General features: G+C 54.6%; 42 protein-coding genes, 1 tRNA gene and 3 pseudogenes (1 of these 46 only partly in view). 20 read left to right on the top strand and 26 right to left on the bottom strand.

From position 1 onward, the window contains the following. From PGR10_RS21340 to PGR10_RS21330, 3 genes and pseudogenes are all read right to left on the bottom strand, one after another. Nucleotides 1-182, bottom strand: a pseudogene (locus PGR10_RS21340) (carbohydrate porin); the annotation flags it as partial. Nucleotides 183-459: 277 nt separating this feature from the next. Next, nucleotides 460-1,785 carry a PTS cellobiose transporter subunit IIC gene (locus PGR10_RS21335; protein WP_015703869.1) on the bottom strand — a complete coding sequence of 442 codons (1,326 nt, stop codon included), beginning with the start codon at nt 1,783-1,785 and terminating at the stop codon, nt 460-462. An 11-nt stretch (nt 1,786-1,796) separates the two neighbouring features. Then, nucleotides 1,797-2,111 (bottom strand): PTS sugar transporter subunit IIB, encoded by a 315-nt coding sequence (locus tag PGR10_RS21330; RefSeq protein ID WP_015369080.1) that lies wholly within the window; start codon nt 2,109-2,111, stop codon nt 1,797-1,799. Nucleotides 2,112-2,404: 293 nt separating this feature from the next. On the opposite strand from PGR10_RS21330, the gene PGR10_RS21325 reads away from it, so the two are divergent. Further along, nucleotides 2,405-3,355 (top strand): LacI family DNA-binding transcriptional regulator, encoded by a 951-nt coding sequence (locus tag PGR10_RS21325; protein WP_020077647.1) that lies wholly within the window; start codon nt 2,405-2,407, stop codon nt 3,353-3,355. Nucleotides 3,356-3,399: 44 nt separating this feature from the next. Here the strand turns inward: PGR10_RS21325 and PGR10_RS21320 are convergent, their stop codons facing one another. From PGR10_RS21320 to PGR10_RS21310, 3 genes are all read right to left on the bottom strand, one after another. After that, nucleotides 3,400-3,690 carry a YicS family protein gene (locus PGR10_RS21320; protein ID WP_015369086.1) on the bottom strand — a complete coding sequence of 97 codons (291 nt, stop codon included), beginning with the start codon at nt 3,688-3,690 and terminating at the stop codon, nt 3,400-3,402. A gap of 101 nt (nt 3,691-3,791) precedes the next feature. Then, entirely contained in the window at nt 3,792-4,694 is a 903-nt protein-coding gene (locus tag PGR10_RS21315; RefSeq protein WP_045375196.1) for an EamA family transporter, read from the bottom strand. Nucleotides 4,695-4,757: 63 nt separating this feature from the next. Further along, the gene (locus tag PGR10_RS21310; protein WP_047047585.1) at nt 4,758-5,663 is read right to left on the bottom strand and encodes an AraC family transcriptional regulator; all 906 of its coding nucleotides are present in this window, start codon (nt 5,661-5,663) and stop codon (nt 4,758-4,760) included. A 116-nt stretch (nt 5,664-5,779) separates the two neighbouring features. Between PGR10_RS21310 and PGR10_RS21305 the strand changes: the two genes are divergently transcribed. After that, complete coding sequence (locus tag PGR10_RS21305) at nt 5,780-6,316, top strand: carboxymuconolactone decarboxylase family protein (RefSeq protein WP_045362948.1); 537 nt, start codon at nt 5,780-5,782, stop codon at nt 6,314-6,316. A 19-nt stretch (nt 6,317-6,335) separates the two neighbouring features. Here PGR10_RS21305 and PGR10_RS21300 read toward each other — a convergent pair whose 3' ends face one another. Both PGR10_RS21300 and PGR10_RS21295 read right to left on the bottom strand, forming a co-directional pair. Then, complete coding sequence (locus PGR10_RS21300) at nt 6,336-6,806, bottom strand: DUF1348 family protein (protein ID WP_046883272.1); 471 nt, start codon at nt 6,804-6,806, stop codon at nt 6,336-6,338. Next, complete coding sequence (locus tag PGR10_RS21295) at nt 6,806-7,435, bottom strand: pyridoxamine 5'-phosphate oxidase family protein (protein ID WP_430924070.1); 630 nt, start codon at nt 7,433-7,435, stop codon at nt 6,806-6,808. The genes PGR10_RS21300 and PGR10_RS21295 overlap by 1 nt, the downstream gene beginning before the upstream one ends. Before the next feature lie 39 nt (nt 7,436-7,474). Between PGR10_RS21295 and PGR10_RS21290 the strand changes: the two genes are divergently transcribed. Then, nucleotides 7,475-8,446, top strand: coding sequence for a LysR substrate-binding domain-containing protein (locus tag PGR10_RS21290; RefSeq protein ID WP_430924069.1), 972 nt, complete (start codon nt 7,475-7,477; stop codon nt 8,444-8,446). Here the strand turns inward: PGR10_RS21290 and PGR10_RS21285 are convergent. Next, a complete protein-coding gene (locus PGR10_RS21285; protein ID WP_015369093.1) occupies nt 8,443-9,936 on the bottom strand; it encodes an MDR family MFS transporter in 1,494 nt (497 codons plus the stop codon). The two genes, PGR10_RS21290 and PGR10_RS21285, sit on opposite strands and share 4 nt — an antisense overlap. Before the next feature lie 80 nt (nt 9,937-10,016). On the opposite strand from PGR10_RS21285, the gene PGR10_RS21280 reads away from it, so the two are divergent. Continuing rightward, entirely contained in the window at nt 10,017-10,664 is a 648-nt protein-coding gene (locus PGR10_RS21280) for a TetR/AcrR family transcriptional regulator (RefSeq protein WP_045390522.1), read from the top strand. Nucleotides 10,665-10,822: 158 nt separating this feature from the next. On the opposite strand, the gene PGR10_RS21275 is transcribed toward PGR10_RS21280, so the two are convergent. After that, nucleotides 10,823-11,239, bottom strand: coding sequence for a GNAT family N-acetyltransferase (locus PGR10_RS21275; RefSeq protein ID WP_113374075.1), 417 nt, complete (start codon nt 11,237-11,239; stop codon nt 10,823-10,825). Between the two features lie 288 nt (nt 11,240-11,527). On the opposite strand from PGR10_RS21275, the gene eefA reads away from it, so the two are divergent. The 6 genes from eefA to nlpA all read left to right on the top strand — a co-directional run bounded on the left by eefA (nt 11,528) and on the right by nlpA (nt 20,702). Continuing rightward, the gene (eefA, locus tag PGR10_RS21270) at nt 11,528-12,652 is read left to right on the top strand and encodes a multidrug efflux RND transporter periplasmic adaptor subunit EefA (protein WP_430924068.1); all 1,125 of its coding nucleotides are present in this window, start codon (nt 11,528-11,530) and stop codon (nt 12,650-12,652) included. Then, nucleotides 12,652-15,759: a multidrug efflux RND transporter permease subunit EefB gene (eefB, locus tag PGR10_RS21265; RefSeq protein WP_032713037.1), complete on the top strand. Its 3,108-nt coding sequence runs from the start codon at nt 12,652-12,654 to the stop codon at nt 15,757-15,759. Before eefA ends, eefB begins: the two co-directional genes overlap by 1 nt. Nucleotides 15,760-15,762: 3 nt before the next feature. Continuing rightward, nucleotides 15,763-17,127 carry a multidrug efflux RND transporter outer membrane subunit EefC gene (gene eefC, locus PGR10_RS21260; RefSeq protein WP_045390534.1) on the top strand — a complete coding sequence of 455 codons (1,365 nt, stop codon included), beginning with the start codon at nt 15,763-15,765 and terminating at the stop codon, nt 17,125-17,127. Nucleotides 17,128-17,343: 216 nt separating this feature from the next. Next, nucleotides 17,344-18,246 (top strand): N-acetylmuramic acid 6-phosphate etherase, encoded by a 903-nt coding sequence (gene murQ / locus PGR10_RS21255; protein WP_430924067.1) that lies wholly within the window; start codon nt 17,344-17,346, stop codon nt 18,244-18,246. 24 nt (nt 18,247-18,270) lie between these two features. Next, a complete protein-coding gene (gene murP, locus PGR10_RS21250; RefSeq protein ID WP_213794226.1) occupies nt 18,271-19,704 on the top strand; it encodes a PTS N-acetylmuramic acid transporter subunit IIBC in 1,434 nt (477 codons plus the stop codon). A gap of 188 nt (nt 19,705-19,892) precedes the next feature. Continuing rightward, nucleotides 19,893-20,702, top strand: coding sequence for a lipoprotein NlpA (nlpA, locus tag PGR10_RS21245; protein ID WP_015703853.1), 810 nt, complete (start codon nt 19,893-19,895; stop codon nt 20,700-20,702). Here the strand turns inward: nlpA and PGR10_RS21240 are convergent, their stop codons facing one another. Beyond that, on the bottom strand, nt 20,703-21,245 hold the full coding sequence (locus tag PGR10_RS21240; protein ID WP_020077657.1) for an NUDIX domain-containing protein: 543 nt from the start codon (nt 21,243-21,245) through the stop codon (nt 20,703-20,705). 166 nt (nt 21,246-21,411) lie between these two features. On the opposite strand from PGR10_RS21240, the gene PGR10_RS21235 reads away from it, so the two are divergent. Next, nucleotides 21,412-22,191 (top strand): MBL fold metallo-hydrolase, encoded by a 780-nt coding sequence (locus PGR10_RS21235; RefSeq protein ID WP_271032696.1) that lies wholly within the window; start codon nt 21,412-21,414, stop codon nt 22,189-22,191. A 21-nt stretch (nt 22,192-22,212) separates the two neighbouring features. Beyond that, a complete protein-coding gene (locus tag PGR10_RS21230) occupies nt 22,213-23,166 on the top strand; it encodes a GlxA family transcriptional regulator (protein WP_430924072.1) in 954 nt (317 codons plus the stop codon). On the opposite strand, the gene PGR10_RS21225 is transcribed toward PGR10_RS21230, so the two are convergent. Both PGR10_RS21225 and PGR10_RS21220 read right to left on the bottom strand, forming a co-directional pair. Further along, nucleotides 23,163-24,212, bottom strand: a complete 1,050-nt coding sequence (locus PGR10_RS21225; protein WP_015703849.1) for an NAD(P)-dependent alcohol dehydrogenase — start codon at nt 24,210-24,212, stop codon at nt 23,163-23,165. The two genes, PGR10_RS21230 and PGR10_RS21225, sit on opposite strands and share 4 nt — an antisense overlap. Nucleotides 24,213-24,405: 193 nt before the next feature. Next, nucleotides 24,406-25,413 (bottom strand): zinc-binding alcohol dehydrogenase family protein, encoded by a 1,008-nt coding sequence (locus PGR10_RS21220; protein ID WP_430924066.1) that lies wholly within the window; start codon nt 25,411-25,413, stop codon nt 24,406-24,408. A gap of 498 nt (nt 25,414-25,911) precedes the next feature. Here PGR10_RS21220 and PGR10_RS21215 point away from each other — a divergent pair, with 498 nt between their 5' ends. Beyond that, nucleotides 25,912-27,108: a hypothetical protein gene (locus tag PGR10_RS21215; RefSeq protein ID WP_430924065.1), complete on the top strand. Its 1,197-nt coding sequence runs from the start codon at nt 25,912-25,914 to the stop codon at nt 27,106-27,108. A gap of 236 nt (nt 27,109-27,344) precedes the next feature. On the opposite strand, the gene PGR10_RS21210 is transcribed toward PGR10_RS21215, so the two are convergent. Beyond that, a complete protein-coding gene (locus PGR10_RS21210) occupies nt 27,345-28,382 on the bottom strand; it encodes a virulence RhuM family protein (RefSeq protein ID WP_430924064.1) in 1,038 nt (345 codons plus the stop codon). Between the two features lie 223 nt (nt 28,383-28,605). Continuing rightward, nucleotides 28,606-28,893 carry a SymE family type I addiction module toxin gene (locus tag PGR10_RS21205; RefSeq protein WP_113374062.1) on the bottom strand — a complete coding sequence of 96 codons (288 nt, stop codon included), beginning with the start codon at nt 28,891-28,893 and terminating at the stop codon, nt 28,606-28,608. 136 nt (nt 28,894-29,029) lie between these two features. On the opposite strand from PGR10_RS21205, the gene PGR10_RS21200 reads away from it, so the two are divergent. Then, nucleotides 29,030-29,224, top strand: a complete 195-nt coding sequence (locus tag PGR10_RS21200; RefSeq protein ID WP_032713048.1) for a hypothetical protein — start codon at nt 29,030-29,032, stop codon at nt 29,222-29,224. Between the two features lie 15 nt (nt 29,225-29,239). Here PGR10_RS21200 and PGR10_RS21195 read toward each other — a convergent pair whose 3' ends face one another. The 3 genes and pseudogenes from PGR10_RS21195 to PGR10_RS21185 all read right to left on the bottom strand — a co-directional run. Then, nucleotides 29,240-29,806, bottom strand: a complete 567-nt coding sequence (locus PGR10_RS21195) for a DUF6680 family protein (protein ID WP_430924062.1) — start codon at nt 29,804-29,806, stop codon at nt 29,240-29,242. A 219-nt stretch (nt 29,807-30,025) separates the two neighbouring features. Beyond that, nucleotides 30,026-31,669: a TIR domain-containing anti-phage reverse transcriptase gene (locus PGR10_RS21190; protein ID WP_430924061.1), complete on the bottom strand. Its 1,644-nt coding sequence runs from the start codon at nt 31,667-31,669 to the stop codon at nt 30,026-30,028. Nucleotides 31,670-32,194: 525 nt separating this feature from the next. After that, nucleotides 32,195-32,446 (bottom strand): annotated as a pseudogene (locus tag PGR10_RS21185) (winged helix-turn-helix domain-containing protein); the annotation flags it as partial. 46 nt (nt 32,447-32,492) lie between these two features. On the opposite strand from PGR10_RS21185, the gene PGR10_RS21180 reads away from it, so the two are divergent. Continuing rightward, a complete protein-coding gene (locus PGR10_RS21180) occupies nt 32,493-32,825 on the top strand; it encodes a phage polarity suppression protein (protein WP_430924060.1) in 333 nt (110 codons plus the stop codon). Nucleotides 32,826-33,111: 286 nt separating this feature from the next. Next, nucleotides 33,112-33,705, top strand: a complete 594-nt coding sequence (locus PGR10_RS21175; RefSeq protein WP_430924059.1) for a hypothetical protein — start codon at nt 33,112-33,114, stop codon at nt 33,703-33,705. Between the two features lie 69 nt (nt 33,706-33,774). On the opposite strand, the gene PGR10_RS21170 is transcribed toward PGR10_RS21175, so the two are convergent. From PGR10_RS21170 to PGR10_RS21160, 3 genes and pseudogenes are all read right to left on the bottom strand, one after another. Continuing rightward, nucleotides 33,775-34,941, bottom strand: a complete 1,167-nt coding sequence (locus PGR10_RS21170) for a hypothetical protein (RefSeq protein ID WP_430924058.1) — start codon at nt 34,939-34,941, stop codon at nt 33,775-33,777. Between the two features lie 20 nt (nt 34,942-34,961). Further along, nucleotides 34,962-36,136 (bottom strand): annotated as a pseudogene (locus PGR10_RS21165) (tyrosine-type recombinase/integrase). Nucleotides 36,137-36,297: 161 nt separating this feature from the next. Next, nucleotides 36,298-36,392: transfer RNA gene (locus PGR10_RS21160), tRNA-Sec, on the bottom strand. A gap of 292 nt (nt 36,393-36,684) precedes the next feature. On the opposite strand from PGR10_RS21160, the gene PGR10_RS21155 reads away from it, so the two are divergent. The 3 genes from PGR10_RS21155 to PGR10_RS21145 all read left to right on the top strand — a co-directional run bounded on the left by PGR10_RS21155 (nt 36,685) and on the right by PGR10_RS21145 (nt 41,280). Then, nucleotides 36,685-38,079, top strand: coding sequence for a glycoside-pentoside-hexuronide family transporter (locus PGR10_RS21155; protein ID WP_430924057.1), 1,395 nt, complete (start codon nt 36,685-36,687; stop codon nt 38,077-38,079). A 12-nt stretch (nt 38,080-38,091) separates the two neighbouring features. After that, complete coding sequence (gene yicI, locus PGR10_RS21150; RefSeq protein ID WP_430924056.1) at nt 38,092-40,410, top strand: alpha-xylosidase; 2,319 nt, start codon at nt 38,092-38,094, stop codon at nt 40,408-40,410. A gap of 147 nt (nt 40,411-40,557) precedes the next feature. Next, complete coding sequence (locus PGR10_RS21145) at nt 40,558-41,280, top strand: MurR/RpiR family transcriptional regulator (protein WP_316425007.1); 723 nt, start codon at nt 40,558-40,560, stop codon at nt 41,278-41,280. 172 nt (nt 41,281-41,452) lie between these two features. On the opposite strand, the gene PGR10_RS21140 is transcribed toward PGR10_RS21145, so the two are convergent. From PGR10_RS21140 to PGR10_RS21125, 4 genes are all read right to left on the bottom strand, one after another. Next, on the bottom strand, nt 41,453-42,832 hold the full coding sequence (locus PGR10_RS21140) for a glycoside hydrolase (protein WP_430924055.1): 1,380 nt from the start codon (nt 42,830-42,832) through the stop codon (nt 41,453-41,455). Between the two features lie 13 nt (nt 42,833-42,845). Next, nucleotides 42,846-44,405, bottom strand: a complete 1,560-nt coding sequence (locus PGR10_RS21135) for a PTS transporter subunit EIIC (RefSeq protein WP_045390562.1) — start codon at nt 44,403-44,405, stop codon at nt 42,846-42,848. Nucleotides 44,406-44,633: 228 nt separating this feature from the next. Then, nucleotides 44,634-46,331, bottom strand: coding sequence for an AsmA family protein (locus tag PGR10_RS21130; protein WP_430924054.1), 1,698 nt, complete (start codon nt 46,329-46,331; stop codon nt 44,634-44,636). Nucleotides 46,332-46,492: 161 nt separating this feature from the next. Then, nucleotides 46,493-47,884 (bottom strand): nucleobase:cation symporter-2 family protein, encoded by a 1,392-nt coding sequence (locus PGR10_RS21125; RefSeq protein WP_213317609.1) that lies wholly within the window; start codon nt 47,882-47,884, stop codon nt 46,493-46,495. A 287-nt stretch (nt 47,885-48,171) separates the two neighbouring features. On the opposite strand from PGR10_RS21125, the gene gltS reads away from it, so the two are divergent. Further along, nucleotides 48,172-49,374, top strand: coding sequence for a sodium/glutamate symporter (gltS, locus tag PGR10_RS21120; RefSeq protein ID WP_015703819.1), 1,203 nt, complete (start codon nt 48,172-48,174; stop codon nt 49,372-49,374). Nucleotides 49,375-49,481: 107 nt separating this feature from the next. Here gltS and glpK read toward each other — a convergent pair whose 3' ends face one another. Beyond that, nucleotides 49,482-49,486, bottom strand: partial view of a glycerol kinase GlpK gene (gene glpK / locus PGR10_RS21115; protein ID WP_047040291.1) — the end only. It continues 1,504 nt past the right edge of the window; 5 of the gene's 1,509 nt are visible here — the last part of the coding sequence; its start codon lies beyond the right edge, outside the window; the stop codon is at nt 49,482-49,484.

Here is a 49,486-nt window from a genome sequence, read left to right as displayed (position 1 = left end):
ACATCGACCTTTTTATTGGCCGCGGCGTCGATTTTCGCCTGGCGGTCGGCCAGCGCTTTATCGACGGCTTTCGCGACGATGGCGTCGATCTGCTCCTGGGTAAACTCCTGCGCCAGTACGGAAATTGGGCACAGCGCGGCGATAACCGCCATGGCCAATGGCAGCTTTTTAACTGTATTCATGGTTATCTCACTTTAATAATTAATATATGCAGACAATAACCGCCCCATTCTGGTTAAAATAAAAATAACCAAAATAAGCTGATTTGTTTTTTTCAGGGTACAGCTACGCCGGAGAAAAAATATCTTATTCTCAGTGGCGAAATTTAACGGCTAGTACAAATGCAGATGAATTAATTTTTTCTCAAAATATATTTCCTGAGGTTATTGAGTTTATAATCAGATTATTTGGCGAAAATCCCTTTTCCGCATAAATTCATATTTTCAGGTAATACAGGAATTACTGGCTAACGGCCCCGGCGACTGGTGCCACGCTTTTCGCCTTTTCGACTTCATTTTTTATTAATGAACGCTCATAGGCGCGCAGGAATGGCAGATAAATCACTGCCGACATCACCATGCAGATAACGCACATCACCACCGGGCTTAAGGTCCAGTTAGCCGCCCACGAGGCGCCAATCGGCGCGGGCGTCGTCCACGGCGTCAGCGACACCACCTGGCTCAACCAGCCAAGGCGGGTTGCGCCGTAAGCCAGCACCGCGTTGACCATCGGCACGCAGACGAAGGGAATAAACATCATTGGGTTCATGATGATCGGCGCGCCGAACAGAATCGGTTCGTTGATGTTGAAGAAGCTTGGCACGATGCCCATTTTGCCGATAGTCCGCAGATGCGTGACCCGGCTACGCAGCAGCAGGAAGGCCAGCGGCAGGGTCGAGCCGACGCCGCCAATCAGCAAATAGTGATCCCAGAAGCCCTGCAGGTAAACGTGCGGCAGCGCCGCGCCGGCCGCCAGTGCCGCCTGGTTTGCCGACAGGTTGGCCATCCAGAACGGGTTCATAATGCCGGTAACGATAAGCGAGCCGTGAATACCGGCGAACCAGAAAATCTGGCACATCAGCACCGACAGCAGAATCGCCGGCAGCGAATCGGAGGCGGAGACCAGCGGTTCCAGCAGATGCATAATCGCCTGCGGCAGGATCATGCCGGTTTGCGCCTCAATGAACAGGTTGAGCGGATGCAGAGTACCGATGACCACCAGTACCGGAATGAGGATCTCAAACGAACGGGCGACGCCGGTCGGCACCTCTTTCGGCAGGCGAATGGTCACGTTGTTTTGCTTCAGCCAGGCGTAAACGCGGGTGGAGTAAATGGCAGTGATCAGCGCGGTGAAAATGCCCTGGCCGGATAAATACTGAGTAGAAATTTTGCCATCGGCATAGGGCGCGGCGACCAGCAGGAAGGCCATAAACGCCAGCAGGCCAGACATGACCGGATCGAGCTGGAACTGGCGTCCGAGGCTGGCGCCGATGCCGACTGAGATAAAAAAGGTCATCACGCCCATGCTGAGGTTAAACGGCAGCATCAGCTGTTCACGGTACTGCTGGGAAAAATCCAGCCAGCCGCGGGCAAAGCCGTTAGTGGTCTCCGGCGAGAAAGGCGGAAAGATAAATACCAGCATGAAAGAGCCGATGATCATGAACGGCAATGCGGCGGTAAAGCCATCGCGGATGGCGATAACATATTTCTGTTGCCCAAGGCGTCCTGCCAGCGGAGTAATAGACTGCTCGATCACGGCAATCATCGACTGATACAGAGAACTCATTTGAACACCTCTTAGTGCGCCGCGGCGATCAGCGACAGGGCATAATTCAGAACGTTATCTCCCCGCTGCATTCCGTAATCCATCGTATCGATAGGCTGGACGGGAATATTCAGGGGAGCGGCTTTCTCGCTAAGCATTTTCAGCATGTATTTGACCTGGGGGCCAAGCAGCACCACCTGGTATTGCGGAAACTGCATATCAAATTCGGCAACGCCATAGGCGTCAATCTGCACCGGCAGGTCGCGTTCCTTTGCGGCATCCACCATTTTCCTCACCAGCAGGCTGGTGGACATCCCGGCGGAGCAACACAGCATAATCTTGTACATCGACGGCTTTCCTCATATGTAAAAAGTTATTGCGAGGATGATTTGATATCAGACGGAAACCGGTTTCCATTTATAAAAAACAGAACTGTGAGCGCGGTCAATAACTCACCGTTAGCGGCCTTACTAATTAGATTTCGCTCACAAAATAATGTCGATTTGGCGTGGTTTTTTGCCGAAATGGAAAATCGGTTTCCAAATAAAAAAGGAAACGGCTATACTGCCGCTGGTTATAATTGAAGCGATTCAGGACACAGCGTTACAGGGGCTAAGCCGCACCTGCCAGGGGAAAAAAGATGTCGACAATCAATGATGTATCACGGTTAGCCGGGGTATCGAAAGCCACGGTTTCGCGCGTGCTGAGCGGTTCGCGCGGGGTAAAAGAGGCCAGCCGCCAGGCGGTGCTTCAGGCGGCGGAAACGCTGAACTACCGGCCCAATATGATTGCCCAATCCTTACTGAGCCAGTCGACGGGCTGTATCGGCGTGATTTGCGCGCAGGACAACATCAATCAGACCACCAGCTATCTCTACGCCCTGGAAAAACAGCTCAGCCAGCATCAGAAGCATCTACTGCTGCGCTTCGCCAATAACCGCGGCGACGTATTAAGCGCGCTGGATGAACTCACCTGTGGCCTGTGCGATGACGTGCTGATCATCGGCGCGCGCTTTCCGCTGCAGATCGAGCGCCCCGATGTGGTGCTGATTGATTGTCTGGAAAGCGATGGCGAGAACAGTATTCAGTTTGATCACGCCTTCGCCGCGGAAACCGCCTGTCATTATCTGATTAATCAGGGGCGGCGGCAGATTGCGCTGATCCATCCGCAGGGGAGCGGCTTTGCCGATCAGGTGCTGCTGGGCTATAAGCATGCGCTGGAGAAGAACTTCCTGCCGTTTAATCGCAACCTGGTCTTCCTGGACTGCGCCTCGTCGTCGGTGGCGGTGCAGGAGTTGATGAATAACGCCACTACCCTGAACTTTAATGCGCTGTTGGTGAGCGATGAACTGCAGGCGCAGCGGGTAGTGCCGCAGCTGCAGGCGTTTAACCGCGCGGTGCCGGAAAAAGTAATGGTCTTCAGTCTCGCGGGTTCGCTGCAGATGCCGGGTATTCCGACCATCCCGGCGATTGAGTATTCGATGGATGCGATGGCTTCGCGGATCGTCAACTGGCTGATCGGGAAAAGCCCGCAGCCCGGCGGCAGCCTGCTGCGCGGCGACTTAATTATTCCCGAGCGTTGGGGGAAATAAAAAACCGTCGCGGCAGGCAACGGTTTTCCTGATAATTCAGCCCGTTATTTCTCCGGGCAGCGAATTTTATCAATGGCGGCCAGGTAGCCTTTTTGATTATTGCGCTCTTTCGCCAGCGTCGCTTCGCGAACGTAACTCTGGTTGTCTTTCGAGGCGAGGATTTTATTGGCGAAATCGGTATCGCTGAGGGTGCTCGCCGGGGCGCATTTTTCCTTCACCGCTTTCAACACCTGCTGTTTTTGCTGCTCAAACTGCAGGCTTTGCAGCGGCGATTCGGCCCACGCCGCGCTGGCGCTAAGGGCAGTAACCAGACACAACATCCAACACGCTTTCATGGCGCTTCTCCTTCACTTTTCGCTTCAGTCAACTATATGCGCAGCAGGTGAATTGCGCAAATGTTAGACACTTTTTGTTGTTTAAAATCAGACGATTGCTATTACGCCGCGCGTACCCGCCGCCGGGAATCCACCGCGATAAGAATGACCGAAGAGAGAATCAACAGCGTCCCAAGCCAGTCCGGCAGGGTAAAGGTAATACCCAACAGCAAGAGAGAGAGCAGGGCGCTGCTCAGCGGCTCGGCGCAGCTGAGGATCCCGGCTTTCGCGCCGCCAATCTGCTGGGCGCCGTTGAGATACAGGCTGAAGGTCAGCGAGGTACCGATCACCACGAGATAGAAAAACGCCAGCAGCAGACGGCCGTTCACCACAAAGTTCGCGCTTTGGCTGCCATAAAACGGCAACAGCATCGCCCCGCCAATCAGCATGCTCCAGCCGACGATCGGCAGCGTGCCGTAGCGGGCGATAAGCGTTGAGGGATAGGTGGTATAAAACGCCGCCGCGAAGGCTGAGGCGATCCCCCAGAACAGCGCCGCCGGCGAGATGGAGAGCGAGGTCGGGTTGCCGTGGGTGACCAGCAGGAAGGTGCCGGCAAGCGAGGTGCCAATCGCCAGCAGCACAAAGGGACTGGGCCGGGCCTTACGCGCCAGCGCGAACCAGGCGACGATAATCGTCGGCGATAAAAACTGTAGCACCGTGGCGGTGGCGGCGTTCGACTTCTCGATGGTCATCAGGAAGGTGTACTGCACGGTTAACGCGCCGACCAGCGAGAAAAACAGCAGGCTAAGGGCATCTTTGCGGTTTTGCATGACGCGGAAAATTTTGTCGCCGTGAACGAAGGCGAGCATCAGCAAAATCAGCCCGGCGAACAGCAGGCGGATCATGGTCAGATAAGGCGATGACATCTGACTTTGCTGCATAATGTACTGCGCGCAGACCCCGGAACTGCCCCACAGGACGGCGGCGATCAATACGTTCAACATCCCTCTTTTGCTGGAACCCATTTTTCCCTCGCGTGAAATAGCGCAAAGCAGGAATCATAGCACGGCGGCGACGCGGCGCGTGTTTTACTGCCGACGCCACTCGCCCGGCGTCATGCCGTAGTGTTTTTTAAAGGTTTTCGCAAATGAAGCCTGTGATTGAAAACCGCAGCGTTCGGCAATCACTTCCAGCCGCGCCTGGCGATCGAGATGTAGCAGGCGAGCGGCCATCGCCATCCGCAGCTGCGACAGCCACGCCTGCGGCGTCAGATGATAGACGCGGGCAAAATGGCGGGCGAAGGTGGCGCGCGATAAAAACGCCCGCGCCGCCATGCTCTCGATAGTCCACGGCTGTTCCGGCGCGGCCAGCACCGCGAGAACGGCCGGCATTAGCCGCGTATCGCTCATCAGGCGCAACAGGCCGCCCGGCGGCTCCTGCGCGCCGAGCAGGGTACGTAACAGCAGTACCAGCAGCGTATCGCCAAGACTGCGTACGATAGCGCTGCCGCCGGGATGTTCCGCCAGGCTTTCGCGCACCAGCACGTTAAGCAAAATATCCAGTTCCGGGCAATCTTCGCGCTCATCGGTATGTAAATGGATCAGCGCCGACTCTTCGGCGAACAGCCAGTTGACGTGCGGGCCGAAGTAAAACTCGCCGCACAGCATCTCCAGCGCGTCGCTTTCCACGGCGGTACGGACTTCCGTCAGCGTGCCGTTAAAGCGGTGGGCGACGGGCAGTACCTGACCCCACTCCACCAGGCTCTCCATCAGATGCGGCGAACCGTGCGGCAGCAGGATCACGTCGCCGGCGCGCATGTGGCGGGTTTGATGACCGACGGTTAGGCGCCCTTCGCCGCGCAACACAAAGTGCCACGGCACCACGCCCGCTCGCATTTGATCGTGTCCGGCCTGCCAGCGGCCGCCGAAACGGCAATGCAGATTCACTTCGCAACGCGGGGCCAGCAGCGTCAACAGATGGCTCAAACTATCCATGCGACTCCTGAGACGATAAGACAAAAAAATGAGACGAAGAGCGCCAGTCTAGCACGTCGCCGACCACTAAGATGTCTCCATTGCCACAACATACCCTCAAATAACAGGAGTACACCATGAGCCGTTTAGCCGATATCCGTGAACAAGATGCCACCGGTAAAGCCGCCGATATTTTCGCCGGAATTAAAAAAGCGATGGGTAAAGTGCCGAATGCCTATCTGACCATCGGCGGCCACTCGCCGGCGGCGCTCCAGCAGGCGCTGGCGCACAACGCGATGCTGCATAAAAGCAGCCTTAGCGCGCAGGAGCTGGAAGCGATTAATTTATCGGTCAGCGAAGCGACCGGCTGTGATTACTGCCTGGCCGCCCATACCCTGATGGCCAAAAAAGCGGGCTTCAGCGGCGAGCAAATCCACGCCCTGCGCCGCGGCGAGTATACGGAAGATGCGCACCTGGACGCGCTGGTGAAATTCGCCCAAACCCTGGTGACCACCACCGGTACGCTGCCGGAAGCGGATGTCGCCGCGCTGCGTCACGCCGGTTTTAGCGACCAGCAGGTGATTGAGATCATCAGCGCCGTCAGCGCCATCCTGTTCACCAACATGGTGAACCGGGTTAACGACACGGTAGTGGACTTCCCGAAAGCCGATTAACCCGTCGTCGCGCGCCTGTTTACAGTCCCAATTCGCTTAGCCCCGGATGATCGTCAGGGCGGCGACCCTGGGGCCAGTGGAACAGGCGCTCGCTTTCCGCGATCGGCAAATCGTTGATGCAGGCGTAGCGCGTGGACATTAGGCCGTGCTCATCAAACTGCCAGTTTTCATTGCCGTATGAACGAAACCAGTTGCCGCTGTCGTCGCACCACTCGTAGGCGAAGCGTACGGCGATGCGATTATCCTGCCACGCCCAAAGCTCCTTAATCAGCCGGTATTGCAGCTCTTTACGCCATTTTCGCTGCAGAAACTCCACGATTTGCCCCCGTCCGTGGACAAATTCGCTGCGGTTGCGCCATTCGCTATCCACGGTATAAGCCAGCGCGACTTTTTGCGCATCGCGGCTGTTCCAGCCATCTTCTGCGGCGCGCACCTTCTGCACTGCGCTGTCGCGGGTGAACGGCGGTAACGGGGGACGTTGTTCGCTCATCAGGACTCTCCTTTTGGGGATAATTGATGCTGCAGGCGCTGATTCTCCTGCTCCAGTTCATGAATACGCTCTTGCAGGCTCTGGCTGTATTCCGCGACCTGCTGTGCGCTGTAGCGCGGCGTAATGTGCTGCGGGCAGTTCCAGTCAAAAGCCTGCAGATGAAAACGAAACAGGCGTTCGATGCGGGCGCGATAGTTTGCCGGCGTCACTAACGCCAGCAGCTCAGGCTGCTCTTCCGCCGCCAGCACCTCGACGGTAGCGTAGATCTTCAGCCTGGCACGGCGCGGGTAATCCATCAAAAACAGGCAGGCCCGGTCGCTGCCGCGCAGGTTGCCGGTGGTAATGTACTGGCGATTACCGCCGAAATCGGCCATGGCCAGCGTGGTGTCATCCAGCAGGCGCAGAAAACCCGGCGGGCCGCCGCGATGCTGAATGTAGGGCCAGCCGTTTTGCGACACCGTCGCCAGATAAAAACTGTCGCGGGTAGCGATCATCCCTTCTTCGCTGGCGCCGAAGCGATCCGCCTGACGGCGGCTGTGCGGCGTTTGCCACAGCTGGTCGCTGCCCATTTCATGTTGTACATCCATGACATCCGGGGTGATAGCGATATCGAGAAAGGTTGCTGCCATAACGCCTCCTGAAGGTAGGGGGCTATCATGGACTGTGCTGTGAAAAATGATAATACTGCTTATCTGGTAATCATCTTTCCAGATAACGGGAGAATAATGGACCGATTAAGCGCTATGGCGCTGCTGGTGAAAGTCACTGAACTGGGCAGTATGTCGGCGGCGGCGCGGGCGATGAATATACCGCTAACGACCGTGAGCCGTAATATCGGCGAGCTGGAGAGCGCGCTGGGAGTCCGTTTATTGACGCGCACCACCCGTAAACTCACCCTCACTGATGCCGGCGTCGATTATGTCGCCGCTGCGCGGCGGATCCTCGAAGAGGTGGAAAACGCCGAACGCCGGGCAACGGGTGAATACCAGGAGCCGAAGGGCGAGCTGGTGATCTCCGCGCCGACGATGTTTGGTCGCCAGCACGTTCTGCCAATCATTAGTGAATTTATCTCCCGTTATCCGCAAATTCGCGTACGTTTGTTACTTAGCGACAGTAATGCCGATCTGGTCGGCGACCATATCGATCTGGCGGTACGGATTGGTGAACTGGCTGATAGCAGCATGGTGGCGGCCCGGCTGGGCGCGATGCGTATTGTGGCCTGCGCCCATCCCGCGCTGTTGGCGAAATACGGCGAACCGCAGCGTCCGCGCGATCTGGCGGCGTTGCCGATCATCCGTATTGAATCGCCGATGCCCTATCGTGGCTGGCGCTTTCGCGCCGTTGAACGGGAAGATCAGCTGATTAATCTGCCGCCGGTGTTGGCCGTCACCACGCCGGAGAGCGCCGCCGATGCCGCCCGACTGGGCGTTGGGGTGGCCCGCTTGCTGCACTATCAGGCGCTGGATGGCCTGCGCTGTGGGGAACTGCGTCTGCTGCTGGAAAGCGTCGAGCCGGAGCCCGCGCCGGTTCATTTGTTATATATCGCGCGGGAGCTGGCTCCGCTTAAGCTGCGGAAATTTATCGATTTTGCCGCGCCGGCGCTGCGCCAGTCCTTGCTACGCATTGCCGGGGCCGTTTAATGCGCCGCGGTTTTCAGCGGCGCCTCCTTCAATAGCCAGGAAAGGACAAACGCGACGGCCATAATGCAGGCCGCCATCAGGAATGCCGCATGGATCGCCGCGCCGAAGGCGTCGAGATAATCGAGACGGATCGCCGCTGGCAGATGCTGTACCGCCACCGGATTCATGGCTGGCGGCAGCACCGCGCCCTCAGGCAGCAGTTTCTGCAGGTTATTTTGCAGCACATGGGTAAAGACCGCGCCGAACAATGCCACGCCGATGGAGCCGCCAATCGAGCGGAACAGGGTCACGCCGGAAGTGGCAACACCGTACATCTGCGCCGGCATCGCATTCTGTACCGCCAGCACCAGTACCTGCATCACCAGCCCCAGACCCGCGCCGAGCACGCCGGTAAACAGATAAAGCTGCCACATCGGCGAATGAATGGTGATGCGGGTCAGCAGCACCATGCCGGTCACGCCGAGCAGGGTACCGATAATCGGGAAAATCCGGTATTTCCCGGTGTGGCTAATCACCCGGCCGCTGATGATGGAGGTCAGCAGCAGGCCGCCCATCAGCGGGATTAACTGTAACCCGGCCTCGGTTGGCGTCGCCTCTTTCACCACCTGCAGATAGAGCGGCAGGAAAGTGACCGAACCGAACAGCGACATGCCGATAACAAAGCCAATCAGGCTGCACAGCAGGAAGCTACGGTTGCGGAACAGCGACAGCGGAATAATCGGCTCGGCGGCAATCCGCTCTTCGTAGATAAAACCGATGATCCCCACGATGCCGAAGGCCAGAATGCACCACAGCTGCGGGTCATTCCACGCATGGACGCTGCCGCCTTCCGAGGTAAACAGGATGATGCACAACAGCGCCATGCTGAGGTAAATCGCCCCCAGCCAGTCAATCTGATGCTGGCTGCGTTTGTTGCTGCTGTGGAATACCGCGCCGATAACCAGCAGCGCGAACAGACCCAGCGGCAGGTTGATATAGAAAATCCAGCGCCACGAGGCGTGCTGTACCAGGAAACCGCCGATCAGCGGGCCGATAACCGTCGCCAGGCCGAAGACGCCGCCGAACAGCCCCTGATAGCGCCCACGGTTGGCGGGTGGGATAACGTCGGCGACCGCCGCCATGCTGATCACCATCAGGCCGCCGCCGCCGAGCCCCTGCAGCGCGCGCATCAGTACTAATTGCGTCATGTTTTGCGCAAGCCCGCAGAGCGCGGAACCGGCAAGAAACAGCACGATCGCCACCTGCAGCACGATTTTGCGCCCGAAAAGATCGCCGAATTTACCGTACAGCGGCACCACGATGGTCGAGCTGAGGATATAGGCGGTGACCACCCACGAAAGTTTATCCAGCCCGCCGAGCTCGCCAACGATAGTAGGCAAGGCGGTGGAGACAATGGTCTGGTCCAGCGCCGACAGTAGCATCACCAGCAGCAGGGCGCTGAACAGCAGGCGGATTGAGGGCGCCGGTTGGTTTGCGACTTCAGATGTCATTGCATCACTCGCTTGAAATTAATTAAATGCATAATTAATATTTAGGGAAATGATGAATCGGGTCAAGAGATCGCCAGCATATGCCAGCACTAAAAGCTAATGAAGCGCCGCGCCGCCCCGGTCGGCCACGCGGTAAAAAGCCGGGAACCGCTAACCGCGAGCAGTTGATAGATATCGCCCTGGCGCTGTTTGCTCGCCACGGCGCGGCCCGCGTGTCGCTAAATGCCATTGCCAAAGAGGCCGGGGTGACGCCGGCGATGCTGAATTACTATTTTACGTCGCGGGAAGCGCTGATTGAGAATTTGCTGGAAGAGCGCTTTATGCCGCTGCGTAACGATATCAGCCGCATTTTTGTCGACCATCCGCAGGATCCGGTGACGGCGTTGACGATGATGGTTGAGACGCTGGCGGACATGGCGGAGCAAAATGCCTGGTTCGCGCCGCTGTGGATGCAGGAGATCATCGGCGAGATGCCGATGCTGCGCCAGCACATGGATGCGCGCTTCGGCGAGGAGCGTTTTCAGGTGATGCTGGAGACGGTTCGTCGCTGGCAGCAGGAGGGGAAAATTAACCCGGCGCTGGCGCCGGAACTGCTGTTTACCACGGTGATTAGCCTGGTGCTGGTGCCATTCTCGCGCATCCATAGCGACCCGCGTTTACAGGCGGTAACCCGGCAGACCATTGTTAGCCACGCGCTGGCGTTAATGGGCCACGGGGTCGGCGGTTAAGGTGTGATTTTGTGTTAATTCCGATGCTGATACTGCTTCTGCCTTATGGCTCTCCTGGCGCAGGGATTTTCCCGGAGGCGGCGCGTTGCGCCTTGTCCGGGCTACCAAATCGCACAGTCGGGTAGCCCGGATAAGCGCAGCGCAATCCGGGGTTATCGTTACAGCGTTTTCGATAAATAGTGGCGTTGCATACCCGCGTGCGGGAAATCGGGCAGCGACATCTGCAACTGATAGCCTAATTTCTGATAAAACGGCAGCGCCTGGAAGCTAAAGGTATCGACCAGCAAATGACTGCAGCCCAACGCCTGCGCCTGCTGTTCCGCTTCCTGCATAAGCTCGCGGCCCAGGCCGTTGCCGCGCATCTCTTCGCTCACCCACAAGTATTCGATACACAGCCAGTTGCCTTTGCGTTTGGCGATAAGCCCGCCACGCATCACCGCTTGCTCATCGCGGGAGTAAATGCCCAGATCGCCAAACTGCGTCGGGTCGAGGTAGCGTGAATTGTATTCACGCAGGCCTGCCAGCAATTCTTGTTGATCGTCGGGATTAATGCTTTTTGTAATTATTAGAGCCATTAAGTTTCTCCAGTTGCACAGGCAATCGTTATATTTTCCTCTACTGACTTTCACAAAATATTCTTATTTTCTCCATTATTTTTTGTCTTAATTTTGTCGTTCAAAGTAAGCGAAATAACCTTTCCATGATTTTCGAAAGGGCGGGCTGAGAATCCCCACAATAATAATAGTGTTAAGGAACATCTACGCTCCATTTCGATATTTTCATTGAGACGAAAATGTCGCAGCGCCCATCTTTTCCTCGCGATTTAATTCACGGGGGGACGTCTTACATCTTGAGAAAATAAAATGAAACACATCATAGCCCCCATCGCAACAGCATTATTTCTCCTGAGCGGATGCGATAATGCGCAGACAACTGCGCCGCAACAACCCACGCCGGAGGTGGGAATTGTAACGCTGCAAGCCCAGCCGGTGCCGGTTGTCAGTCAACTGACTGGCCGCACGACCGCCTCGCTCAGCGCCGAAGTGCGTCCGCAGGTCGGCGGTATCATTCAGAAGCGCCTGTTTACCGAAGGCGATATGGTGAAGGCCGGGCAGGCCCTTTACCAGATCGATCCCTCCAGTTATCGCGCCGCCTGGAACGAAGCGGCGGCCGCGTTGAAGCAGGCGCAGGCGCTGGTGGTCTCTGATTGCCAGAAAGCCCAGCGCTACGCGTCGTTGGTCAGAGATAACGGCGTCTCTCGCCAGGATGCCGACGACGCTGCCTCCGCCTGCGCCCAGGACAAGGCCAGCGTGGAGTCGAAAAAAGCGGCGCTCGAGAGCGCGCGCATCAACCTGAACTGGACCACCGTCACCGCGCCGATTGCCGGGCGCATCGGCATCTCCTCGGTCACGCCGGGAGCGCTGGTCTCTGCAGACCAGGATACCGCGCTGGCGACGATCCGCGGCCTCGACACCATGTATGTCGATCTGACGCGATCCAGTGTCGATCTCCTGCGTTTACGCAGGCAGAGCCTGGCCAGCAACAGCGATACCCTCAGCGTGACGTTAACCCTTGAAGATGGCAGTACCTATCCCGAAAAAGGGCGTCTGGCGCTCACCGAAGTCGCCGTCGATGAATCCACTGGCTCGGTGACCCTGCGCGCCATCTTCCCCAACCCGCAGCACGTCCTGCTGCCGGGAATGTTTGTCCGCGCGCGTATCGATGAAGGCATCATGAACGACGCGATCCTCGCGCCGCAGCAGGGTATCACCCGCGATGCCAAAGGCGACGCCACGGCGCTGGTTGTCGATGCCGACAACAACGTTGAGCAGCGTACCGTGCAAACCGGCGATACCTACGGTGATAAATGGCTGGTGCTGAGCGGTCTGAAAGCGGGCGACAAGCTGATTGTCGAAGGCACCGGTAAAGTGTCCCCCGGACAAGCGGTGAAGGCCGTTGCCGTCAAAAATAACGGAGGCAATGCCTGATGTTCTCCCGTTTCTTCGTGCGTCGCCCGGTCTTTGCCTGGGTGATCGCTATCCTTATCATGCTTGCCGGGGCGCTGGCGATCCGCACGCTGCCGGTGGGGCAATATCCGGACGTCGCCCCGCCGGCGGTCAAAATATCCGCTACCTATACCGGAGCTTCCGCAGAAACCCTGGAAAACAGCGTCACCCAGGTTATCGAGCAGCAGCTCACCGGACTGGATAACTTACTTTATTTCACCTCCACCAGCAGTTCGGATGGTACGGTGAGTATTACCGTCACCTTTGAGCAGGGAACCGATCCGGATACCGCTCAGGTACAGGTACAAAACAAAGTGCAGCAGGCGGAATCGCGTCTGCCGAGTGAAGTACAGCAATCTGGCGTAACGGTAGAAAAATCGCAAAGCAGTTTCCTGTTAATCCTCGCGGTGTATGACAAAACCAACCGCGCCACCAGTTCTGATATCTCCGATTGGCTGGTCAGCAATATGCAGGACCCGCTGGCGCGCGTGGAGGGCGTCGGCAGCCTGCAGGTATTCGGCGCCGAATACGCGATGCGCATCTGGATGGATCCGACCAAACTCGCCTCTTACTCGTTGATGCCTTCCGACGTACAGTCGGCGATTGAGGCGCAGAACGTGCAGGTCTCCGCGGGTAAAATCGGCGCGCTACCGTCGTCCAATGCCCAGCAATTGACCGCTACCGTGCGCGCGCAGTCGCGGCTGCAAACACCTGACCAGTTCAAAGCGATCATTGTAAAGAGCCAGTCAGACGGTTCAGTGGTGCGCCTGAGCGATGTCGCGCGGGTGGAAATGGGCAGCGAGGATTACACCGCTACCGCTAATCTGAACGGCCACCCCGCCGCCGGGATTGCGGTAATGATGGCGCCCGGCGCCAACGCGCTGGATACCGCGACGCTGGTGAAAAGCAAAATCGCTGAATTCCAGCGTCAGATGCCTCAGGGCTACGATATCGCCTACCCGAAAGACAGCACCGAGTTCATCAAAATCTCGGTCGAGGACGTGATCCAGACGCTGTTTGAAGCGATTATTCTCGTGGTCTGCGTAATGTATCTGTTCCTGCAGAATTTCCGCGCGACGCTCATTCCGGCGGTAGCGGTACCGGTCGTGTTACTTGGCACCTTCGGGGTGCTGGCGCTGTTCGGCTACTCCATTAATACCCTGACGCTGTTCGCCATGGTGCTGGCGATCGGCCTGCTGGTGGATGATGCCATTGTGGTGGTGGAAAACGTCGAACGTATTATGCGCGACGAAGGGCTGCCCGCCCGCGAAGCCACCGAAAAATCGATGGGCGAAATCTCCGGCGCGCTGGTGGCGATCGCCCTGGTGCTGTCGGCGGTGTTCCTGCCAATGGCCTTTTTCGGCGGTTCGACCGGGGTAATCTATCGCCAGTTCTCGGTGACGATCATCTCGGCGATGATGCTGTCGGTGGTGGTAGCGCTAACTCTCACTCCGGCGCTGTGCGGTGCGCTGCTAAGCCACTCCAAACCTCATGACAAAGGCTTCTTCGGCGCCTTTAATCGCCTGTGGGGGCGTACGGAAGATGGCTACCAGCGTCGCGTACTCGGCGGCCTACGCCGCGGCGCGGTGATGATGGGCGCTTACGCCTTGATTTGCGGGGCGATGGCGCTGGCGATGTGGAAACTGCCGGGCAGCTTCCTGCCGGTGGAGGATCAGGGCGAAATCATGGTCCAGTACACCTTGCCTGCCGGGGCGACGGCGGTGCGTACCGCCGAGGTGCGCCGTCAGGTGACCGACTGGTTCCTCACCAAAGAGAAAGCCAATACCGAGGTTATCTTCACCGTCGACGGCTTCAGTTTCAGCGGCAGCGGTCAGAATGCCGGAATGGCCTTCGTCTCATTGAAAAACTGGTCGCAGCGCAAAGGCGACGAAAATACCGCGCAAGCCATTGCGCTGCGCGCCAACAAAGAGCTGGGCGCGATCCGCGACGCCACCCTGTTCGCCATGACGCCGCCATCGGTGGACGGCCTTGGGCAAAGTAACGGCTTCACTTTCGAGCTGATGGCCAGCGGGGGTACCGATCGCGATAGCCTGATGAAGCTGCGCAGCCAACTGCTGGCCGCAGCCAATCAGAGCGGCGAACTGCAATCGGTTCGCGCCAACGATCTGCCACAAATGCCACAGCTGCAGGTGGATATCGATAACAATAAAGCCGTCTCGCTGGGGCTGTCGCTCAGCGACGTGACCGATACGCTCTCCAGCGCCTGGGGCGGCACGTACGTCAACGACTTTATCGATCGCGGCCGGGTGAAAAAGGTCTATATCCAGGGCGAGAGCGACGCGCGCGCCGTGCCGTCCGATCTTGGTAAATGGTTTGTCCGCGGCAGCGATAACAGCATGACGCCGTTCACCGCGTTCGCCACCACCCATTGGGAATACGGCCCGGAAAGCCTGGTACGCTACAACGGCTCAGCCGCCTTTGAGATCCAGGGGGAAAACGCCGCGGGCTTCAGCTCAGGGGCGGCAATGGACAAAATGGAAAAACTGGCCGATAGCCTGCCGGCGGGTTCCACCTGGGCATGGAGCGGTATTTCGCTGCAGGAAAAACTGGCCAGCGGCCAGGCGATGAGCCTGTACGCCATTTCGATTCTGGTGGTGTTCCTGTGCCTGGCGGCGCTGTATGAAAGCTGGTCGGTGCCGTTCTCGGTGATCATGGTCATCCCGTTAGGCCTGCTTGGCGCGGCGCTGGCGGCCACGCTGCGCGGCTTAAGTAACGACGTCTATTTCCAGGTGGCGCTGTTGACGACCATTGGCCTGTCGTCGAAGAACGCCATTCTTATCGTTGAATTCGCTGAATCCGCGGTGGATGAGGGCTATTCGCTCTCGCGGGCGGCGATCCGCGCCGCGCAGACCCGTCTGCGCCCGATTGTCATGACCTCGCTGGCATTTATCGCCGGAGTACTGCCGCTGGCCATTGCTACCGGCGCCGGGGCCAACAGCCGCGTGGCGATCGGTACCGGGATTATCGGCGGCACCCTGACGGCGACGCTGCTGGCGGTGTTCTTCGTCCCGCTGTTCTTTGTGCTGGTGAAGCGTCTCTTTACCCGCCCACGTCCTTCTCAGGAGTAAGTTATGTTTCGTTTGAGTTTAATGTTTATCGCGCTCCTGACCGCGGGCTGCGTCTCTCTTGACCCGCACTACGAGCGCCCGGCCGCGCCGGTGCCGGCGACCCTTCCCGGCGCGCACGGCGAATCAACGGCGGTGGTCGGCGACTGGCAAAAAGTGGTCAATGATGTGCGGTTAAAAAAAGTGGTCAGCATCGCGCTTAATAGCAACCGCGATGTGCAAAAAGCATTGGCCGATATTGAAGCCGCTCGCGCCCAGTATGGCGAAACGCGCGCATCGTTGTTTCCCACCGTCGATGCCGAGCTGAGCCATACCCGCAGCAAAACGATCGCCAGCGGCCTAAGTTCTACCTCGCAGGCTGACGGCGCGGTCTCGAGCTTCGAACTGGACTTGTTCGGCAAGAACCAGAGCCTGTCGCGCGCGGCGCGAGAAAGCTGGCTTGCCAGCGAATTCACCGCGCAAAATACCAGACTGACGATGATTGCCGATTTGACCACCGCCTGGGTGACGCTGGCGACGGATAATAGCAATCTGGCGCTGGCGCAGCAGACGATGGATAGCGCGGAGAACTCGCGCAAAATCGTCGCTCGCCAGATGGCGGTGGGCACCGCCTCCGCCGGTGATTTAAGTTCGGCGGAAAGCGTCTATCAGCAGGCGCGAGCCAGCGTCGCCAGCTATCGTACGCTGGTGGCGCAGGATAAAAACGCCATTAACCTACTGGCGGGGGAAACCGTGCCGGAGAGCCTGCTGCCCGGTACGCTGGAGAGTCTGGGGGATAACAGCATCGCGCTGGTGCCGGCGGGGGTATCATCATCGGTACTGTTGCGCCGGCCGGATATTCAGGAGGCGGAACATAATCTCAAGAGCGCTAATGCCGATATCGGCGCGGCGCGAGCGAACTTTTTCCCGTCCATTTCGCTGACCGCCAGCGCCGGGGTCGGCAGCGATTCGCTATCGTCGCTGTTCAGCCACGGCATGCAGGTGTGGTCGTTTGCGCCCTCTATCAGCCTGCCGCTGTTCACCGGCGGCAGTAATCTGGCCCAGCTACGCTATGCGCAAGCGGAGAAAAAGGGGCTGATTGCCACCTACGAGAAATCCATTCAGAGCGCCTTTAAGGACGTTGCCGATGCGCTGGCGCGCCGGGAAACGCTGAGTGAACAGCTCGATGCCCAGCAGCAGTATGTTGCCGCCGAGCAGAAGTCGCTGGATATCGCGATGAAGAGTTATCAGGCCGGGGTCGGCGACTATCTGTCGGTGCTGACCGCCCAGCGGACGCTGTGGTCGGCGAAGGCGACGCTGCTGTCGCTGCAGCAGACCGACCTCAATAACCGCATTACGCTCTGGCAATCGCTGGGCGGCGGCGCCAGTTAATGTTCCTCTTCGGAGGTGTTATAGCACCTTAATCACTCCTGGCACATGCGTTAACTCCAGGTTGCGGTAATAAAATATTCCATCTTTATTACCGCAATATCTCTGGCTATACCTACAATTCTCCTATTATCCCAAGCGTATTAATCGTGATACTCTTCACATGCATGGAATAAAAAATTCCTTATACTGCGCGCAACTGAGAATAACGAGGTTTTTATGAGTATCGACCTGAGCAAACTGCTGACCGAGCGACGCAACGCCAACAGCGCCAACATTGACACCCTCTCCACTGTCGACATGCTGACGGTGATAAACCAGGAAGATCAGCAAGTGGCGCAGGCGATAACGCCTTACTTGCCGCAGATAGCGGAAGTCGTGGATAAAGTGGCGGCGGCGCTGCGGGCTGGGGGACGGCTGATTTACATCGGCGCCGGCACGTCGGGGCGTTTGGGTATCCTGGACGCCAGCGAATGCCCGCCGACCTTTGGCACCCGTCCGGAGCAGGTGGTGGGGATTATCGCCGGCGGACATAAAGCGATTCTGAGCGCCGTGGAAAACGTGGAAGACAATAAAGCGCAAGGGGCGATGGATCTGCAGAACCTTAACTTCAGCAACCGCGATGTGCTGGTGGGGCTGGCGGCCAGCGGGCGTACGCCGTACGTCATTGGCGCGATGGAATACGCCCATAGCCAGAATGCGTTTGTCGCTATCGTCAGCTGTAACCCGCACGGTGAAATGGCGCAGCTGGCGGACGTGGCGATTACCCCGGTGGTCGGCCCGGAAGTGGTTACCGGATCGACCCGCCTGAAAGCCGGCACCGCGCAGAAACTGGTGCTGAATATGATCTCCACCGGGGCGATGATCCGCATCGGTAAGGTCTACAGCAACCTGATGGTGGATGTCGAAGCGACCAATGCCAAGCTGATTGAGCGTCAGGTGTCTATCGTGATGGAAGCGACCGACTGCGATCGCGCCACCGCGCAGAATGCGCTGGATGCCTGTGGCCGCCACTGTAAGACGGCGATTGTGATGGTGTTGGCTGACTTAAGCGCCGCAGAAGCGCAGTCGCTGCTGGCGAAAAACAACGGTTTTATCCGCAAGGCGCTAAGCAACACCTGAGCGCCGACAGACAGGTAACAGGCAATGGCAAAAATAACTAAAGAGATGATAGCGCGGATCCTGGCCCACGTCGGCGGGGCCGCAAACGTGGCGCAGGCGGGTAACTGCATGACGCGCCTGCGCTTGACCCTGCGCGATGAAAGCCTGGCCGATAGCGCCGCCATTCGCCAGATTGATGGCGTGATGGGGGTTATCGTCAGCGATGAACAGTTCCAGGTGGTATTAGGCCCCGGCAAGGCGCAGACCGCCGCGGAAATGATGAACGGCCTGATGGAAGCGGCGCCGCAGGCAGCCGCCTCGCTGGCGGATGTGGCAGCGGAGAAAAAGCAGGCGCTGAAGAGCAAGCAGACCAGCGGGGTACAGAAATTTCTCGCGAAGTTCGCCACTATCTTTACGCCGTTGATCCCCGGCTTCATCGCCGTCGGGCTGCTGCTGGGCTTTGCTACGCTGGCGGAACAAATCTTCGTGCTGGAGAACGCGCACCCTAACGCCAGCCTGGTGGCGCTGATTGGCTACATGAAGGTATTCAGCAAAGGGATGTTTACCTTCCTGAGTATCCTGATTGGCTATAACGCTCAGAAAGCCTTCGGCGGTTCTGGCGTGAACGGCGCGATTATCGCCTCGCTGTTCGTGCTGGGCTACAACCCGGAAGCGACCAGCGGATTCTACGCCGGAATTTCGACCTTCTTCGGCCACGGTATCGACCCGCGCGGCAATATTATCGGCGTGCTAATCGCCTCGATTATTGGCGCGTGGGTAGAACGTCAGGTGCGGCGGATAATGCCTGCTAACCTCGATATGATCCTTACCTCGGCGGTGACGCTGCTGATTATGGGCGCGGTGACCTTTACGGTGATTATGCCGATTGGCGGCTGGCTGTTTACCGGTATGTCGTGGCTGTTCCTGCATCTTAACGGCAATCCGTTTGGCTCGGCGGTGCTGGCAGGGCTGTTCCTGCTGGCGGTGATGTTCGGCGTGCATCAGGGGTTTGTACCGGTCTATTTTGCGCTGGTGGATGCGCAGGGCTTTAACTCGCTGTTCCCGATCCTGGCGATGGCCGGGGCCGGGCAGGTGGGCGCGGCGCTGGCGCTGTTCTGGCGCGCAAAGCGCGATTCGCTGCTGCGAACCCAGATCAAAGGGGCGATTATTCCGGGCTTCCTCGGCATTGGCGAACCGCTGATTTACGGCGTGACCCTGCCGCGTATGAAACCATTTATCACCGCCTGTATCGGCGGCGCCTGCGGCGGTTTCTTCGTGGGCCTGATCGCCTGGCTGGGGCTGCCGGTCGGCCTGAACACGGTGTTCGGTCCCTCGGGGCTGGTGGCGCTGCCGCTGATGACCTCCGGTAGCGGAATTTATGCCGGGATGGCGGTGTACGCCGGCGGTCTGGCGGTTTCGTATCTATGCGGTTTTGTGCTCACCTGGCTGTTCGCCAGTAAAAACGTTGACCTGAGTTAAGCGTATTTCCCCGGCCACGGTTGGTTATTCGGTCAGTAGCCCCTGTAAGCGTAAGCGCTACCGGGGAAGGCGCTTAGACGATTTTCATCTTATTGATACCTTTTCGTGTTTAAAAATCGAACACAAAATCGTTATAGTTTTGCTCGAAAAATAATAATGATTTTCCATGGACTGATGGGGTACTAACGATGAAATTGCGTTTACGCACGGCGGCGGCAGTGATGCTGGCTGGCCTGCTGTTAGCGGGCTGTGACCAGAAGAATGACAATGCCAAACACATAAAAGTCGGCGTGATTAACGGCGCGGAACAGGATGTGGCGGAAGTGGCGAAGAAGGTGGCGAAAGAAAAGTATGGCCTCGACGTCGAGCTGGTGGGCTTTAGCGGTTCGCTGCTGCCGAACGATGCCACCAACGCCGGGGAGCTGGATGCCAACGTCTTCCAGCATCGTCCCTATCTGGAACAAGACAACAAAGCGCACGGTTACCACCTGGTGGCCATCGGCAATACTTTCGTCTTTCCCATGGCCGGCTATTCGCGCAAGATTAAATCCGTTGCGGATATTAAAGATGGCGCGACTATCGCCATTCCCAACGACCCGACCAACCTCGGCCGCGCGCTATTGTTATTGCAAAAAGAGCAGCTGATTACCCTCAAAGCGGGTACCGGCCTGCTGCCGACGGCGGTGGATATCACCAGTAACCCGCGAAACCTGAAAATTATGGAGCTGGAGGGTGCGCAGCTGCCGCGGGTGCTGGACGATCCGAAGGTCGATGTCGCCATTATCAGTACCACCTACCTGCAGCAAACCGGGTTATCGCCGGTGCGCGACGGCATCTTTATTGAAGACAAAAACTCGCCGTACGTGAACATCATTGTGGCGCGTGAAGACAATAAAGATGCCGAAAACGTGAAAGAGTTTATGCAGTCGTACCAGTCGCCGGAAGTGGCGAAGGCGGCAGAAACCATCTTCAACGGCGGCGCGGTACCGGGCTGGTAATCATCTACGCTGCGCCATCAGGTGCAGCAGCGGCACCAGAGACAGCCCGTCCGGCATTTCACCGCGGGCGATCAGCTGGTTTATCTCCTCGAAGGTAAACCAGCCGGTTTCCATCACTTCATCCTGATCTGCGTCCATGCCAACCCAGCTTAAATCGGTGGCGAGCCAGGTGATAAACAGCTGGTCGCTGCTGCCGTATGACGGGTTGTAGCGGATGATTTCCTCAGCGTGTTGCGCCTGCCAGCCGGTCTCTTCGCGCAGTTCGCGCAGCGCGGCGACGGCGGGCTCTTCCCCTTCATCGACGCCGCCAGAGGGAATGGCCCATACCACCTTATCGATCAGATAACGGTAGTGGCGAATCAGCAGCACTTTGTCGTCCTGGAGCGCCACAATCCCGACCGCCGGGCGTGGGTAGTGAATGGAATAAAAGTCGCGCCGCTCGCCGGGGGCGACATCAATACCTACCTTGCGCATGCTGAACCACGGCGTCTCGGCGATGACCTGCGGATTATGCATATCGGCGGCGGTTAGTTTCTTTTTCATCCTGCCATTCCTGTAGAAAGTCTAACCTTCAGAACAACATAGCCGGCTGTGATTGGCAACCGTCGCAGGTTGGCCCGATTCCATCGATCATTGCCCAAACGCCCATATTGCGCCAGGCTGGTACTCAGTACGATGTTCGCAGATTACCCCACAGAGGAACGCTAACATGAACATCACCCATATCCGAAATGCTACACAGATTATTGAATACGCTGGTAAAAAATTCCTGATCGATCCAATGCTGGCGGACAAAGGCGCCTGGCCGGGATTCCCTGGAACCGCGCGCAGCGAGCTGCGCAATCCGCTGGTGGCGCTGCCGTTTTCTCGTGAAAAAATTATCGACGTCGATGCGGTAATCGTCACCCATACCCATGACGATCATTGGGACGAAGCGGCGATCGCGGCGATCCCAAAAACCCTACCGGTATTCGTCCAGCATGAAGCCGACGCCGCGCTGCTGCGCAGCCAGGGATTTCAGGATATCCGCCTGCTGTCGGCAGATAGCGAATTTGCCGGCGTTAGTCTGCAGAAAACCACTTCCGGGCAACATGGCAGCGACCGTACCTACGCGGTACCGGCGATGGCTGAACGTCTGGGCGAGGCCTGCGGCGTGGTATTCCGTCATCCGCAGGAGAAGACGCTGTGGCTGGTTGGCGATACCATCTGGCGCGATGAGATCGAAGCCGACATGCTGAAGCTGCGCCCGGATGTGGTGGTGTTGAACGCCGGCTACGCTCACGTTATCGGCTTTGGCCCGATTATCATGGGCAAAGAGGACCTGTTGAAGGCGCATTTCGCCCTGCCGGAAGCGAAAATCATGGCCATCCACCTGGAGGCGGTCAACCATTGTCTGGTGAGCCGCGAAGAGATGCGCCAGTACGTCGCGGATAATCAGATTGCCGGGGTAGTCAGTATTCCGCAGGATGGGGAAACCGTTGTTTATTAACCTGCTCAAGGGGAAGGGATGATGAAATTAACCGACGTGGCGATTGTCGCCGTAGAGGGCTTTAGCCCGTTTCATTATTCCGTCCCCTGTATGCTGTTTGGCGATACGGTCTCGGAAACCAAACGTTTTAATCTGCAGATTTGCGCCGAACAGCCGGGATTACTCAGCGCCCGCGACGGCTTCGCGCTGTACGCCAGCGGTGATTTTACCGCGATGGAACAGGCGGATATCGTGGTGGTGCCCTACTGGGGCGAGGTCAACCAGCGCCCGCCGCAGGCGTTGATCGCGAGCCTGATTCGGGCGCGGGATAACGGCGCGGAAATCGTCGGCCTGTGCCTCGGCGCGTTTGTCCTTGGCTACGCCGGGCTGCTCGACGGTAAGCGGGCGGCGACCCACTGGGAGTTCGAGCAGGATTTCCAGCGCCTGTTTCCGCAGGTGCAGCTCGATATCAACGCCCTGTACGTCGATGACCAGAAGGTAATTACCTCGGCGGGTACCGCGGCGGCGCTAGATTGCTGCCTGTATATCATTCGCCAGCGTTTTGGCAGCCTCGCCGCCAACCAGATCGCCCGGCGGATGATCGTTCCGCCGCACCGCGAGGGCGGCCAGGCGCAGTTTATCGCCCAGCCGGTGCCGCGCAACACCCGCGATGCGCGGATTAATTGTCTGCTGGATTATCTGCAGCAGCACATTGCCGAGCCGCATAACCTTGATTCGCTGGCCGAGGTGGTGGCGATGAGCCGCCGTACCCTGACCCGCCACTTCGCCCGGGCGACCGGGATGAGCATTGCCGACTGGTTGACCGCCGAGCGCCTGCGCCGTAGCCAGAGCCTGCTCGAAGCGGGGGATTTGCCGGTCGAGCAGGTGGCGGAAGCGGTGGGCTATCTTTCCGCCGTGACCTGGCGCCAGCAGTTTAAAGCGCGTTTTGGCGTTAGCCCGACGGAGTGGCGGCGGACTTTCCGCCGCGGCGTTTAGCCGGCGAGAGTCGAACTGTCGATCACGAAGCGATATTTCACGTCGCCCTTGACCATTCTTTCCCATGCTTCGTTGATCTGATCGGCGCGAATCAGCTCGATATCGGCGACGATGCCATGTTCGGCGCAGAAGTCGAGCATCTCCTGGGTTTCCGGGATACCGCCGATCATCGAGCCGGCAATCGAGCGGCGGCGGAAGATCAGATTGAACACTTCCGGCGATGGATGCGGCGTAGCCGGGGCGCCAACCAGCGTCATGGTACCATCGCGTTTCAGCAACGTGGTGAAGGCATCGAGATTGTGCGGCGCCGCCACGGTGTTGAGGATGAAATCGAAACTTTTGACGTGGGCCGCCATTTCGTCTTCGTTGCGCGACACCACGACCTCATCCGCGCCCAACGCTCTGGCCGCGTCACGCTTGGATTCCGAGGTGGTAAAGGCCACCACGTGGGCCCCCATGGCGTGGGCCAACTTGATCCCCATATGCCCCAACCCGCCGATGCCGACGACGCCGACTTTTTTACCCGGCCCGGCGTGCCAGTGGCGCAAAGGCGAATAGGTCGTGATGCCGGCGCACAATAGCGGCGCGACGGCGGCGAGCTGGGCTTCGGGATGATTTATCCGCAATACGTAGCGTTCATTGACCACGATCTGCTGTGAATAACCGCCAAGCGTGTGTCCCGGCGCGTCCTGGGTCGGCCCGTTATAGGTCAGCACCATATGGTCGCAGTAGTTCTCCAGTCCCTCTGCGCACTCCTCGCACTGCTTACAGCTATCCACCATACAGCCGACGCCCACCAGATCGCCCACGGCGTAACCTGAGACGGCATCGCCGACCGCCGTCACCCGGCCAACGATTTCATGGCCCGGCACGCAGGGATACAGCGTCCCGGCCCATTCCGCTCGCGCCTGATGGAGATCGGAATGGCAGACGCCGCAGTATGCAATGGCGATCTGCACATCCTGTGGGCCGGGTTCGCGGCGGGTGATAGACATCGATTCGAGCGGCTGGCTGGCGGAGTACGTACCTATAGCGTTGATCTGCATAGCATTACCTCTTGTGCAATAGCGTGATAAATCAAGCGGAAGGGAGTGAACGTTTTTTGCGCGGCAAGGGTAAGCGTAGCCTGGTTAGGGCAGGATGAGAAAAACGCAGTTCGAAGGGTTAAAAAAGGCGCCTCACCGAGGTGAGACGCTCGTGATATCAAGGCGCGATGGGCGAAATGGCCTCATCGCGCATTTAAAAACCCTCCAGCACGATTTTGCCGACCGAGCGCCTGGTTTCCAGCTTAGCGTGGGCTTTTTGCAGATTGGCGGCGTTGATAGTGCCGTAGTGTTCGCCAAGGGTAGTGCGCAGCGTGTTATCGTCAATCAACGCGGCGACGCGGGTCAGTAGCTGATGTTGGGCGATCACATCATCCGTCTCAAACATTGAGCGGGTGAACATAAATTCCCAGTGCAGCGAAATGCTTTTCGCTTTCAGCGGCACCACGTCCAGGCTCTCCGGGTCATCAATCAGCGCCAGCTTACCCTGCGGGGCGAGCGCGGCGATCAGTTCGTTAAAATGCTGATCGGTATTGGTCAGGCTGGCGACGTGGGTCACGGCATGAATGCCGATTTTCGCCAGTTCTTCACCGAGCGGTTTGCTGTGGTCGATGACGTGATGCGCCCCGGCCTCGCGTACCCACTTCTGGCTTTCCGGGCGCGATGCGGTGCCAATTACCGTCATATTGGTGAGTTTGCTGGCCAACTGGGTGAGGATAGAGCCAACGCCGCCCGCCGCGCCGACAATCAGCAGCGTATCGCCGGCGTTACCGCCTTCCTGCACGCCAAGGCGGTGGAACAGCAATTCCCAGGCGGTGATAGCGGTCAGAGGCAGCGCGGCGGCGGCGGCATTCTCCAGCGAGCGCGGCTTCAGCGCCACGATGCGTTCATCAACCAGCTGCAGTTCGCTGTTGCTGCCGGGGCGGCCCAGCGCGCCGGCGTACCACACTTCATCGCCCGGCGTGAACAGCGTCACCGCATCGCCAACGGCTTTCACCACGCCAACCGCATCCCAGCCCAGCACCCGCGGGGTATCGGCATCAAACCCGGCGCGCACTTTGGTGTCGACCGGGTTCACCGAAATGGCTTTGACCTCGACCAGCAGATCGTGCCCCTGCGCCTGCGGATCCGGCAGATCGATATCGCGTAAAAAGGGAATGTTGTTGCCGTCGGCGGCGGCCTGGGTAATGGCAATGGCTTTCATAGGTTCTCCGGTCTACAAAGAGGATTCATGGTGCGAATGCGTCGAGGATAGACCGGTCTACCGTCGGGAAAAACGGCCCGGCGGCGATAACAGTTATATAAAAAAAGTGAAAATCGGCGACACCACCCATCCTGCGCCCGCCTGTCACTACAGATAAACAGTGCGATGGTCAGGTACCAGGACCATGATGGTTCAACAATATAAATTATCACAAGCATAGCGTTTCATATTTGAGAAAGTTTCCTCCTCCATGTCGCAAATATTAATATCACTCCGGAAGAATAATAATATTGCGTTATGGCTCAAGGTTTATACCTTGACGCCCGACATCCTGCGTGCGATTTTTCTTCTATCAAATAATAAACAGAGTTTCATATTTGGAACAAAAATAAAATCATCGTGCTATTTAATTAAGAGTTTCACCGCTGAGACAAAATAATAAGTCGATATTAATCGACGGTCTTTTATCGCTTATAAAAATAAAGTGAGGGATGTGCTATGCGTAAAATACTCCTTTCGCTGCTGCTGGCAGCCGCGACCTGTGGGCTGGCGCTGGCGGACGACGGCAAGCCGTTCCCGCATATCGGCTGGCGCAGCGCGGATAATCTCGCCGGGCTGGATTTCGGCGGCGCGCTGCGGGCGAACTATCGCTATGAGGACTGGAAAGGCAGTAATTATCGCAACCCGCCGCATCTGCGTTTTGATACCTTCCGTATCGACAGCAGCGGCTTCTATGATAATTATTTCTTTGATGCCGGGTTCTGGTTCCAGGATCACCGTAAATACGCCATCGACCGCGCTTACGTAGGGTATCGCTTCGACAATAATAATAATATCCAGCTGGGGATCCCCGGCAAACCATTTGGCCTTGAACCTTATCCGCAATTTGGCTGGTCCTATGGTATTCCGTTTTATTTAGGCTTTGGCGTGAGCGCCGGTAGCGGCGTGAACTATCAATATCACGATAATAACTGGTCGCTGGATGTGGCCTATTTCCCGTGGATGGAGCCGGAGAATTTGCGCTATGCGCCGGACGTTGGCGATTACGATCGGCTGAAAAACACTATCTATCCGACTCAGCATCAGCAGCATAATGAAAAGCGGGACCAGGTGAACGTGCGAATTGCGCGGGATTTTCACGGCGGCGGCTGGAATAACGAGCTGGGCGGCTCACTGGCGCTGGCGCGGTTGCACAACCGCGAGACCGACGACGACGGCACCTTCTGGGCGGCAGGCGTGCACGGCATGTTACATAACGGGCCGTGGCAGCTGACCTCACAGCTGATTCGCTACCAATACGATCCAAAGAACCCGGCGGGCGTCAGCGACGATACGATTCTGATGGGCGGCAACGGCCTGACGCCGGCCTACCTGATCCCGGCAAAAGCGACGACCGCGTCGCTGAACGTCGCCCGCGATGTCGACGTGAAGTGGGGCGGCGTATCGAAGCTGCGTTTTTACAACGACTACAGCGTGCTGTGGAAAGATAAAAGCGGCTGGAGCGATTCGCAGATGAACACCCTTGGCGTACAGGTCTTTGCGCTGCCGGTGATGTTCTGGGTCGATCTCAGCTGGGCGAAGAACGTTAATCCGTGGGGCGGCGCGCTGAACGCCACCGGCTGGACCAGCACCCAGTCCGAGGGCAGCGGCAAATGGTACTTCCGCACTAACGTCAATATTGGCTATTACTTCTGAGGCGAGAATTTTCCCTGCTCGCGCTGCGCTCAGCAGGGCTACGGTTCTGCGCCGTCTGGTAGCCCGGGTAAGGCGCTAGCCGCCATCCGGCGCAAAAGCGGCTCTTTGCCCGCGGTTATTGCCCGGCGGCGCTACGCTTGCGCGGGGCTACAGATCATATGCCGGGCGTAGGGCGTAGCCCGGGTAAGGCGTCAGCCGCCACCCGGGGACTTGCTCGCGCTATCAGGCATCCTGAGCTACTTTTTAGGCCCTGTTTCCCACTGTAGCAAACCGGCGATATCCTTTTCACCTTCGGCTTCCTTTAAGCGCCGCTGTTGCTCAGCAAACTGACTATATTCCGCTTGCGCTTTTTCATCGGCCATTTTCTTACTGATTTTACCTGCGCCTTGCAAAACCTCACGGTCGTTAAATTGCAGGAACTGATCCAGCTTATCCTGCCAGTCGCGTAAAAAGACCTGCTGACGACGACGGGCCTGATCCTCGGCAAAATCCAGCCACATGTTAACTACGCGGTTAAGCTCATTGACTTCATCCTGAGTGAGATAATTTTTTGCTACCGTCACGTCGCCCTTATGCACCTCTTCGCCTCTATAGCTGGTCAGCCCCATATGCGGCAGACTTGCGTCAGCACGTTGATGAATGAGCTCAGCGGCGGTATGTCCGGTACAGGCAAAATGTAACTTGTTCTGGATAGTTTGAAAAAACTGCGTGGTTTCTTTTAATGACGGTTGATAGTCAGCTGCTAATGCAAAAATCTCTCGCACTCGCAAATAAACGCGGCGTTCGCTGGCGCGAATATCGCGAATACGCTCCAGCATCTCATCGAAATAGTCGGGTACAGCCGATGAACCCACAGGCGGATTCTTCAGCCGCTCATCGTCCATCACAAAACCTTTGATCAGGTATTCCTGGAGCGTCTGGGTCGCCCACTGGCGGAACTGCGTGCCGCGAGAGGAGCGAACGCGATAGCCAACAGCGAGTATGACAGGCAGGCTGTAGTGAAGCCGGTTGCGGGTTACCTGACGGCTGCCTTCCTGTTGAACTTGTAAGTAAGACTTACAGGTTGCGTTTTGTTCAAGCTCACCTTCCTTATATATAGTTTTAATATGCTGTGTAACTGCTTGTGAGGTGACTTGATAAAGGCTGGCGATAGTTGCCTGAGGGAGCCAAAGTGTTTCTTGCTCAAAGCGGCATTCAACGCGCACTTCCCCGTCCTCGCTGGCAAACATAATGAATTCACCTGCTGGGGACGACGTTATAGTTTCCTTTGCCATATGGTCTCCGGGTCAACCTGTTCACAACGGTAGAGTATGTCAGAAGCGGGGCATAAATTTCATTAGACGAACGATTAATCTGGCGTGTTTGCGGGTGTTAAGGCAGCCGTAATCCGAGGAATTTCCCTGCTCGCGCTGCGCTCAGCAGGGCTACCGTTCTGCGCCGTCCGGTAGCCCGGGTAAGGCGTTAGCCGCCACCCGGGGATTTTTCTTGTTCGCGCTATCAGGTATGTTGCAGCGTGCCGTTGACGCTTTTCAGCGATTGTTGAATATGCCGTAATTCGGCTGTTAGCTTCTCTTCTTTATCGCTGAGCGGCAGCAACACAATGCAGCCATCCATCACCTTAACCGTGACCGGCTTCCCGGTATCGAATCCCGCTTCGCGTAGCCACTTGCCGGAAAGGGTAAGACTTGGTGTACTGGTATCCCGGCCATTGGGCCGATAGCCAACCAGCAGCTGACGCTCGGTTCCGCTAGCGGTGATATCTGGGGTAGAATGCAAATCAGCCATAATCAACTCCTTGATAGTTGGTGAGGTTAGCCCTCATCAGGTATTGCGAGTACCTGATGAGGGCGATTAAAGATCAGGACGGAATCTGGTTAGGTACGTACCTGGGTGGTTATACATTGCTCTTTTAGGTACGTACATGTCAACAGCCAAACGTGATACCAATCAGTCAAAATGCGGCAAAGCTCCCACTTTTCAGATGCGGATTACGCCAGAGCTGAAAGCGCAGTTTGAGGCCGCTGCAGCAGACGCAGGGATGAGTTTGGGAAACTGGCTCAAGACCCTGGGAAGAAAGGAACTGGAGAGGCTAAGCATTGAGACTGTTGATAAGTAAACTTTAACGATCGATTTAACTTTCTGTTCGACTAGGAATACCAACGATCTCCATTTTTATAGCCCCTTCGTCAGTGAATATTGATGCCAGACCTTTTCTTATCTTTAATTGATCGTTTTCAATTTCACCGTGTGCAATCGGTGAGTAGATAGCAGTTTGTAACTGAACGCGCTCAAAATCATAACCAATATCTTTGGCAATGGCTGAAAGAAGATCTACAAATAAATTATTGCTGTTTTGATTCCAGATAATGCCGCTGGCGTTATCGTTGTTTGGATATGTTGTATTTAGATGTGAGAAATACAACTTCCAGGAAGATATGACCTGATTTTCAGTTTTACTTCTTTTAGCTTGTCCTTTTCTCACCCGACCATAAAAAGCAATGTCGATCATATTGAGCGCTCTGACATGTTCATTTGATAACCTAGCGTTCTGCGATCTGGTGGCCATCAATTGTTTAAAAATATCTATTTTAAGTGTCTTTTTATCAGTGTATCTTTCAATAAATTTCTGAACTTGAACGGCAATGACTGGGCTGATTAAAGTCACTATCACCGTTGTGATCGATAGCACTAAACTCATTTTAGAATCCATATTTTTATAAGATATAAAGTTAGATTAACGAAGGATTCAATAGGGTAGGCTAACAGCAGAATACTTAATATATGCCGAATGACCGATAGAGGAGTAGAAACTTTGGCGGAAGATCACAGGAGTTCGGAATCGCTACTAACAGATTGATATGTATAGAAATGCACTTTTATTACTACTGTGTGTATACACATTTCTATACATTTAAGATTATTGGTTATTGCTTGCCTGATTATCAAGCATCTTACGCACTTCATCTGCTATAAAATCTGCATTGTCATCATAAACCATATATCTTTTATCATGCGTAAGCGGGATTTTGTCTGCGATTGCCTCTTCATCTTCCTTTTTCACTAGTGTAAGTAATTTAACTTTTCCATTACTTATCTCTCTTGCTAAAACGCTATTTAACTCTTTTTTTGGCCATTCTTTTTCGACAGAGTTTTCAGAGAGTATTGCGACAACATATTTAGCTTTAGCTAAGGCATTATTAATTTTATCAATTAATGAATCACCCCAGGCAATTTCAACATGATCGATAAATGTTGGGATATTTCTGTCGCATAATGCCTCATATAAAGGAATGGCTATTAAATCTTTGTCTTCACTTGCATGACAGATAAAGATATCATATGTTTCAGTTTCACTCATTGCTCTTCTTCCTTCGTTGGTCTTTTTAGGATCGCTGTGACTCATTCTTGACATTAATTTCAGATAGGTAGAGAAGTTTTTTCCCCTAATCATGCGGATAAAACTCAATCTACCATATATATGATTTCGAAATATACTAATCGCATGATCATTATCTCTGGTCTTTATTCCATATGTAGCTGTATACATTAACGCTGCTGTTGTTTTGTCCTGTGACCATTTATGTATCATTGAACGAGTCAATCTAATATATTTTTTATTAATATTCACTTTATCATTGACTGTCAGACCTGTAACAACCTGCTTATTATTCCTCTTTTGGACTCTAAACTTATCTTGGTTTATTTTAAAACCATTTTTTTCTATAATACTTGTTAGTTGATCACCTATCTCATACTTTTCATCTTCACTTAATTTTATTACTTCATTGATACCATTTTGTTTGAATGAAAATGTAATATCATCTGCATATCGTGTATATGTAATATTCTTTCTTTTGGCTAAATGTGTCAGCTGTTTATCTAAAGATGCTGATACCAAGTTCGCAAGCACTGGAGAAGTACACGCGCCTTGAGGCAATTTACCTTCATGTGTACAAAGTTGAGCTAATACTGTAGCAGCTGGATGGGAAAAGTTAAAAGGTCTACTTTTAAAAATGCCATAAATTCGTGGGAAAGTAATTGTTCCGAAGTAATCTTCAAGATCAAGATTGACAACATATCTCTTTTTTATGTGTTTTTCGGCATTAGAAATAATACTTTTATCTTTTATGAATCCATGCGCGGATTTTTTTGGTCTGTAGAAATAATCAAGTATTAATTTCAATCTTTGTTGTAATATAGCCAATCCTGAATAAGGTGCGTTTATAATTCTATTGTTACCATTTTTCTTTTTTAATATAAAACTTCGATAATTATTTTTTCTCTCATATAAAATATATAGTAACTGCCCTGTTGGAACTTCTAATAAGTTTGCAACATCAGTCGGAGAACTAATTATTATCTTACTATTCTCAATGCCCGAGAGTATTTTATTTCTCTCATCATCAGTAAGCAAAGAACGATTTGATAATTTCTTATTATCCCATTCTGTTTTGCTGGGCGAGAGATTTGGTTGTGGCTCTACTTGCGGTAAATTTGGTAGTAAATCAGCGTTATTTGTCGAAGTTAGGTTATTTAATAGTATTTTTATGTGTAACGACATTACGCTCCCTCGCACTTTGAACAAAAGTTACGGCTCTGCCCAATCACCTTGCGCAACCAGAGGTAATCCAGAGAGTGCGACAAGCGGTCATCCAGAGTGGCGGATGCGTGATCTTGCTTACATTAGATAATTCGAGGCGAAACGACCTCGCAGATTTAAGGCAGAGCCGTGGAAAAAATTTAGCACAACAAATCATGCTTAGGAAGAGTTAAGTGAAACAAGTTTTATTGTATTTTTCCCAATAGTTTGAGCGTGATCTCTGACTTTTACATAAAAATAAAAAATTGTATATTTTTCATTCTATTTTTAAAACTCCCAATAGTCCCGATGAGAGATTTTAAATTAAGACCAAGATAAACTTTTTTTGTCTTTGACTGCTCACTCTGTTCACTATGATATATTTTTTCAATAAAATCAATGCGATAAGTGGTGAATAAAGAACGATCAGTGAAGAGTTAAATGTTCATTAAGGCGTTCATTCCTACTGAATTTATCAAAAAAACCGGCTTGCGCCGGTTTATCCGGTTAAATTACGAGTGTGTCATCACATTTGGGTAGCCAGTCAGAATTGCTCTCATCCGTCAGCTTAATGTTAGTTTGCGTCCCCTGCCGGGTATGTCGTTTCTCGTAATTCACCCCGTACTCTTTGAGCATCAGTGGTAGCCCTAGTCCGAACATTTTCAGGCTGAGGACATTCTTGTACCCGTTGGCTTCCATGTAGACCAGATAGGCGTGGTAAAGGTAATTGCGGGGCTGTCGTGGGACGATATTGGCGTCAGCCGGTCGGTATATCCGGTCACATGAGGCCGTGCAGCGTGTCAGCATGCGTCGCCAGCTCCACGCCTTTATGCAGGTCAGTGGCGACGCGCTAGCCGCAGCACTGGCACCGGAATTAATACACCTCAGCGAACAAGCTGAAATCGTCAGGGAACGGGCTCTCGACCGGGCGGCCGCCAGCATTCGCGAAGCGCTATCAGTCCATCTGGCCAGCGGAAGAGATATTCATTATGTGCAGGATGACCGGGATATCCTGACAACCATCGGGTTCCGGCCTGACATAGCGTCCAGAGAAGACAACCGGGCAAAATATACACCTGAACAGAGTCAGATTTTCATGTGCCGACAGGCCGCGCAGACCCACAAAAAATCCGCGTAAAACGCCCCAAAATACCCGCCTTTTTAAGAAAAATAGCCATGCATGCCTACGCTGCATGGCTTTGCATGCAAAACCCTGAATTTCCCACATCCGGCCGCACCACTGCTGGCGCGGCCTGAGCCCTTCCATGCATCTGCATTAAAAGCGCCCCCGGAAGCGGGCAGGCGTGGCGGGGAGAGCATTGCGCGCAGCAGGAGGGAATTAATATTTATTCTGAGATACACAAAGACTGATGAATATTGTATAAATATTCAGTAACTTTAACCATCAAATAAAAGGCATTGATGTGGACAAGGATTTTGTGACTTCAGATGATTTTGTCAAACTACTTGAGGAACCTCAGGAGCAATTATCGCTGGTTATAAAAAGTCATTACGAAATTGATACCTTGTTAGATCGGTTGTTAACAGTTTCTATTAATAATGTGGATTCATTAGAAATGCGGCGTATTAGCTTTATATTGAAGGTCGATATATTAATCAGTTTAGGGGTGATACGTCCTGATTTCAAAAAATTATTTAATAATATAAATATGATTAGGAATGTTTATGCACATAATCCATATTCTATTTTCGATTCTAAACAAGCAGAAAAATCAAAAACCATTTTAATGCAAATAGATGAATCTAGGAGTCTGGTAAAGGAATTCACGGATCCCACAGATATTCTTGTATTTGTGTTTTTGAATGCATATATATTTTTAGAGACTGCTTTAAAAAACCAATACAGGAAAATACAAGGAGGAGTAGTACTAAACAAGAGGATTCACAAAGTTCTGGGTACAAGCACACCAAGAGTTAGTGAGGCTTCTATTCAATCATACCATGCGGAAATCGAAAGTAACTTGCAAGAGATTTTCCCAAAGTTGTTTGGAAAGTAAATAATTTGGCCTGCGAAGCAGGCCAGTGAATAACTTATTTTATGCAATATACTCTTCTCGGAAAAATATCTATCGCATTCTAATAAAAATCGATTTGTTCTCTACAAATGTATTAAATCGGCCCATTAAGTTAAGATCAATTAGCTCAGCGCTTCCGTTACATCTTTTCAATAAGTAAATTAAATCATCCAGATCTAATAAATGGAAATACTCTCTCGTTTCGGATGAGGCTCTCAGTAGTTCATGGGTTATATTGTCCCAGTCGCCATGATGATTCATTTCAGTAATTAATACAATGCAATGGAAGCGTTTCAATACGGGTTTGATAGGCCTCTCATTTAAATCAGATATATCGCATCCACCCTTTGTCGATTTAACTGCACCAACAAGTTGACCTATGGCTTTTTTAACTTGTTTCTTGAGATTGCTGGTTCTGCGTTGCATGTCTTTTATTGATGCTGAATTCAGTATCGATGTATCTTTAGCCTCAATAAAAAATGATGCATTAGGATAAAAGGCAAGAATATCTGTTAGTTCGCGTGTTTTTTTTCCTATTTTAACTTTGGGGCTTGCGTGTAGTGTATATGGGAATACTGATTCTAATGACGCCCATATAGTATTCTCGAAATTACCGCCTTCATCATTATCAGAAATATTTATGGCCTTAGTTTCAGTGATTCCAATAAAATGATTAGGCGTTGAGGTCCATGCTTCACAGGTAAAGGGGAGAGTATACATGAATTCATTATTGAGAGGCGTATTAGAGTTGCTATTTAGGTTATCAAAGTAATCATGTGTTTCTTTAACTGCGATTGGATCTTTTCTCGCAATGCTGTGTTGTATTTTTATTATTTTTTCAATGAGATGAGATGTATCAGTATTTATTGTTAAATTTGACCATGATACGGAAATATCAAGTTCATTAAACAGAAAAATAGGTGTTGTTTTGTACTCAAGTATCTTTATTAAAGATGATATATCATCTTCATGACGTAGTACTTTAGTTATCATCACTGGGGCATCTGAAATATCATGTATTTTCATGGCGCAGTAGATAAGACTATTTCTTAATCCAATGATGAATTCTACAGAACAACCATTTATTATTGATTTCAAAATTGATGAAGGTGCCTTCATAAGAAAAGCAACATCACCGTTTCCCATAGCAGGCACAAACCAAAGACTAGCTTCTTCCGCACTCATCGCATTCTGTATACGTTGGCTGGGTATGTGCATGAATTTATTTCCTTAATATTTCAATTATTCAAAACGTAGTTGGCGTATGATTGGAGCATTGCTTTTCTTTTTTCAAGATACTGTGCATGATTATAAGTGCCGCGAATACTATTCTTATCCACATGTGCTAACTGCATTTCAATCCATGCACTATCAAAACCTTGTTCATGCAAAATTGTCGACATTGTATGTCTGAAACCGTGACCTGTAGCACGGCCTTTGTAGCCAAGTAACTCAATAACCTGTGAAACACTTTCTTTAGAGATCGGTTTACTGCGGTTATTTCTACCAATAAAAATATAGGGATAATGGCCGGTAATAGGCTTGAGCTGTTCAAAGAGGAAAATTACTTGGGTAGACAAAGGAATAATGTGAGGTCTCCGCATTTTCATCCGTTCAGCCGGTATCTCCCATATACCTTTATCCAGGTCAACTTCTTCCCACGTAGCAAACCTTATCTCCTGAGTTCTTACGCCAGTAAGCATAACAATCTTAGTCGCATTTTTCGTGATGATACTGCCTGTATATGCTTCAAGATCTCTCACAAAATGGGGCAGCTCTTCGGCGGATAAGAAAGGATGGTGCTTTTGCTTAGGAACGGCCAAAGCGATTGCTAAATCAGGCGCAGGATTGTACTCCGCACGACCAGTTATGATCGCATAGCGATAGACCTCGCCACATCTTTGACGAACTTTTCTTGTTTTCTCCAGTGCTCCACGCTTTTCTATTCGTCTCGTCGCAATACTTCAAGCAGTTCTAACGGTTTGATTTCACTGATTGGGCGTTTACCAATGAACGGGAACACATCTTGCTCGAATGTTTTAATGATTTCTTCGCGATAGGCCACTGTCCAGCGGTCAGCTTTGTTGGCGTGCCATTCTCGACATATGGCTTCGAATGAGTTCTCTGTTGAGAGTTGCTGTGCCAGCTTTTGGGCTTTACGTTCTTCGACCGGATCAATGCCATTTGCGACTTGCTTACGGGCCGTATCTCGTTTCTCTCGTGCTTCTGCGAGGCTCACAAGGTCGTAGCTACCAAATGACATTAACCGCGCTTTTCCGGCAAAGCGGAAACGGAAACGCCATCCCTTCGAGCCATCGGGATTGATAAGCAATGACAGGCCTTGCCCGTCGTTCAATGTGTATGGCTTGTCTTGGGGCTTTGCTCGTTTGATTTGTATATCTGTAAGTGCCATGTGTATAAGCCAAAAATGTGTATAAAAAATCTATACACATCACTATACATATTTTTCATGAATTCAGGGAGATCTTGTCGGACGGTTACGGATGAGTGATTTACTATGTGCTTTGAAAATAAAGGATTTTTAGACTTTCTCGGATGGTGACGGAGGAATTTTGGCGGAAGATCACAGGAGTTGAACCTGCCCGGGACCGCTGGCGGCCCCAACTGGATTTGAAGTCCAGCCACCTCACCGGAGATGACGATCTTCCGCGCCTCGATTGCTACATGGAGGCGGGGCGCATTATAGCTACTTTCAGGCATTTACCACATACCTAAACGCACTTTTTTACTGTTAAAACTGGACTTTGCAGAACAGTCTGAGACAAATCCGTTCAAAATCCATGGGTTACACTTTTTCACACTCTTTCGGGCTACCGCGATCACAGAAAACAAGAAACGTAATTTGATAACGAGATATCGCAATTCATCTTACTGCGCCAAAGGTTTAAAAAAACCGTAACCGGTACCAATCCGCGGTGCCGCTAAGGGAATAGTGCGCAAATGAAAGATCATATTCTGTCCGTCAAAGAGAAAATTGGCTACGGTATGGGTGACGCCGCCAGCCACATCATTTTTGATAACGTCATGTTATACATGATGTTTTTCTACACCGATATTTTCGGTATCCCCGCCGGCTTTGTGGGCACCATGTTCCTGCTGGCGCGGGCGCTGGATGCGATTTCCGACCCGTGCATGGGCCTGCTTGCCGACCGTACCCGCAGCCGCTGGGGTAAGTTCCGCCCGTGGATCCTCTTCGGCGCTATCCCGTTCGGCCTCGTCTGCGTGCTGGCCTACAGCTCGCCGGATTTAAGCCACAACGGCAAGCTGATCTACGCCGCCGTGACCTACACGCTGCTGACCCTGCTCTACACCGTAGTGAATATCCCCTACTGCGCGCTCGGTGGTGTGATCACCGACAACCCGACGCAGCGCATCTCGCTGCAGTCCTGGCGCTTCGTGCTGGCGACGGCGGGGGGCATGCTCTCCACCGTGCTGATGATGCCGCTGGTCAACTTTATCGGCGGCGAAGATAAAGCGCTGGGCTTCCAGGGCGGCATTGCGGTGCTCTCGGTGGTCGCCTTCCTGATGCTGGCCTTCTGTTTTTTCACCACCAAAGAGCGTGTCGAAGCGCCGCCGAGCAGTACCTCGATGCGTGAAGACCTGCGCGATATCTGGCGCAACGACCAGTGGCGCATCGTCGGCGTGCTCACCATCCTCAATATCCTCGCGGTCTGCGTTCGCGGCGGCGCGATGATGTACTACACTACCTGGATCATGGGCTCGGCGGCGCTGTTCACCGTCTTCCTCACCACCTACTGCGTCGGCAACCTGATTGGCTCGGCGCTGGCGAAGCCGCTGACCGACTGGAAATGCAAAGTCAGCGTCTTCTGGTGGACCAACGCCCTCCTGGCGGTGCTCAGCGTGGCGATGTTCTTCGTGCCGATGGACGCCGAAATCACCATGTTCGTCTTTATCTTCGTCATTGGCGTACTGCACCAGCTGGTGACGCCAATCCAGTGGGTGATGATGTCCGACACCGTCGACTACGGCGAATGGTGCAACGGCAAACGCCTGACCGGCATCAGCTTCGCCGGCACCCTGTTTGTGCTTAAGTTGGGGCTGGCGCTGGGCGGCGCGCTGATCGGCTGGATGCTGGCCGGCGGCGGCTATGACGCCGCCGCTAAAACCCAGAACAGCGCCACCCTCACCATCATTATCGCCTTGTTCACCCTCGTTCCGGCGGTGTGCTACCTGCTGAGCGCGGTAATCGCCAAACGCTACTACACGCTGAAAACGCCGTTCCTGAAAAAAATGATGGCCGAGCTGGCCCAGGGCGCGCGTCGCAACGAACAAAATTTCACGGCAGCCCCGATCGACAAAGAATGGCAAAACTAAGAGGACGTTTTAATGAAAATCAGTGATGGAAACTGGCTCATTCAACCAGGGCTCAACCTGATCCAACCCGTACAGGTTTACGAGGTGGAGCAGCAGGGTAATGAAATGGTGGTTTATGCCGCGCCGCGCGATGTCCGCGAACGCGCCTGGCAGCTGGATACGCCATTGTTCACCCTGCGCTTTTTCTCGCCTCAGGAAGGGATAATCGGCGTGCGCATGGAGCACTTTCATGGCGCGCTGGATAACGGCCCGCACTATCCGCTGAACGTGCAGAAAGACGTCCATGTCGAAATAGAAAATACGGCCGAGTTCGCCGAGCTGAAAAGCGGCAGCCTCAGCGTGCGGGTGACTAAAGGTGAATTCTGGGCGCTGGATTTTCTGCGCGACGGCGTGCGTATCACCGGTAGCCAGCTGAAAAACAACGGCTACGTGCAGGATAGTAAGACCCAGCGCAACTACATGTTTGAGCGCCTCGACCTCGGCGTCGGCGAAACCGTCTACGGCCTCGGCGAGCGCTTTACCGCGCTGGTGCGCAACGGCCAGACGGTAGAAACCTGGAACGAAGACGGCGGCACCAGCACCGAGCAATCCTACAAGAACATCCCGTTCTACCTGACCAACCGCGGCTACGGCGTGCTGGTGAATCACCCGCAGCGCGTCTCTTTCGAGGTGGGCTCGGAAAAAGTCTCTAAAGTCCAGTTCAGCGTTGAGGGCGAATATCTCGAGTACTTCGTGATCGACGGCCCGACGCCGAAAGCGGTGCTTAACCGCTATACGCATTTCACCGGCCGCCCGGCGTTGCCGCCGGCATGGTCGTTTGGTCTGTGGCTGACGACCTCGTTCACCACCAACTATGACGAAGCGACGGTGAATAGCTTTATCGACGGCATGGCCGAGCGCCATCTGCCGCTGCACGTCTTCCACTTCGACTGCTTCTGGATGAAGGCCTTCCAGTGGTGCGATTTTGAATGGGATCCGCTAACTTTCCCGGACCCGGAAGGGATGATTAAGCGCCTGAAGGCTAAAGGGCTGAAGGTCTGCGTGTGGATCAACCCGTACATCGGCCAGCGCTCGCCGGTGTTCAAGGAGCTCAAAGAGAAGGGCTACCTGCTGAAGCGTCCGGACGGTTCGCTGTGGCAGTGGGATAAGTGGCAGCCGGGGCTGGCGATTTATGACTTCACCAACCCGGAAGCCTGCCAGTGGTACGCCGACAAGTTAAAAGGTCTGGTAGCGATGGGGGTCGATTGCTTCAAGACCGACTTCGGCGAGCGTATCCCGACCGACGTGCAGTGGTTTGACGGTTCCGATCCGCAGAAAATGCACAACCACTACGCATTCATCTATAACGAGCTGGTGTGGAAGGTGCTGCAAGAGACCGTCGGCGAGCAGGAGGCGGTGCTGTTCGCCCGCTCCGCCTCGGTGGGCGCGCAGCAGTTCCCGGTGCACTGGGGCGGCGACTGCTACGCTAACTACGAATCGATGGCGGAAAGCCTGCGCGGCGGGCTGTCGATCGGCATGTCCGGCTTCGGTTTCTGGAGCCACGATATCGGCGGTTTCGAAAACACCGCGCCGGCCCACGTTTATAAGCGCTGGTGCGCCTTTGGCCTGCTCTCCAGCCACAGCCGCCTGCACGGCAGTAAATCCTACCGTGTGCCGTGGGCCTACGACGATGAGTCCTGTGACGTGGTGCGTCATTTTACGCAGCTGAAATGCCGCATGATGCCGTATCTCTATCGCCAGGCGGCGCTGGCCCACGAGTTCGGCACTCCGATGCTGCGCTCGATGATGCTCGAATTCCCGGACGATCCGGCCTGCGACTATCTCGACCGTCAGTATATGCTCGGCGATTCGGTCCTGGTGGCGCCGGTGTTCTCTGAGGCGGGCGAGGTGCAGTTTTATCTGCCGGAAGGGCGCTGGACGCATCTGTGGCATAACGATGAATTGCCGGGTAGCCGCTGGCATAAGCAGCATCACGATGCGCTGAGCCTGCCGGTCTACGTTCGCGACAACACCCTGCTGGCGCTGGGCAACAACGACCAGAAACCCGATTATGCCTGGCATGAAGGCACCGCCTTCCAGCTGTTCCAGCTCGACGATGGCCGCGAAGCGCTGTGCCAGGTTCCGGCGGCCGACGGTTCCGTGATTTTCACCCTGAAGGCGAAGCGCCAGGGGAACACCATCACCATGAGCGGCGAAGGCGAAGCCCGCGGCTGGACGCTGTGTCTGCGCAATATCCCGCGGATAGCGGGCGTGCAGGGTGGGACTCAGGCCGGCAGCGAACGGGGCGTGGTAGTGAGCGCCGAGGGTAATGCGCTGACGATTACGTTGTAAGTTAATACCACCCTCTCCGCCAGCGGAGAGGGTTTTTTTATTCCATTTATTGCACAATTCGTAACGTTCATTTCATTCTGGTGACTCATCCCACAAACCGATTTGCCCTCCGGTGGTAGCGTAACCTGCCGCTGAGAGGAGCCCGTAATGGACTTAGAAAATATCTTTCGTGACGTGAAGTTGAGTAAAACCGAAATGACCGTGCTGCGTTTTATTCAGAATGACCCGCAGCTATGTATCCGCGAAGGGATCCGCACCGTCGCGGAGCGCTGCTACAGTAATCCTTCTTCGCTGGTGCGGCTGGCGAAGAAGCTTAAGTTCAGCGGCTGGCTGGAGCTGGTCTATTTCATCAAGTTCAATATCACCATGCCAAAGCTCGATGTCACCAACGATATCGATTATATGAGCATTCAGCCGGCAGAAGCGCTGACGCCGCTGCTGACTGGCCTTGAGCAGCAGCGTATTTTGATCCACGGCAGCGGCTTTTCGCAGCTGATCGCCCAGTATATTTATAATAAGTTTCTCGTCACCGGCGTTAACGCCAGCCTGGCGCTGTGGCCCGATTACGAAATCCTTGAGCAAAAAAACGCTGCCCGTTTTGATTCTATCTGGATCATTTCTAAATCCGGACGCAGCAGTTCGGCGTTAAATTGGGTTAAGGCGCTGGAAGGCAAGGAGATAAACCTGGTTTGCTTTACCGGCGATTATCAAAGCCCGCTGGCGCAGGCCGCGAATACGGCGTTTATTATTCATGACCCGCAGAAGTTCGACGATGATATTTACTGGAGCAACCCGTTTTTTGGCTACTGCATATTGGGCTTTGAGCGGCTGTTAAAAATGTGGTTTACCAGCGAACGTAGCAATAGATAGCCCCGCTCCGCTAAGCGTAGCGCGAGCGGGGGAGTTCCCGGATAGCGGCTGGCGCCTTATCCGGGCTACTCAATCGAGCGGGCTGTAGCCCCGCTAAGCGTAGCGCGAGCGGGGGAAGTGCCCGGATAGCGGCTGGCGCTTTATCCGGGCTACTCAATCGAGCGTGAACTCGTTACCGCCACCCGGAGAACTGTTCATCGTCGAGATAGGCCGCAACCAGCCTCTTCGCCAGCGAATATGAACCGACCAGCGGATGAGCCATCAACGCCTGTACCGCCAGCGATTTGTCCTGCTGTAGAATTGCTGCCACCGCCAATCGTTCATACTCCTTCACGCTGGCAATCATATTTTTCTGCGCCGTCGGCACGTTAACCGGCGTCACCGGCTTAAGACCCTCTTTGCTCAGATCGCAGCTGATTTCAATCACATCGTCGGGGCGTAAAAAATCGAGCGTGCCGTTATTCTGTATCGACACCACGATGCGTTTGGTGGTGGTGCTGTTGACCGCCTCCAGAATATCCAGCGCCACCCCGGCGTAGCCGCCGGTATCCGGCTCTTCGATAAACTGCCGCAACGTTAACGGCTCGCGGGTATGGAATTTTTCCTGCTGCGACTCGTTCTGCATATAGCTGTTTTCGCGGCGCAGGTAGTGTTTCATCCAGATGGTAAAGGCCGCCTGCGGATCCGCTTTAACATCCACGCCGCTGAGCTCCTGACGCATATCGTGGTTGATACGTGCAATCTGCTCGCCGCGGGTCTCCGGCGCCTGTTGAATCGCCCGTAGCGCCACTTCGCGATAGTAGTAGTAATAGAGATACTCGTTGAGCAACTGGTTATCGCACAGTTTGACCAGCTCCGGCGAGAAGTACTGCATCGCCGTTTTGCGGTACAAATCCGGGTTGGCGACCAGCTGCGCGGTAACATCTTCCCCGCGCACGGTGAAGTGCGTAAACCAGGAAAAGTGGTTTAAGCCGTAGCATTCTACGCTCAGGTCGTGCGGGTCGCAGCCGAGGATCTCCGGCAGTTCGCGAATCAGCTCCGACGGCGCATCGCAAATCCCGTATACCCGGCGTTTGAAACCGGATTTGATAATCGCCTCGGTGACCAGCCCGGACGGATTGGTAAAGTTAAACAGGATCGCGTCTTTGTCGGCATGTTCCTCGATCAGCCGACAGTAGCGCAGGATCGCCGGGATCGAGCGCATCGCCATGGCAAAACCGCCCGCGCCGGTGGTCTCCTGGCCCAGCGTGTTATGCTCCAGTGCAATCCGCTCATCGCGGATGCGGCTCTCATCGCCACCGACGCGCAGCGTGGTAATCACATAATGGGTACCCTGCAGCGCGGTAACCGGATCGCTGGTGGTAGTAAAATGAATATCCGGGCGAATGGTATTAAATACATAGCGGGCGATTTCACCAAATAGCGATAAATTATCTGCTGAGCTATCCTGAAATACCACTTCCGTTAAACCAATGCGGTGCGCGTTATAAGCCAGCGACTTCGCCAGAAATGCAGAGCGTACACCGCCCCCGCCTAATACGGTTAATTTCATACATCACTCCCAATTAATTTTCTGCTAGCCAGCTATCAACCCGGGAACGGACTTGCCCGACTTTGACGCCATAAATAACCTGAACTTCATTACGATTGCGTACTACGCCATTTGCGCCAGTGCTTTTTAATATTTCATCATCAACTAATGCCATATTATGGACGGCCACCCGCAGGCGTGTGAAACAGTTATCAACGGAGATAATATTGGCTTTACCGCCTAAGCCATTAATAATTTCATCCGTCATCGACTGCGGGCCGCTGACTTTTTTACGGTAGTCCGCCTTACTGTATAACTTGACGTTATCGTCATCCTCGCGGCCCGGCGTTTTCAGATTTAACTTCACGACCAGCGTGCGGAATATCGCGTAATAAACGATAAATTGACCAATACCGATCAGCACGTACCCCGGCCAGCGGGTTAACGACACCGGCAGCGGCAGGTTGTAGATCAGAAACTCAATCAGGCCGGAGGCGCCCCACGGCCGCACGGTGAAGATGTCGCAAATTGCCTGTGAAGCGGCGGTTAACGTCGCATGGATCACCCATAGCAGCGGCGAGACAAATAAGAAGGTGAACTCAATGGGTTCGGTGATGCCGGTCAGCATCGAGGTGATAATCGCCGGCAGCAGAATCGCCTTCGCCATCGCTTTCTTCTCCGGCTTTGCGGTGTGATAAAACGCCAGCGATGCGCCCGCCAGGCCAAAGATGGTGGTCATCCCCTGTTGCGAGAAACGTAATGCGTCGTTCATCACCGGCGTCAGATCGGGATGGCGCATATAGGCGAGGAAAATCGCCTGGGTGCCGGAGACGACCTGGCCATCGACATTTAGCGTGCCGCCGATTTGCGTAAGCTGGAAAGGTGACCACACGAAATGGTGCAAGCCGGTGGGAATAAGGAATTTTTCAAAGAAGCCGTAGACGAACACTCCCGCAACGCCGGCATTCTTCATAAACCCGGTCAGGGCGCTAATGCCGTGGGTCATAAACGGCCAAATCCAGGTAAAAGCAATGGCATAGCAGATAATGACTGGCGTCATGGCGACCAGCGTCAGCTTCGCCCCGCCGTACATCGATAGCGCGCCGGGCAGCTCAATATTGGAGACTTTATTATGTACCCAGGCAATGGTGCAGCCAAGAATGATTCCGAGGAATACTCCCATATCGACGACCACAAAGCCTAATAGCTGCGTTTGCCCGGTACCGTAATATTCGCCGTTAATTTTTTCCGCCACCGCATGAGTATGTTCCAGCCATGAATGGTTGGCGCCGAGAAACATGATAAAACACATCACCGAGACAAGTGCGACCTCCGTTTTTTTATCTTTTGCCAGGCCGTAACTTATTCCCACGCAAAACAATAATCCGAGGTTACCGAATAATGGCCAGAAGGTATCACCAAGCAGTTGCCCTAATTGATGAAGGAAACTGGTTTCAGCAATAAGAGTCGGGTTAGTTAAGACGGAACTGAGAGCCAGAATTAATCCAATGACCGGCAAGAACAATACTGCGCCGATCATGGCCCTGGAGAATTTTTGCATATTCTCCAGAATACGTTGACGTATTACAGACATGGTTGTTCCTTTTATTTTTGTAGGTACAGGGGAGCATTATTTTTATCAACTTCCAGTATTTTGGTTATAGCAACTCTGATATTTGAAAGGAACCTGTTGCGGGAAATAGGTACAAATAGCCGCTAATTGCATACAGGTTTCAGGACCCTCACCCCAACCCTCTCCCTTTTAGGGAGAGAGAGCGGTCAGAGCTGAGTTTTGCGGGGAGAGGGCAGGGAGAGGGGGACTTTACTGCGGCGCGGCGGGCGCGTTGCTAACCTCGCCGTTGCGCATCACCTGCGCCGCCTGCTGCTTATCCATATTGGTGGCGCTGAGCTGAGCATTAACGCTCGGTTTCAGCGGCGCATTGGCCTGCACGCGACCGTTCGCGGTTAGCTGGAAATTGCCGTCGCCGCTAATCGGCAGCGCAGGCCAGCCCCAGGCCTGCAGAATATTCAGCGGCACGCCGCGGCCGTTCAAGCTCAGATTGACCTGGCGCTGCGGCAATTGTGACACCGCGGCGGTCGCCTGCAGAATACCGCGCTCGGTAAAGGCGCTCAGCTCGCTGATGTTGACCGTAGAAGCGTTCGCGCTCAGCTTCAGCGACGGGCGGCGCACGTCGATGCGGTTGAAGGTCGCGGCGGCGGCATTGAGGGTGGCGCTGCCGTTCCACACGCCCCACTGGCCATCTTTCACCAGCTGTAATTCGCCGCCGTAACCGTCCAGCGCGGTGATCTGCCACGGGAAGGCTGGGTCGATATCGATAATCAGATTTCGGCTGGCGCTGAATTTCTTCAGCGTCAGGCTTTGCAGCCAGCCCGGCATCGGCTCCATCCACAGCTGTTTCCAGTTGGACGGTAGCGTATATTCCAGCCCGGCGAAGACGGCATCGTCGAGCACCAGCGCATTACCGGCGCGCAGCCAGTTGCCGGAGGTACGCACCATGCCGCCCTCCCAGCGGGAGCTGAACTGGCGTAGCGCAATGCCCTGCGGCGAGAATTCGGCATTAACGATGGGATCGAGGAAGTTCAGCGAACCGTAGATAAACTCGCTAGCGTTCATCGATAGCGTCCCGTCGTCGCTTTGCCAGCTGTTATGGCTCAAGGTCAGATTGCGCAAGTTGAGGTCGAGGTCGGTCACCGCCCAGCCTGGCCCCTGCAAACGAGCATCGGTCACATCCAGCCGGCCAATCTGCAGCGACGGCACCGAGGTGAGCGGCGTAAGGAACTCATCCAGCGGTTTGGCGCTCTGCAGACGAATTTCATTCAGGCGCAGGTTATCAACCAGCCAGCTACCGTCGGCGCGGCGTTTGGCGTTGCCGGTCAGCGTGCCGCGCGCGATATCGGCGCCAAGGGTGCTCAGGGTCACCTCGCCGTTATCAATCGCACCCTGGATCAGGACGTTGCTGGCTTCGACGCCGTTAAGATTCATCGAGCCCGCGCTCATCTGAATTTGCGCTTTCCTGCCCAGCACATCGCCCGCTTCCGGCTGCCACGGCATCACGCCGCCGGTCACCCGCTGGGCGCTCAGGTTCCACTCGCTGTCCGGGCTGTTAAAGGCCATATCGCGTAGCTGCAGGCGGTCGGCGGCAAATGGCATTGCCGCGGAAGCCGGAGAGAGATTCAGCGTGCCGTCGCTGAGGACGATTTCATCAGCGTGCAGCGGGTCGCTGAACTGGCGGGTACTAAAACCGATATCCACCGTTCTGGCAACCAGCGTCGGCGGCTTGCCGTCGCGGCCAAAGGTGACATTTTGCAACTGCAGATGTAGCGGAGAAGAGAAGTCATGCGCCATCTTATCGAAGGCGATTTTCCAGCCGGTGCTTTCGCTTAACCAACTGCTCGCCTGGCGCGCCCCCCAGCGGGTCTGCAGCGCAAAGTAAGCGGCGACGATAACGACCAGCAGGGCGATCAGCAGCCAGAGAACCAGCTTTCCAAGAAATTTCATGATCTTCCATCCTGATAAGTACACATCACCGTGTTATGCACGATTTATGCGCAATCCTCAAGGCGGGAATAGTGAAATGAGATGAAGTGAGGTGAAGAGATGTTACAGCCGCCGCGCTCCCAGGTCGCCGTGGCGATACCGGGGAGCGCAACTTCAATGCGTTAGTTCTTCTCAGGCGGGAAGATTAAATTCAGAACAATCGCCGTGATACCGCCAGCGGCAATACCGGAAGAGAGCAGGTTTTTCAGCCAGTCCGGCGCGAACTGCAGGATCAGCGGCTGCTGCGATACGCCGAGACCCACCGCCAGAGAGAGGGCGATAATCAGAATGGCGCGGCGATTCAGCGGCTCGCGGGAGACGATGCGCACGCCGGATGCGGCAATGGTGCCGAACATCACCAGCGTCGCGCCGCCAAGTACCGGCTCAGGAATATGCTGCACAAAGCCGCTTACCGCCGGGAACAGGCCGAGCACAATCAGCATCAGCGCCACCACAAAGCCCACATAGCGGCTGGCGACGCCAGTCAGCTGGATCACGCCGTTGTTCTGGCCGAAGCAGGAGTTCGGGAAGGTATTGAAAACTGCGGAAACAAATGAGTTCAGGCCGTTCGCCAGTACGCCGCCTTTCAGACGTTTCATATACAGCGGGCCGGAGACCGGTTGTTCAGAAACGTCGGAGGTGGCGGTGATATCGCCGATCGTTTCCAGCGAGGTGATCATAAAGACCAGCATCAGCGGCAGCAGCAGGCTCCAGTCGATGCCCAGACCGTAATAGAGCGGCGTAGGGATAGTGATCAGGCTGCTGTTGGTAGGCGCGGTGTTAGCCGGCAGCATATCGAGGAACCACGCCGCCAGATAACCGGCAGCCATCGCGATCACCAGCGAGGCGATGCGCAGGTACGGGTTGCGCTGGCGGTTGAGGATAATAATCAGCGCCAGCACGATGCCCGCCAACAGCAGGTTTTTCGGCGCGCCGAAGGTATGGTCGGCCATCGCCGCATAGCCGCCGCCGATAGAAGTCAGGCCAACCTGAATCAGCGACAGGCCGATAATCATCACCACCACGCCGGAGACCAGCGGCGTAATAATGCGGCGCGCCAGATGCAGAATCCGCGATAGAACCATCTCGGTGCAGCTCGCCAGCATCAGGGTACCGAACAGCGCGGCCATCATCGTCGGCACGTCGGCGCCGCCGGTTTTCAGCGCGGTGCCGCCCATAATCAGCGGGGCGACGAAGTTGAAGCTGGTGCCCTGGATGGAGAGCAGGCCGGAGCCTACAGGCCCCCAGGCTTTAATCTGGATAATGGATGCCACGCCGGAGGCGAACAGCGACATGCTGATGATGTGTTGCGTATCTTCGGCCGGAAGGCCGAGCGCCTGACAGATAAGCAGCGCCGGGGTGATGACCGCGACAAACATCGCCAGCAGGTGCTGGAATGCGGCAAACAGCGTTTGCGGAAGCGGCGGACGGTCTTCGAGGCGATAGATTAATTCGCTGGCTGGTTTATGCGCAACCGGTTGCGCATTTTCTGACTCTGCGGTCGTAACGGACATCACAAACAATCCCAAGGTGGCAAAGCGGGAATTTTATCGGACTGTAGACCAAAAGCAAACGTTTGCCACGATTTGGCGCAAAAAATATCCTCACTGAATAGATGTAACAAATTAATTAACATTTTGTATGCTTGATCGCATCAACGCTAATACAAAATATCTTTTTCTGTCATTTTTTGCGCACTTCTGCTTAAAATCGCTCTTCGACTCCTCAAGATGAGAAGTAATCGACACCGGGAATACCGTCGCGTGTGAATGAATCATGCGCCCATAAGGAGCTCTTTTTTATGTTGCATCTCGATACCTTATCGACGCTCGTTGCCGCAACCATGGTGTTGCTTTTAGGGCGAAAGCTCGTTCAGAACGTCCCATTCCTCAAAAAATATACCATTCCTGAACCCGTCGCTGGCGGCCTGCTGGTGGCGCTGGCGCTGCTGGTTTTGAAAAAAAGCATGGATATCGAAATCGATTTCGATATGAGCCTGAAGGACCCGCTGATGCTGGCGTTCTTCGCCACTATCGGCCTTAACGCTAACCTTGCCAGTCTGCGGGCGGGCGGCAAAGTGCTTGGCACTTTCCTGATTGTGGTGGTGGGCCTGCTGCTGCTGCAGAACGCTCTCGGTATCGGCATGGCGAAGCTGCTGGGGCTGGATCCGCTGATGGGTCTGCTGGCCGGTTCTATCACGCTTTCCGGCGGCCACGGCACCGGGGCGGCGTGGAGTAAATTATTCGTTGAGCGTTACGGTTTTGCCAACGCCACCGAGGTCGCCATGGCTTGCGCAACCTTCGGCCTGGTGCTCGGCGGCCTGATCGGCGGGCCGGTGGCGCGTTATCTGGTGAAGCACTCTTCCTCGCCGGACGGTACACCGGACGACCAGCTGGCGCCGACGGCGTTTGAGAAGCCGGATATGGGCCGTATGATCACCTCGCTGGTGCTGATTGAAAGTATTGCGTTAATCGCTATCTGCCTGACCGTAGGGAAGGTGGTTGCGCAACTGCTGGCGGGTACCGTGTTTGAATTACCGACCTTCGTCTGCGTGCTGTTTATCGGCGTGATCCTCAGCAACGGCCTGGCGCTGGCTGGGCTGTATCGCGTGTTTGACCGCGCGGTATCGGTACTGGGCAACGTCAGCCTGTCGCTGTTCCTCGCGATGGCGCTGATGAGCCTCAAGCTGTGGGAACTGGCGTCGCTGGCGCTGCCGATGATTATTATTCTGGCGGTACAGGCGGTGGCGATGGCGCTGTATGCGGTGTTTGTGACTTACCGAATGATGGGTAAGAACTATGATGCCGCCGTGCTGGCAGCCGGTCATTGCGGGTTCGGGCTTGGCGCGACGCCGACGGCGATTGCCAATATGCAGGCGATTACCGACCGTTTTGGCCCGTCGCATATGGCTTTCCTGGTGGTGCCGATGGTCGGGGCGTTCTTTATCGACATCGTCAACGCGCTGGTGATTAAGCTGTACCTGTTGTTGCCGATATTTGGCTGATACAAAAATGCCGGAGTTAATCTCCGGCATTTTTTTGCCTGATGGCGCTGCGCTTATCAGGCCTACGGGCAACGCCCTGGTATCGTCATCCGGCGCGATACCGAGGTTTACT

The sequence above is a fragment of the Klebsiella sp. 141198 genome (assembly GCF_050600785.1).
GTDB classification, from domain to species: Bacteria; Pseudomonadota; Gammaproteobacteria; order Enterobacterales; family Enterobacteriaceae; genus Klebsiella; species Klebsiella aerogenes.
This window is presented reverse-complemented; position numbering and strand designations above follow the sequence as displayed.

Coding starts and splice junctions, on each gene's coding strand:
- PGR10_RS21335 (WP_015703869.1), bottom strand. CDS start 1,785: ATGAGTTCTCTGTATCAGTCGATGATTGCCGTGATCGAGCAGTCTATT.
- PGR10_RS21330 (WP_015369080.1), bottom strand. CDS start 2,111: ATGTACAAGATTATGCTGTGTTGCTCCGCCGGGATGTCCACCAGCCTG.
- PGR10_RS21325 (WP_020077647.1), top strand. CDS start 2,405: ATGTCGACAATCAATGATGTATCACGGTTAGCCGGGGTATCGAAAGCC.
- PGR10_RS21320 (WP_015369086.1), bottom strand. CDS start 3,690: ATGAAAGCGTGTTGGATGTTGTGTCTGGTTACTGCCCTTAGCGCCAGC.
- PGR10_RS21315 (WP_045375196.1), bottom strand. CDS start 4,694: ATGGGTTCCAGCAAAAGAGGGATGTTGAACGTATTGATCGCCGCCGTC.
- PGR10_RS21310 (WP_047047585.1), bottom strand. CDS start 5,663: ATGGATAGTTTGAGCCATCTGTTGACGCTGCTGGCCCCGCGTTGCGAA.
- PGR10_RS21305 (WP_045362948.1), top strand. CDS start 5,780: ATGAGCCGTTTAGCCGATATCCGTGAACAAGATGCCACCGGTAAAGCC.
- PGR10_RS21300 (WP_046883272.1), bottom strand. CDS start 6,806: ATGAGCGAACAACGTCCCCCGTTACCGCCGTTCACCCGCGACAGCGCA.
- PGR10_RS21295 (WP_430924070.1), bottom strand. CDS start 7,435: ATGGCAGCAACCTTTCTCGATATCGCTATCACCCCGGATGTCATGGAT.
- PGR10_RS21285 (WP_015369093.1), bottom strand. CDS start 9,936: ATGACATCTGAAGTCGCAAACCAACCGGCGCCCTCAATCCGCCTGCTG.
- PGR10_RS21280 (WP_045390522.1), top strand. CDS start 10,017: ATGCCAGCACTAAAAGCTAATGAAGCGCCGCGCCGCCCCGGTCGGCCA.
- PGR10_RS21275 (WP_113374075.1), bottom strand. CDS start 11,239: ATGGCTCTAATAATTACAAAAAGCATTAATCCCGACGATCAACAAGAA.
- eefA (WP_430924068.1), top strand. CDS start 11,528: ATGAAACACATCATAGCCCCCATCGCAACAGCATTATTTCTCCTGAGC.
- eefB (WP_032713037.1), top strand. CDS start 12,652: ATGTTCTCCCGTTTCTTCGTGCGTCGCCCGGTCTTTGCCTGGGTGATC.
- eefC (WP_045390534.1), top strand. CDS start 15,763: ATGTTTCGTTTGAGTTTAATGTTTATCGCGCTCCTGACCGCGGGCTGC.
- murQ (WP_430924067.1), top strand. CDS start 17,344: ATGAGTATCGACCTGAGCAAACTGCTGACCGAGCGACGCAACGCCAAC.
- murP (WP_213794226.1), top strand. CDS start 18,271: ATGGCAAAAATAACTAAAGAGATGATAGCGCGGATCCTGGCCCACGTC.
- nlpA (WP_015703853.1), top strand. CDS start 19,893: ATGAAATTGCGTTTACGCACGGCGGCGGCAGTGATGCTGGCTGGCCTG.
- PGR10_RS21240 (WP_020077657.1), bottom strand. CDS start 21,245: ATGAAAAAGAAACTAACCGCCGCCGATATGCATAATCCGCAGGTCATC.
- PGR10_RS21235 (WP_271032696.1), top strand. CDS start 21,412: ATGAACATCACCCATATCCGAAATGCTACACAGATTATTGAATACGCT.
- PGR10_RS21230 (WP_430924072.1), top strand. CDS start 22,213: ATGAAATTAACCGACGTGGCGATTGTCGCCGTAGAGGGCTTTAGCCCG.
- PGR10_RS21225 (WP_015703849.1), bottom strand. CDS start 24,212: ATGCAGATCAACGCTATAGGTACGTACTCCGCCAGCCAGCCGCTCGAA.
- PGR10_RS21220 (WP_430924066.1), bottom strand. CDS start 25,413: ATGAAAGCCATTGCCATTACCCAGGCCGCCGCCGACGGCAACAACATT.
- PGR10_RS21215 (WP_430924065.1), top strand. CDS start 25,912: ATGCGTAAAATACTCCTTTCGCTGCTGCTGGCAGCCGCGACCTGTGGG.
- PGR10_RS21210 (WP_430924064.1), bottom strand. CDS start 28,382: ATGGCAAAGGAAACTATAACGTCGTCCCCAGCAGGTGAATTCATTATG.
- PGR10_RS21205 (WP_113374062.1), bottom strand. CDS start 28,893: ATGGCTGATTTGCATTCTACCCCAGATATCACCGCTAGCGGAACCGAG.
- PGR10_RS21200 (WP_032713048.1), top strand. CDS start 29,030: ATGTCAACAGCCAAACGTGATACCAATCAGTCAAAATGCGGCAAAGCT.
- PGR10_RS21195 (WP_430924062.1), bottom strand. CDS start 29,806: ATGAGTTTAGTGCTATCGATCACAACGGTGATAGTGACTTTAATCAGC.
- PGR10_RS21190 (WP_430924061.1), bottom strand. CDS start 31,669: ATGTCGTTACACATAAAAATACTATTAAATAACCTAACTTCGACAAAT.
- PGR10_RS21180 (WP_430924060.1), top strand. CDS start 32,493: ATGCGTCGCCAGCTCCACGCCTTTATGCAGGTCAGTGGCGACGCGCTA.
- PGR10_RS21170 (WP_430924058.1), bottom strand. CDS start 34,941: ATGCACATACCCAGCCAACGTATACAGAATGCGATGAGTGCGGAAGAA.
- PGR10_RS21155 (WP_430924057.1), top strand. CDS start 36,685: ATGAAAGATCATATTCTGTCCGTCAAAGAGAAAATTGGCTACGGTATG.
- yicI (WP_430924056.1), top strand. CDS start 38,092: ATGAAAATCAGTGATGGAAACTGGCTCATTCAACCAGGGCTCAACCTG.
- PGR10_RS21145 (WP_316425007.1), top strand. CDS start 40,558: ATGGACTTAGAAAATATCTTTCGTGACGTGAAGTTGAGTAAAACCGAA.
- PGR10_RS21140 (WP_430924055.1), bottom strand. CDS start 42,832: ATGAAATTAACCGTATTAGGCGGGGGCGGTGTACGCTCTGCATTTCTG.
- PGR10_RS21135 (WP_045390562.1), bottom strand. CDS start 44,405: ATGTCTGTAATACGTCAACGTATTCTGGAGAATATGCAAAAATTCTCC.
- PGR10_RS21130 (WP_430924054.1), bottom strand. CDS start 46,331: ATGAAATTTCTTGGAAAGCTGGTTCTCTGGCTGCTGATCGCCCTGCTG.
- PGR10_RS21125 (WP_213317609.1), bottom strand. CDS start 47,884: ATGTCCGTTACGACCGCAGAGTCAGAAAATGCGCAACCGGTTGCGCAT.
- gltS (WP_015703819.1), top strand. CDS start 48,172: ATGTTGCATCTCGATACCTTATCGACGCTCGTTGCCGCAACCATGGTG.